The 50,699-nt window shown below is 74.0% G+C and carries 48 protein-coding genes, 1 tRNA gene and 1 riboswitch; of the genes, 38 read left to right on the top strand and 11 right to left on the bottom strand.

Features of this window, described 5'->3' with window-relative positions:
- Positions 1 to 703, top strand: a 703-nt coding sequence (locus tag ACFPZN_RS43345; protein WP_378288516.1) for a hypothetical protein, incomplete at its 5' end; no start/stop codon positions are given.
- A gap of 168 nt (positions 704 to 871) precedes the next feature.
- A complete protein-coding gene (locus ACFPZN_RS43340) occupies positions 872 to 1,876 on the top strand; it encodes an SMP-30/gluconolactonase/LRE family protein (protein WP_378288514.1) in 1,005 nt (334 codons plus the stop codon).
- Positions 1,877 to 1,977: 101 nt separating this feature from the next.
- On the opposite strand, the gene bldD is transcribed toward ACFPZN_RS43340, so the two are convergent.
- Positions 1,978 to 2,472 (bottom strand): transcriptional regulator BldD, encoded by a 495-nt coding sequence (gene bldD, locus ACFPZN_RS43335; RefSeq protein WP_160819162.1) that lies wholly within the window; start codon positions 2,470 to 2,472, stop codon positions 1,978 to 1,980.
- Positions 2,473 to 3,068: 596 nt separating this feature from the next.
- On the opposite strand from bldD, the gene pyrR reads away from it, so the two are divergent.
- The 13 genes from pyrR to metK all read left to right on the top strand — a co-directional run bounded on the left by pyrR (position 3,069) and on the right by metK (position 18,200).
- Positions 3,069 to 3,665: a bifunctional pyr operon transcriptional regulator/uracil phosphoribosyltransferase PyrR gene (gene pyrR, locus ACFPZN_RS43330; RefSeq protein ID WP_378288522.1), complete on the top strand. Its 597-nt coding sequence runs from the start codon at positions 3,069 to 3,071 to the stop codon at positions 3,663 to 3,665.
- Positions 3,662 to 4,609, top strand: coding sequence for an aspartate carbamoyltransferase catalytic subunit (locus ACFPZN_RS43325; protein WP_378288511.1), 948 nt, complete (start codon positions 3,662 to 3,664; stop codon positions 4,607 to 4,609). The genes pyrR and ACFPZN_RS43325 overlap by 4 nt, the downstream gene beginning before the upstream one ends.
- Positions 4,606 to 5,910: a dihydroorotase gene (locus tag ACFPZN_RS43320; protein ID WP_378288509.1), complete on the top strand. Its 1,305-nt coding sequence runs from the start codon at positions 4,606 to 4,608 to the stop codon at positions 5,908 to 5,910. The genes ACFPZN_RS43325 and ACFPZN_RS43320 overlap by 4 nt, the downstream gene beginning before the upstream one ends.
- Positions 5,907 to 7,049: a glutamine-hydrolyzing carbamoyl-phosphate synthase small subunit gene (carA, locus tag ACFPZN_RS43315; RefSeq protein ID WP_378288507.1), complete on the top strand. Its 1,143-nt coding sequence runs from the start codon at positions 5,907 to 5,909 to the stop codon at positions 7,047 to 7,049. Before ACFPZN_RS43320 ends, carA begins: the two co-directional genes overlap by 4 nt.
- On the top strand, positions 7,049 to 10,378 hold the full coding sequence (gene carB / locus ACFPZN_RS43310; protein ID WP_378288504.1) for a carbamoyl-phosphate synthase large subunit: 3,330 nt from the start codon (positions 7,049 to 7,051) through the stop codon (positions 10,376 to 10,378). Before carA ends, carB begins: the two co-directional genes overlap by 1 nt.
- A 38-nt stretch (positions 10,379 to 10,416) precedes the next feature.
- Positions 10,417 to 11,304, top strand: coding sequence for an iron-sulfur cluster-binding protein (locus ACFPZN_RS43305; RefSeq protein ID WP_378288502.1), 888 nt, complete (start codon positions 10,417 to 10,419; stop codon positions 11,302 to 11,304).
- Between the two features lie 22 nt (positions 11,305 to 11,326).
- Positions 11,327 to 12,397, top strand: coding sequence for a dihydroorotate dehydrogenase (locus tag ACFPZN_RS43300; RefSeq protein ID WP_378288500.1), 1,071 nt, complete (start codon positions 11,327 to 11,329; stop codon positions 12,395 to 12,397).
- The gene (gene pyrF, locus ACFPZN_RS43295) at positions 12,397 to 13,095 is read left to right on the top strand and encodes an orotidine-5'-phosphate decarboxylase (RefSeq protein WP_378288498.1); all 699 of its coding nucleotides are present in this window, start codon (positions 12,397 to 12,399) and stop codon (positions 13,093 to 13,095) included. Before ACFPZN_RS43300 ends, pyrF begins: the two co-directional genes overlap by 1 nt.
- A gap of 453 nt (positions 13,096 to 13,548) precedes the next feature.
- Entirely contained in the window at positions 13,549 to 13,872 is a 324-nt protein-coding gene (gene mihF / locus ACFPZN_RS43290) for an integration host factor, actinobacterial type (RefSeq protein ID WP_378288496.1), read from the top strand.
- A gap of 73 nt (positions 13,873 to 13,945) precedes the next feature.
- The gene (gmk, locus tag ACFPZN_RS43285; protein WP_378288520.1) at positions 13,946 to 14,557 is read left to right on the top strand and encodes a guanylate kinase; all 612 of its coding nucleotides are present in this window, start codon (positions 13,946 to 13,948) and stop codon (positions 14,555 to 14,557) included.
- A 31-nt stretch (positions 14,558 to 14,588) separates the two neighbouring features.
- Positions 14,589 to 14,843, top strand: coding sequence for a DNA-directed RNA polymerase subunit omega (gene rpoZ, locus ACFPZN_RS43280; protein ID WP_026405772.1), 255 nt, complete (start codon positions 14,589 to 14,591; stop codon positions 14,841 to 14,843).
- A 489-nt stretch (positions 14,844 to 15,332) separates the two neighbouring features.
- Positions 15,333 to 16,538: a bifunctional phosphopantothenoylcysteine decarboxylase/phosphopantothenate--cysteine ligase CoaBC gene (coaBC, locus tag ACFPZN_RS43275; RefSeq protein ID WP_378288493.1), complete on the top strand. Its 1,206-nt coding sequence runs from the start codon at positions 15,333 to 15,335 to the stop codon at positions 16,536 to 16,538.
- Positions 16,539 to 16,994: 456 nt separating this feature from the next.
- Positions 16,995 to 18,200, top strand: coding sequence for a methionine adenosyltransferase (gene metK, locus ACFPZN_RS43270; protein WP_378288491.1), 1,206 nt, complete (start codon positions 16,995 to 16,997; stop codon positions 18,198 to 18,200).
- A gap of 50 nt (positions 18,201 to 18,250) precedes the next feature.
- Here metK and ACFPZN_RS43265 read toward each other — a convergent pair.
- A tRNA-OTHER gene (locus ACFPZN_RS43265) sits at positions 18,251 to 18,327 on the bottom strand.
- A 78-nt stretch (positions 18,328 to 18,405) separates the two neighbouring features.
- On the opposite strand from ACFPZN_RS43265, the gene ACFPZN_RS43260 reads away from it, so the two are divergent.
- The 11 genes from ACFPZN_RS43260 to ACFPZN_RS43210 all read left to right on the top strand — a co-directional run bounded on the left by ACFPZN_RS43260 (position 18,406) and on the right by ACFPZN_RS43210 (position 30,536).
- Positions 18,406 to 20,430, top strand: coding sequence for a primosomal protein N' (locus ACFPZN_RS43260; protein ID WP_378288488.1), 2,025 nt, complete (start codon positions 18,406 to 18,408; stop codon positions 20,428 to 20,430).
- Positions 20,431 to 20,471: 41 nt separating this feature from the next.
- On the top strand, positions 20,472 to 22,322 hold the full coding sequence (locus tag ACFPZN_RS43255) for a hypothetical protein (RefSeq protein WP_378288486.1): 1,851 nt from the start codon (positions 20,472 to 20,474) through the stop codon (positions 22,320 to 22,322).
- Positions 22,323 to 22,379: 57 nt separating this feature from the next.
- Positions 22,380 to 22,925 (top strand): peptide deformylase, encoded by a 546-nt coding sequence (gene def / locus ACFPZN_RS43250; RefSeq protein WP_378288484.1) that lies wholly within the window; start codon positions 22,380 to 22,382, stop codon positions 22,923 to 22,925.
- Positions 22,926 to 23,855 (top strand): methionyl-tRNA formyltransferase, encoded by a 930-nt coding sequence (gene fmt / locus ACFPZN_RS43245; protein ID WP_378288482.1) that lies wholly within the window; start codon positions 22,926 to 22,928, stop codon positions 23,853 to 23,855.
- The gene (locus tag ACFPZN_RS43240) at positions 23,855 to 25,327 is read left to right on the top strand and encodes an RsmB/NOP family class I SAM-dependent RNA methyltransferase (protein WP_378288479.1); all 1,473 of its coding nucleotides are present in this window, start codon (positions 23,855 to 23,857) and stop codon (positions 25,325 to 25,327) included. Before fmt ends, ACFPZN_RS43240 begins: the two co-directional genes overlap by 1 nt.
- A 158-nt stretch (positions 25,328 to 25,485) precedes the next feature.
- Complete coding sequence (locus ACFPZN_RS43235; RefSeq protein ID WP_378288477.1) at positions 25,486 to 26,433, top strand: phosphatase PAP2 family protein; 948 nt, start codon at positions 25,486 to 25,488, stop codon at positions 26,431 to 26,433.
- 12 nt (positions 26,434 to 26,445) lie between these two features.
- The gene (rpe, locus tag ACFPZN_RS43230; protein WP_378288474.1) at positions 26,446 to 27,144 is read left to right on the top strand and encodes a ribulose-phosphate 3-epimerase; all 699 of its coding nucleotides are present in this window, start codon (positions 26,446 to 26,448) and stop codon (positions 27,142 to 27,144) included.
- Positions 27,141 to 27,803 carry an HAD-IA family hydrolase gene (locus tag ACFPZN_RS43225; RefSeq protein WP_378288472.1) on the top strand — a complete coding sequence of 221 codons (663 nt, stop codon included), beginning with the start codon at positions 27,141 to 27,143 and terminating at the stop codon, positions 27,801 to 27,803. The genes rpe and ACFPZN_RS43225 overlap by 4 nt, the downstream gene beginning before the upstream one ends.
- Before the next feature lie 143 nt (positions 27,804 to 27,946).
- Positions 27,947 to 28,906: an aliphatic sulfonate ABC transporter substrate-binding protein gene (locus ACFPZN_RS43220; RefSeq protein ID WP_378288470.1), complete on the top strand. Its 960-nt coding sequence runs from the start codon at positions 27,947 to 27,949 to the stop codon at positions 28,904 to 28,906.
- Positions 28,903 to 29,826, top strand: coding sequence for an ABC transporter permease (locus tag ACFPZN_RS43215; protein ID WP_378288468.1), 924 nt, complete (start codon positions 28,903 to 28,905; stop codon positions 29,824 to 29,826). The genes ACFPZN_RS43220 and ACFPZN_RS43215 overlap by 4 nt, the downstream gene beginning before the upstream one ends.
- Complete coding sequence (locus tag ACFPZN_RS43210; protein WP_378288466.1) at positions 29,799 to 30,536, top strand: ABC transporter ATP-binding protein; 738 nt, start codon at positions 29,799 to 29,801, stop codon at positions 30,534 to 30,536. The genes ACFPZN_RS43215 and ACFPZN_RS43210 overlap by 28 nt, the downstream gene beginning before the upstream one ends.
- 64 nt (positions 30,537 to 30,600) lie before the next feature.
- Here the strand turns inward: ACFPZN_RS43210 and ACFPZN_RS43205 are convergent, their stop codons facing one another.
- On the bottom strand, positions 30,601 to 31,038 hold the full coding sequence (locus tag ACFPZN_RS43205; protein WP_378288464.1) for a MarR family winged helix-turn-helix transcriptional regulator: 438 nt from the start codon (positions 31,036 to 31,038) through the stop codon (positions 30,601 to 30,603).
- A gap of 113 nt (positions 31,039 to 31,151) precedes the next feature.
- Here ACFPZN_RS43205 and ACFPZN_RS43200 point away from each other — a divergent pair, with 113 nt between their 5' ends.
- From ACFPZN_RS43200 to ACFPZN_RS43170, 7 genes are all read left to right on the top strand, one after another.
- A complete protein-coding gene (locus ACFPZN_RS43200; protein ID WP_378288462.1) occupies positions 31,152 to 31,595 on the top strand; it encodes a DUF6069 family protein in 444 nt (147 codons plus the stop codon).
- 158 nt (positions 31,596 to 31,753) lie between these two features.
- Positions 31,754 to 31,884: riboswitch (FMN riboswitch) on the top strand.
- Positions 31,885 to 31,957: 73 nt separating this feature from the next.
- Positions 31,958 to 32,551, top strand: coding sequence for a riboflavin synthase (locus ACFPZN_RS43195; RefSeq protein WP_378288518.1), 594 nt, complete (start codon positions 31,958 to 31,960; stop codon positions 32,549 to 32,551).
- Complete coding sequence (gene pnuC / locus ACFPZN_RS43190) at positions 32,548 to 33,198, top strand: nicotinamide riboside transporter PnuC (protein ID WP_378288460.1); 651 nt, start codon at positions 32,548 to 32,550, stop codon at positions 33,196 to 33,198. Before ACFPZN_RS43195 ends, pnuC begins: the two co-directional genes overlap by 4 nt.
- 17 nt (positions 33,199 to 33,215) lie before the next feature.
- Positions 33,216 to 34,448, top strand: coding sequence for a bifunctional 3,4-dihydroxy-2-butanone-4-phosphate synthase/GTP cyclohydrolase II (locus tag ACFPZN_RS43185; protein ID WP_378288458.1), 1,233 nt, complete (start codon positions 33,216 to 33,218; stop codon positions 34,446 to 34,448).
- Positions 34,449 to 34,497: 49 nt separating this feature from the next.
- Positions 34,498 to 34,983: a 6,7-dimethyl-8-ribityllumazine synthase gene (ribH, locus tag ACFPZN_RS43180; protein ID WP_378288456.1), complete on the top strand. Its 486-nt coding sequence runs from the start codon at positions 34,498 to 34,500 to the stop codon at positions 34,981 to 34,983.
- A gap of 289 nt (positions 34,984 to 35,272) precedes the next feature.
- Positions 35,273 to 36,148, top strand: a complete 876-nt coding sequence (hisG, locus tag ACFPZN_RS43175; RefSeq protein WP_378288454.1) for an ATP phosphoribosyltransferase — start codon at positions 35,273 to 35,275, stop codon at positions 36,146 to 36,148.
- Entirely contained in the window at positions 36,141 to 36,587 is a 447-nt protein-coding gene (locus tag ACFPZN_RS43170) for a PH domain-containing protein (RefSeq protein ID WP_378288452.1), read from the top strand. Before hisG ends, ACFPZN_RS43170 begins: the two co-directional genes overlap by 8 nt.
- A 37-nt stretch (positions 36,588 to 36,624) precedes the next feature.
- Here ACFPZN_RS43170 and ACFPZN_RS43165 read toward each other — a convergent pair whose 3' ends face one another.
- From ACFPZN_RS43165 to ACFPZN_RS43155, 3 genes are read right to left on the bottom strand one after another with little or no spacing between them, the layout of a single operon-like run.
- On the bottom strand, positions 36,625 to 37,248 hold the full coding sequence (locus ACFPZN_RS43165) for a hypothetical protein (RefSeq protein ID WP_378288450.1): 624 nt from the start codon (positions 37,246 to 37,248) through the stop codon (positions 36,625 to 36,627).
- The gene (locus tag ACFPZN_RS43160; protein WP_378288448.1) at positions 37,245 to 38,645 is read right to left on the bottom strand and encodes a selenium-binding protein SBP56-related protein; all 1,401 of its coding nucleotides are present in this window, start codon (positions 38,643 to 38,645) and stop codon (positions 37,245 to 37,247) included. Before ACFPZN_RS43160 ends, ACFPZN_RS43165 begins: the two co-directional genes overlap by 4 nt.
- A 41-nt stretch (positions 38,646 to 38,686) precedes the next feature.
- On the bottom strand, positions 38,687 to 39,991 hold the full coding sequence (locus ACFPZN_RS43155; RefSeq protein WP_378288445.1) for a sulfite oxidase: 1,305 nt from the start codon (positions 39,989 to 39,991) through the stop codon (positions 38,687 to 38,689).
- Positions 39,992 to 40,116: 125 nt separating this feature from the next.
- Between ACFPZN_RS43155 and ACFPZN_RS43150 the strand changes: the two genes are divergently transcribed.
- From ACFPZN_RS43150 to ACFPZN_RS43135, 4 genes are read left to right on the top strand one after another with little or no spacing between them, the layout of a single operon-like run.
- Complete coding sequence (locus tag ACFPZN_RS43150) at positions 40,117 to 41,019, top strand: AAA family ATPase (RefSeq protein ID WP_378288443.1); 903 nt, start codon at positions 40,117 to 40,119, stop codon at positions 41,017 to 41,019.
- A 2-nt stretch (positions 41,020 to 41,021) separates the two neighbouring features.
- Positions 41,022 to 42,176, top strand: coding sequence for a vWA domain-containing protein (locus tag ACFPZN_RS43145; RefSeq protein WP_378288441.1), 1,155 nt, complete (start codon positions 41,022 to 41,024; stop codon positions 42,174 to 42,176).
- On the top strand, positions 42,169 to 43,299 hold the full coding sequence (locus tag ACFPZN_RS43140) for an XdhC family protein (RefSeq protein ID WP_378288439.1): 1,131 nt from the start codon (positions 42,169 to 42,171) through the stop codon (positions 43,297 to 43,299). The genes ACFPZN_RS43145 and ACFPZN_RS43140 overlap by 8 nt, the downstream gene beginning before the upstream one ends.
- Positions 43,300 to 43,317: 18 nt before the next feature.
- Positions 43,318 to 43,911: a nucleotidyltransferase family protein gene (locus ACFPZN_RS43135; protein ID WP_378288437.1), complete on the top strand. Its 594-nt coding sequence runs from the start codon at positions 43,318 to 43,320 to the stop codon at positions 43,909 to 43,911.
- Between the two features lie 6 nt (positions 43,912 to 43,917).
- On the opposite strand, the gene ACFPZN_RS43130 is transcribed toward ACFPZN_RS43135, so the two are convergent.
- A complete protein-coding gene (locus ACFPZN_RS43130; RefSeq protein ID WP_378288435.1) occupies positions 43,918 to 44,394 on the bottom strand; it encodes a MarR family transcriptional regulator in 477 nt (158 codons plus the stop codon).
- A gap of 103 nt (positions 44,395 to 44,497) precedes the next feature.
- On the opposite strand from ACFPZN_RS43130, the gene ACFPZN_RS43125 reads away from it, so the two are divergent.
- Complete coding sequence (locus tag ACFPZN_RS43125) at positions 44,498 to 45,418, top strand: nitroreductase/quinone reductase family protein (RefSeq protein ID WP_378288433.1); 921 nt, start codon at positions 44,498 to 44,500, stop codon at positions 45,416 to 45,418.
- 4 nt (positions 45,419 to 45,422) lie between these two features.
- Here ACFPZN_RS43125 and ACFPZN_RS43120 read toward each other — a convergent pair whose 3' ends face one another.
- From ACFPZN_RS43120 to ACFPZN_RS43105, 4 genes are read right to left on the bottom strand one after another with little or no spacing between them, the layout of a single operon-like run.
- Positions 45,423 to 46,649: a DUF6986 family protein gene (locus tag ACFPZN_RS43120; protein WP_378288431.1), complete on the bottom strand. Its 1,227-nt coding sequence runs from the start codon at positions 46,647 to 46,649 to the stop codon at positions 45,423 to 45,425.
- Positions 46,646 to 47,587: an aldose 1-epimerase family protein gene (locus ACFPZN_RS43115; protein WP_378288429.1), complete on the bottom strand. Its 942-nt coding sequence runs from the start codon at positions 47,585 to 47,587 to the stop codon at positions 46,646 to 46,648. Before ACFPZN_RS43115 ends, ACFPZN_RS43120 begins: the two co-directional genes overlap by 4 nt.
- 30 nt (positions 47,588 to 47,617) lie before the next feature.
- Entirely contained in the window at positions 47,618 to 49,060 is a 1,443-nt protein-coding gene (locus ACFPZN_RS43110) for a YlbE family protein (RefSeq protein ID WP_378288427.1), read from the bottom strand.
- Positions 49,053 to 50,534: an FdrA family protein gene (locus ACFPZN_RS43105; RefSeq protein WP_378288425.1), complete on the bottom strand. Its 1,482-nt coding sequence runs from the start codon at positions 50,532 to 50,534 to the stop codon at positions 49,053 to 49,055. Before ACFPZN_RS43105 ends, ACFPZN_RS43110 begins: the two co-directional genes overlap by 8 nt.
- Between the last annotated feature and the right edge of the window lie 165 nt (positions 50,535 to 50,699).

Here is a 50,699-nt window from a genome sequence, read left to right as displayed (position 1 = left end):
GCCTGCGCCGGCGCCGGTCCCGCCCGTCCCGGCGCCCGGCGGCGTGGAGCGCCCGTACGAGCCGGACGTGCCCGGTCCGGAGAACCTGGACTCCCTCACCGTGACCGCCACCCGGGGCGAGGGGCGCGGCGTGACGGTCGCGTTCGACCGCCGCAGCCGTACCGCCGACGGCTCGGTCCCGGCGGCGCCGCGCCGCTTCGTGTTCCTGTTCGACCGCTCGATCGGGTTCAACCCGGAGGCGTTCCCCACCTGCTCGGCCGAGCTGATCGAGGAGAAGGGCGCGCAGGCGTGCCCGCCCGGCTCCCAGGTGGGCTCCGGCCGCTCCACCAGCGCCGACGGGACGCTGCGCGACGTCTTGGCCTTCAACGCGAAGGTCGGGGCCCTGCGCGGTGTCCTCGTCGTGATCCCCGACACCGGGGTGATCCTGGAGCAGACCTTCGAGCGGGCCGCGCCGCCCTACCGCGGCGCCGGCTACCGCTGGACGCTGGACGAGATCATCCCGCCCGACGGAAACCCGCCCGGACAGCGCCAGGGGACGGCGCGCTTCGAGCTCTCGTTCGGCGCGACCCGCACCGTGAACGGCCGCCCGGTCGGATTCGCCGAGACCTCGGCGCGCCCGGGAACGAACATGAGGTTCGGCCTCTGGAGCGAATTCGTCACCGGCCAGGTGGTGCTCCCGGAGGACACGGCCAAACTGCGTTAAAGAACGCCGGAAAGGGCGCTTCCCGAAGCAGCGGAAGCGCCCTCGTCGGCATGCCCGGAAAAGCACAAGGGTGGTTCCGGCAGACCCAGGATATGCAGGCCGATGGCATCCGGAAAAGGCACCGAGAATTCTGTGGACGACCCCATCAGAGCAAAGGAAGAAGGACGCATGAGAAAATTCACCTGGCCCGCGGCGGCCGTCGCGCTCCTGGCCCTGCTGCCCGCCCTCACCGGCCCCGCCGCGGCGGACGCCCCCTCAGCTCAGGCCGGGCCGCCGGACGCCTACATCGTCCCCGGCGACCGCGCGTTCCCGACCGGCATGGCCCTCGACCGGAACACCGGCCACTTCTACGTCGGCAGCGCAGAGGACGGCACCCTCTACCGAGGGCACGTGACGCAGCCCCAGGTGAAGGTCTGGTCGCCCAGTGGCCAGGACGGCCGCCGCCTCACCTCGGGCATGGCCGTCGACGCGGCAGGGCGCCTGTACGTGGGCGGGGCCGACACCGGCACCCTCCGCGTCTACGACACCCGCACGCAGCGTCTCCTGGCCACGCTGCGGGGCGTCCAGGGCGGGTTCGTCAACGAGATCACCGTCGCCGGCGACGGCACCGTGTACGCCACCGACTCGTTCGAGCCGGTCATCTACCGGATCACGCGGGACGGCGACCGCTGGGAGATCGAGAACTGGTTCGACGTGGCCGCGTCCCCGATCCGGTGGGTGGACGGCCGGCACAACCTCAACGGGATCCTGGCGGTCGGCGGCCACCTGCTGACGGTCAACAGCAACACCGGGGAGCTGTGGCGGATCGACCGGAGCAGCGGCGCGGCCGTCCAGGTCGACCTGGAGGGCCACTCGCTGCGCAACGGGGACGGGCTGGCCTGGCGCGACGGGCGGCTGCACGTCGTGCAGGGCAACCTCAACGACACGCCCGGCCTGGTGCCGCAGGTCGCGGTGGTCGCCCTGGCGCCGGACCTGGCGCGCGGCCGGTACGCGGCCCGGTACGTGCCGCCCGGCGGCTTCCGCCACCCGAGCGCGATCGCGCTCACCGGGACGCGCGTGATGGTGGTCAACAGCCAGTACAACCGCTGGGTCGCGGGGCTTCCGCCGGAGACCCTGCCGTTCACCGTCTCCAGCCTTCCCCTGGACGGCGCAGAGCCCGTCCCGGCCGGGTAGCGCGCGTTTCCACGGCCGCCCGCACGGATGTGTCCGCCCCCCGGGCCGCCTGTGCGGGCCCGGCGGGCGGTCGCCGGGCCCGGACAGGCCCGGCGACCGGCTCAGAAGGCCTCGACGGCGCGGCGCGCCTCGGGGTCGAGCACGCCCCAGGTGATGAGCTCCTCGGTCAGCTCGGTCGGGGACTTGTCATAGATGACCGCCAGCGAGCGCAGGTCCTCCTGGCGGATGGACAGAACCTTTCCGTTGTAGTCGCCCCGCTGGCTCTGGATCGTCGCGGCGTAACGGGCGAGGGGACCGGCCTTGTCCTTCGGAAGCTGCTGCAGCCGCTCGAGGTCGATCACGAGCTTCGGCGTTGGCCCGAGCGGGCTCGGCGCGGCTCCGCCGGGCAGCAACTCGGAAACCGGCACGCCGTAGAAATCGGCGAGCTCGGCCAGCTTCTGAACGGTGACGGCGCGGTCGCCCCGCTCGTACGAACCCACGACGACGGCCTTCCAGCGGCCTCGGGACTTCTCTTCCACACCGTGCAGGGACAGGCCCTGCTGGGTGCGGATGGCGCGCAGGCGCGCGCCGAGAGCCTTGGCGTATTCAGACGGCATTTGGGCCCCCAGGCTCACTATCGTCGTTGTGGTCGGCCCCGGGAGGGTTTCCCGGGGGGAGTCAGGTCCTTCAGGCTGTGACGCCGTAAAGCTCTGTCTCCAGGGATGGTTACGGACAGTGACGGTAAAACGGGGACGGCCTCAGGTCAAGCTGATTGGAAAAAAGCGGTCGAATCCGCAGGTCTCGATCCGGGCCGTCCGGATCGTCCGAAGGGTCCAAGATGCCCCGGTCACATGCGTCCCGCCCGTTCCGGACGGGAGGCCGGCGACCTCCCCGCCCGGCTGCGCACCGCCCGTGACGCGCCCGATGTGATGCCTCTCACCTGCTAAGACGCCCTCCGGCCCGAGGACGGGGCAACGATCCGGTCCTGCTACGGTGAGACGGACAAGACGTCCTTTAAGACCCGTCCCGTGAGGCGGGAAAGGAGGTTCCGGCGGTGAATGCTGCCTCGAAACCGGGCGGACCGGCCGGGGCGCGCGTGGCGGACGGTGAACCCCGCCGCGGCGACCCCCCGAAGTCGCCCGCACACGACCCCGCGACCGGACCGGCGACCGGACCCGCGACGGCACCCGGTGCCGGAGCCGGGCGCCACGCCGTGGACGGGGCCGCGCACAAGGCCGTCCTGGAGGCCCCCGACATCCGTCGCGCGCTCACCCGGATCGCGCACGAGATCCTCGAGCGCACCAAGGGCGGCGAGGGCGTCGTCCTGCTCGGCATCCAGACCCGCGGCGTGACGCTGGCCCGCCGCCTGGCCGCCCAGCTGGAGGAGGTCGAGGGCCGCCGCGTCCCCTGGGGGTCGCTCGACGTGACGATGTACCGCGACGACCTGCGGATGAAGCCGGCCCGCGCGCTGGGCCGCACCGAGCTGCCGCCCGAGGGCGTGGACGACCGGATCGTGGTGCTGGTCGACGACGTGCTGTTCTCCGGCCGCACCGTCCGCGCCGCCCTGGACGCGCTCAACGACCTGGGCCGCCCCCGCGCCGTGCAGCTGGCCGTGCTGGTCGACCGGGGCCACCGCGAGGTGCCCATCCGCGCCGACTACGTGGGCAAGAACCTGCCCACCTCGATGCGCGAGAACGTGAAGGTGCTGCTGGCCGAGAACGACGGGCGCGACGCCGTCCTGCTCGGCCCGGCCGCCCGCAAGGACGCGGAAGGCCCGGCCGGCCCGGCCGGGCGGGGGGAGCGCGCGTGAACCGCCACCTGATCTCGGCGGCCGACCTGACCCGGGACGACGCCCTGCTCATCCTGGACACCGCCGAGGAGCTGGCCCAGGTGTCGGGCCGCTCCACCATCAAGAAGCTGCCGACGCTGCGGGGCCGCACCGTGGTGAACCTCTTCTTCGAGGACTCCACCCGCACCCGGATCTCGTTCGAGGCGGCCGCCAAGCGGCTGTCCGCCGATGTGATCAACTTCTCCGCCAAGGGGTCCAGCGTGTCCAAGGGCGAGAGCCTGAAGGACACCGCGCTCACCCTGGAGGCGATGGGCGCCGACGGCGTGGTGATCCGGCACGGCGCGTCCGGCGCGCCGCACCGGCTGGCCGGCTGGGTGCGCGGCAGCGTGGTCAACGCCGGCGACGGCACCCACGAGCACCCCACCCAGGCGCTGCTGGACGCGTTCACCATGCGCCGCCGCCTCGGCGCCCTGGACGGCCGCAGGATCACCATCGTGGGCGACGTCCTGCACAGCCGGGTGGCACGATCCAACGTCCTGCTGCTGCACACCCTCGGCGCCGAGGTCACCCTGGTGGCCCCGCCGACGCTGCTGCCGGTGGCGATCGACACCTGGCCCTGCGCGGTCTCCTACGACCTGGACGCCGTCCTGCCCAAGAGCGACGTGGTCATGATGCTGCGGGTGCAGGCCGAGCGGATGAACGCCGCCTACTTCCCGACCGTCCGCGAGTACAGCCGCCGGTACGGCCTGGACGGCGAGCGGATGGCGCGGATGGCCGACGACGCCATCGTCATGCACCCCGGCCCGATGAACCGCGGCGTCGAGATCGCCGCCGAGGTCGCAGACTCGGTCCGCTCCACCATCGTCGAGCAGGTCGCCAACGGCGTCAGCGCCCGCATGGCCGTGCTCTACCTGCTGCTCGGGGGTTCCGAGCCCGCCATCGGCAAGGAGATCTCCGAAGCATGAGCGAGGACATGACCAAGCCCGTGTACCTGATCAAGGGCGCGCGCATCCTGGGCGGGGAGCCCGCCGACATCCTGATCCGGGACGGCGAGATCGCCGGGATCGGCGCCGGGCTGGACGCCGCCGGCGCGGAGATCGTCCAGGCCGACGGCCTCGTCGCGCTGCCCGGCCTGGTCGACCTGCACACCCACCTGCGCGAGCCGGGCCGCGAGGACGCCGAGACCGTCGAGTCCGGCACCCGGGCCGCGGCGATGGGCGGGTTCACCGCCGTGCACGCGATGGCCAACACCGACCCGGTCGCCGACACCGCCGGAGTGGTCGAGCAGGTGTGGCGGCTGGGCCGCGAGGCCGGGTACTGCGACGTGCAGCCGGTCGGCGCGGTCACCCGCGGCATCCGCGGCGAGCAGCTGGCCGAGCTGGGCGCGATGGCCGACTCGGCCGCCGGCGTCCGGGTGTTCTCCGACGACGGCCACTGCGTCTCCGACGCGGTGATCATGCGGCGGGCGCTGGAGTACGTGAAGGCGTTCGACGGCGTGGTCGCCCAGCACGCGCAGGAGCCGCGGCTGACCGAGGGCGCGCAGATGAACGAGGGCGAGATCTCCGCCCGGCTCGGCCTGGGCGGCTGGCCCGCGGTGGCCGAGGAGGCGATCATCGCCCGGGACGTGCTGCTGGCCCAGCACGTCGGCTCCCGGCTGCACGTGTGCCACGTGTCCACCGCCGGCTCGGTCGAGATCATCCGCTGGGCCAAGGGCAAGGGCTGCCGGGTCACCGCGGAGGTGACCCCGCACCACCTGCTGCTCACCGACGTCCGCGCCGAGACCTACGACCCGATCTACAAGGTCAACCCGCCGCTGCGCACCGCCGAGGACGTGACCGCGCTGCGGGACGCGCTGGCCGACGGCACGATCGACTGCGTGGCCACCGACCACGCCCCGCACCCGGTCGAGGCCAAGGAGACCGAGTGGGCCGTGGCCGCGATGGGCATGATCGGCCTGGAGACGGCGCTGCCGGTGGTGCAGGAGGCGATGGTCGACACCGGCCTGCTCGACTGGGCCGCGGTCGCCGACCGGATGTCGTACCGCCCGGCCCGCATCGGCCGGCTGTCCGGCCAGGGCGCCCCGCTGGAGGCCGGCGCCCCCGCCAACATCACCCTGTACGACCCGTCGCCGCGCCGGCCCGTGGACCCCTCGGCCATGACCTCCAAGAGCCGCAACACGCCGTACACGGGCCTGGAGCTGCCGGGCCGCGTGGTGGCGACGTTCCTGCGCGGCACGCCCACCGTCCTGGAAGGAAAGCTTCAGTGACCCAGACGTCAGCCCTGCTGGTCCTCGAAGACGGGCGGGTGTTCCGCGGCGCCGGGTACGGGGCCGAGGGCGAGACCTTCGGGGAGATGGTCTTCAACACCGGCATGACCGGCTACCAGGAGACCCTGACCGACCCTTCGTACGCCCGCCAGATCGTGGCGATGACCGCCCCGCACATCGGCAACACCGGCGTGAACGAGGAGGACCCCGAGTCCCGCCGCATCCAGGTCGCCGGGTACGTGGTCCGCGAGCCCGCCCGGGTGGTGTCCAACTGGCGGGCCACCGGCTCGCTGGGGTCGGCGCTGCGCGAGCAGGGGATCGTGGGCATCGCCATTCCCGGGACCCGGGCGCTCACCCGCCACCTGCGCGACCGCGGCGCGATGCGCGCCGGGATCTTCTCCGGCGCCGCCTCCGGGGCCCCGGAGGCCGAGCTGCTGGAGAAGGTGCTGGCCAGCCCGTCGATGGAGGGCGCCGACCTGGCCCGGGACGTGTCCACGCCCGACCCGTACGTCATCGCGGCGCACGGGGAGAAGCGGTTCACCGTCGCGGCCGTCGACCTCGGCATCAAGTCGATGACGCCGTACCGGATGGCCGAGCGCGGCTGCGAGGTGCACGTGCTCCCCGCCACCAGCACCGCCGCCGACATCCTCGCCCTCGACCCCGACGGGGTCTTCTTCTCCAACGGGCCCGGCGACCCGGCGGCCGCCGGCTACGCCGTCGAGGCGCTGCGCGGCGTCCTGGACGCCGGGAAGCCGTTCTTCGGGATCTGCTTCGGCAACCAGATCTTCGGGCGGGCGCTCGGCCTGGGCACCTACAAGCTGAGGTTCGGGCACCGCGGCATCAACCAGCCCGTCCAGGACCGCGGCACCGGCAAGGTGGACGTCTCCGCGCACAACCACGGGTTCGCCGTGGACGCCCCCGTGGACGGGCCGTTCGACACCCCCTACGGGCGCGCCGAGGTCAGCCACGTCAACCTGAACGACGGCTGCGTCGAGGGGCTGCGGCTGCTCGACCGCCCGGCGTTCAGCGTCCAGTACCACCCCGAGGCCGCGGCCGGTCCGCACGACGCCTCGGGCCTGTTCGACCGCTTCTGCGAGCTGATGCAGGGGTCGACTCTCACTGTGGAAGGGGCGGAGTAATGCCGCGCCGCGAGGATCTGGGTTCCGTCCTGGTGATCGGCTCCGGGCCGATCGTGATCGGCCAGGCGTGCGAGTTCGACTACTCCGGCACCCAGGCGTGCCGGGTGCTCCGGGCCGAGGGCCTGCGGGTGGTGCTGGTCAACAGCAACCCGGCGACGATCATGACCGACCCGGAGTTCGCCGACGCCACCTACGTCGAGCCGATCACCCCCGAGGTGGTCGAGAAGATCATCGCCAAGGAGCGCCCGGACGCGCTGCTGCCCACCCTGGGCGGCCAGACCGCGCTCAACACCGCGATCGCGCTCTACGAGAGCGGCGTCCTGGAGCGGTACGGCGTCGAGCTGATCGGCGCCGACGTCGAGGCGATCCAGGCCGGGGAGAACCGCGAGCGGTTCAAGGAGGTCGTCGCCAAGGTCGCCGCCGAGCAGGGCCTGAACGCCGAGTCCGCGCGCTCGCTCATCTGCCACACCATGGACGAGGTCCTGGCCGCGGCGGGCGAGCTGGGCTACCCCGTGGTGGTGCGGCCCTCGTTCACCATGGGCGGCGCCGGGTCCGGGTTCGCCCACGACGAGGACGACCTGCGCCGCATCGCCGGCGCCGGGCTGGACGCGTCCCCGACCAGCGAGGTGCTCCTGGAGGAGTCCATCCTCGGCTGGAAGGAGTACGAGCTTGAGGTCATGCGGGACCGCGCCGACAACGTGGTCATCGTGTGCTCCATCGAGAACCTCGACCCGATGGGCGTGCACACCGGCGACTCGATCACCGTCGCGCCCGCGATGACGCTGACCGACCGCGAGTACCAGAACATGCGGGACGTGGCGATCGCGGTGATCCGCGAGGTCGGCGTCGACACCGGCGGCTGCAACATCCAGTTCGCGGTCCAGCCGGGCACCGGCCGCATGATCGTGATCGAGATGAACCCGCGGGTGTCGCGGTCGTCGGCGCTGGCGTCCAAGGCCACCGGCTTCCCGATCGCCAAGATCGCGGCGCGGCTGGCGGTCGGCTACACCCTGGACGAGATCCCCAACGACATCACCGCCGAGACCCCGGCCTCCTTCGAGCCGACCCTCGACTACGTGGTGGTCAAGGTGCCGCGGTTCGCGTTCGAGAAGTTCCCCGGCGCCGACGGCACCCTCACCACCCACATGAAGTCGGTGGGCGAGGCCATGGCGATCGGCCGCAACTTCACCGAGGCGCTGCAGAAGGCGCTGCGGTCCCTGGAGCAGAAGGGCTCGTCCTTCTCCTGGGACGGCGAGCCCGGCGACGCCGCCGCCTGGACCGGGAAGGCCGCCCGGCCGCACGACGGGCGGATCCGGGCCGTCCAGCGGGCCCTGTGGGCCGGGGCGAGCGTCCAGGAGCTGTACGAGGCGACCGGCATCGACCCCTGGTTCCTCGACCAGATCGCCGCGATCAACGAGATCGCCGACGAGATCCGCACCGCCGAGGACGCCCTCACCCGCGACAAGCTGCTGCGGGCCAAGCGGCACGGCTTCTCCGACGCCCAGATCGGCGGGCTGCGCCGGCTGTCGGAGGAGGTCGTCCGGGAGCTGCGGCACGCGCTGGGCGTCCGGCCGGTCTACCTGACCGTCGACACCTGCGCCGCCGAGTTCGCCGCCCGCACGCCCTACCTCTACTCCGCCTACGACGAGGAGACCGAGGTCCCGCCCGGCGACAGGCCCAAGGTCATCATCCTGGGGTCCGGGCCGAACCGGATCGGGCAGGGCGTGGAGTTCGACTACTCCTGCGTGCACGCCTCGTTCACGCTGACCGACGCCGGCTACGAGACCGTCATGGTCAACTGCAACCCCGAGACCGTCTCCACCGACTACGACACCTCCGGGCGGCTGTACTTCGAGCCGCTCACCCTGGAGGACGTCCTGGAGGTGGTGCACGCCGAGCAGCGGACCGGCACCGTCGTCGGGGTGATCGTCCAGCTGGGCGGGCAGACCCCGCTGGGCCTGGCGCAGAAGCTCAAGGACGCCGGGGTGCCGATCGTCGGCACCTCCCCGGAGAGCATCCACCTGGCCGAGGAGCGCGGCGCGTTCGGCCGCGTCCTGCACCGCGCCGGGCTGCTCGCGCCCAAGCACGGCACCGCCTCGTCCTACGAGGAGGCCCGCGAGATCGCCGCCGAGATCGGCTACCCGGTGCTGGTGCGGCCCTCCTACGTGCTGGGCGGGCGCGGCATGGAGATCGTCTACGACGACTCCACGCTGGAGTCGTACATGGCCAAGGCGACCGAGGCGTCCCCCGAGCACCCGGTGCTGGTCGACCGGTTCCTCGACGAGGCCATCGAGATCGACGTGGACGCCCTCTTCGACGGCGAGGAGCTCTACCTCGGCGGCGTCATGGAGCACATCGAGGAGGCCGGGATCCACTCCGGCGACTCGGCGTGCGCGCTGCCGCCGATCACCCTCGGCCACGACGACCTGCGGCGCATCCGCGAGGCCACCGAGGCGCTCGCCCGCGGCGTCGGCGTGCGGGGGCTGATGAACGTCCAGTACGCGCTGTCGGCGGGCGTCCTGTACGTCCTGGAGGCCAACCCGCGCGCCTCCCGCACCGTCCCGTTCGTGTCCAAGGCCACCGCCGTGCCGGTGGCCAAGGCCGCGGCGCGGGTCATGCTCGGCGCCACCGTCGCCGAGCTGCGCGCCGAGGGGCTGCTGCCGGAGAGCGGCGACGGCGGCTCGCTGCCGCTGGACGCGCCGATCGCGGTCAAGGAGGCGGTGCTGCCCTTCGACCGGTTCCGCAACGCGCAGGGGCAGGGCGTCGACACCGTCCTCGGCCCGGAGATGCGCTCGACCGGCGAGGTCATGGGCATCGACGAGGTGTTCGGCACCGCCTACGCCAAGTCTCAGCAGGCCGCCTACGGCTCGCTGCCGACCAAGGGCCGGGCGTTCGTGTCGGTGGCGAACCGGGACAAACGGCACATGATCTTCCCTGTCAAGCGGCTGGCAGACCTGGGCTTTGAGATTCTTGCCACGGAGGGGACCGCCGAGGTCCTGCGCCGCAACGGCGTGCGTGCCAAGATCGTGCGCAAGCACAGCGAGGGTCCCGGCCCCGGCGGCGAACCCACCATCGTGCGGCGCGTCCTCGACGGAGAGGTGGATCTCATCGTCAATACTCCGTTCGGCGGCCCCGGCCAGTCCGGGCCGCGGCTGGACGGCTACGAGATCCGCACGGCGGCCGTGCTGCGCGGCGTGCCGTGCGTGACCACCGTCCAGGGGCTCGCCGCCGCCGTGCAGGGCGTCGAGGCCATCGCGGGCGGCCAGGTCGGGGTCCGGTCGCTGCAGGAGCACGCCGAGCGGATGCGCGGCGCGCACGGCCGGGGGTAGCACCGGGACAGCACTGCACGACGACGAGAGGGAGACGGGTGTCCGACACGCCGGTGCAGACGTCGGCGACGGTACTGACCGTCCGCCAGGTGCAGGACTACCAGGCGCTGACGCTGGTGGCGCCGGCGATCGCCGAGCGGTTCCGGCCCGGGCAGTTCGTGGCGGTGGCCGTCGGCGGCGAGCACACCGGCCGCCTGGTCCGGCGCTGCTTCGGCGTGTACGAGGTCAAGTCGGACTACGGCGGGACGGTCGAGCTGGTCTTCGCCGACCGGGAGCCCGGCACCGCCTGGCTGGCGGGCCGCCGCTCCCGCGACCAGCTCGACCTCGTCGGCCCGCTCGGACGCCCGTTCCGGCTCCCCAGGGACCCCGTCAGCTGCCTGCTGGCCGGCGGCGGCCCCGGGGGCGCCGCCCTGTTCGCGCTGGCCGACACGCTGCGGCGGCGCGGCTGCCAGGTGCACTTCGTGCTCGGCGGCCCGTCCGCCCGCCAGGTCTTCGGCTCCCGCATGGCCCGGCGCATCGGCGACTCGGCGACCGTCACCACCGAGGACGGCTCGCTGGGGGAGCAGGGCGCGATCCGCGACGTGCTGCCCCGCGTCATCCAGGAGACCGGCGCCGACGTGGTCTACGGCTGCGGCCCGACCCCGCTGCTGCGCTCGGTGACCCAGGTGGCGGGGGAGTACGGCCTGCCGTCCCAGGTGTCGGTGGAGTCCTTCCTCCAGGAGACCGGGGCGTGCGGCATCGGCGTCTGCATGACGTGCATGCTCCCCATGCACGGCGACGACGGCGTGACCCGCATGGTGCGGGCCTGCGCCGACGGGCCGGTGCTGCGCGGCGACCGCGTCCGCTGGGGGGACCTCGGCACGATCCCGTTCGACGCCCTGGGCGCCCCCCGCGCCCTCAGCCGTACCGAAGGCACCGACCGATGAAGAACGCGAGCGGAGTGGTCCTGTGAACGCGGCCCGCCTGGAGACCCGACTGGGCCCCCTGGAGCTGCCCAACCCCGTGCTGACGGCGGCGGGCTGCGGCGGGACGGGCCGCGAACTGGCCCAGTTCTTCGACCTCGACCGGCTCGGCGCGTTCGTCACCACCTCGGTGATGACGCGGCCGCGCGCGGGCCGTCCGACGCCGCGGATGGCCGAGACGCCCAGCGGCCTGCTCACCGCCATGGGCCTGCCCGGGCCGGGCGTGGAGGGCTTCCTGGAGCGCGACCTGCCCTGGCTGGCCGAGCAGGGCGTGCGCACGATCGTGTCGGTCGCGGGCAACAGCGTGGAGGAGTTCGGGGAACTGGCCCGGCGGCTGCGCGGCGTCCCGGGGATCGCCGCGATCGAGGTCAACGTGGCCTGCCCCAACGTCGAGGACCGCGGCCGGATGTTCGCCTGGCACCCGGGCGCCGCCGCCTCGGTCGTCCGGGCGGTCAGGGCGCACGCCCGTCCCGGGGTGCCGATGCTGGCCAAGCTCGCGCCCGACGTCACCGACATCGTCACCATCGCCCTGGCGTGCGTGGACGCCGGCGCCGAGGGCCTCACCCTGATCAACACCCTGGAGGGCATGGCGATCGACACCGGGACGCTGCGGCCCGCGCTCACCGGCGTGTCGGGCGGCCTGTCCGGGCCCGCGATCCGCCCGCTGGCGGTGCGCTGCGTCTACCAGGTGCACGCGGCCCTGCCCGGCATCCCGATCGTCGGGGTGGGCGGGGTGGCCTCCGGCCTGGACGCGCTGGAGTTCCTCCTGGCGGGCGCCTCCGCGGTGGCCGTGGGCACCACCCTGTTCCACGACCCGATGGCCGTGCCGCGGATCGTCCGGGAACTGGACGAGGCTCTCGCGGCCCGCCGGATCGGCCGGATCGCCGACGTCGTGGGGCTGGCCCACAAGCCCGCCGGGTACGTACCGCCCCAGGTGCGCCCCGAGCCGCCCGCCGAGCCGGGCGCCGACCCCGTGTCCGGGAGCGGCGCCGAGCACGCCTCTGAGCCCTTCTCCGGGCCGGCCGCCGAGCCCGGGGAACTGAAGGAGAAGCTTTAGTGTCCGCACCCGCCCCCATCGCCGTCGCCCTGGACGCCCCCGACCTGGAGACGGCCGCGCGCTGGGCCACCCTGGTCACCCCGCACGTCAGCACCGTCAAGGTCGGCCTGGAGCTGTACCTGCGCTACGGCCCCGACGTGGTCGCCAGCGTCCGGGGCGCCAGCCGGGTCCAGGTGTTCCTGGACCTCAAGCTGCACGACATCCCCGCCACCGTGGCCGGCGCGGCCCGTGCCGTCGCGCGGCTGCGGCCGGCGTACCTGACCGTGCACGCGGCGGGCGGCCCGGCCATGATCCGCGCCGCGGTGGAGGCCGCCCCGGCCGCCCGCGTGGCGGCCGTGACGGTGCTCACCTCGCTCGGCGACGCCGACCTGGCCGCGCTCGGAGTGGCGGGGCCCGCCTCGGACGCGGTGCGCCGCCTGGCGGCGCTCTCGGTGGAGGCCGGGGCGCAGGCGCTGGTGTGCTCGCCGCAGGAGGCCGCCGCGGTGCGGGCCGAGGTCGGCCCGGACATCACGCTCATCACGCCGGGGGTGCGCCCCGCGGGGGCGGAGACGCAGGACCAGGCGCGGGTGGCCACGCCCGAGGCGGCGCTGGCCGCGGGCGCCGATCTGCTGGTGATCGGGCGTCCCATCACCGGCGCCGCCGACCCGGGCGCGGCGGCGGCGGGGATCGCGGCGGCGCTGCGGCGCACCGCGCCGTGATCCCCGGTTCGGCGGACCGTAAAGGGTAAATACGGACCGGGCGTGATAAGCGTCACGTTCGGCACGTTCCAACGGCCCTCGCTGATCGCCAGTCGACATTTCTGATGTGTCGGGAATCTCCCGTGCACACTCCGCCGCGAACGCGCAGCGTGATCATCCGATGGCGCTCCGCTGATCGACTAGGCCCCTCGGGTGGTGTTCGCGGGTGGCCGATGACGCAAACGGGCGTCCCGGGGGCGATTTTTCACGATCAAGCAATAGTCCCTGCAAGGCGGGGGGGTGACCCTCGCACCCCGCCCAGTTGGGTACACTGGGTATTCAGGACACTTCAAGGAGTGATATTCGTGATTTTGTGGCGGGCTAAACGGCACTTCACGTTGCCTTATGGGCAGTGAACTCGCTAGTTTCCACACCCGTCCGACTCCGTCGAGTGGAAACCTGAGGTGACCCGGCGTGGCTCTTCCGCCCCTAACCCCCGAACAGCGCGCCGCAGCCCTGGAAAAGGCTGCCAAGGCTCGCAAGGAGCGGGCCGAGGTTAAGAACAAGCTCAAGCACGGGGGGCTCTCGCTTGCCGAGGTCCTCAAGAATGGGCAGACCGACGACGTCATCGGCAAGATGAAGGTGTCGGCCCTCCTCGAGTCCCTGCCCAGCGTGGGGAAGGTCCGTGCCAAGCAGATCATGGAGCGCCTGGGCATCGCCGAGTCCCGCCGCGTGCGGGGCCTCGGCGCCAACCAGCGCGCCTCCCTGGAGCGTGAGTTCGGCGGTGGAACCCGCTGATCCGCGACTCATGGGCGGGCGCGGCGGCGAATCCGCCGCGGCCGGTCCGGCGCGTTCCCGGCCGCCCGGCTCCATCCCGTCCGAATCCGGCGCACCCATTCCTGCGCCGGAAAGCTCCCTCCCACGGGGCGTGCCCGTGCGACGGCTGACGGTCCTCTCCGGGCCGTCGGGCGTCGGCAAGAGCACGGTCGTCGCCGAGATCCGGCGGGCCCACCCAGAGGTGTGGCTGTCGGTCTCGGTGACCACCCGGCCCCCCCGGCCGGGCGAGACCCACGGGGTGCAGTACTTCTTCGTCGACGACGCCGGTTTCGACCGGCTCGTCGCCGAAGGGGAGCTCCTGGAGTGGGCGGAGTTCGCGGGGAACCGCTACGGCACCCCGCGCCGCCCGGTCGAGGACCGGCTCGCCCGCGGCGAGCCGGTGCTCCTGGAGATCGACCTCCAGGGCGCCCGCCAGGTCCGGCGCTCCAAGCCGGACTCCCTCCACGTCTTCCTGGCCCCGCCCTCCTGGGAAGAGCTCGTCCGCCGCCTCGTCGGCCGCGGCACCGAGCCCCCCGAGGTCGTCGAACGCCGCCTCGACGCGGCCCGCGTGGAACTCGCCGCCGAGAAGGAGTTCGACGTCACCCTCGTCAACACGTCCGTCCAGGACGTGTGCGATGACCTGCTAACCTTGATGGCTGTTCGTTAATCAGCTCAGACATCTAGCGGAAGGCCACGGAGTGGCAGCCAGCAGCGAAGGCATCACCAACCCGTCGATCGACGAGCTCCTCGAGGTCGTCGACACCAAGTACGGCCTCGTGAGCATCGCGGCCAAGCGCGCCCGGCAGATCAACGCCTACTACGCCCAGCTCGGCGAGGGCCTGCTGGAGTACGTCGGCCCGCTCGTCGAGACCCAGGTCCAGGAGAAGCCGCTCTCGATCGCCCTGCGCGAGACCCGGGAAGGCCTCCTCAACGCCGAGCCCATCGAAGGCTGAGGTCGGCCCGGCCCGGGGGGCGACCCCTGCTCGATGGCCTGGCGGCCATCTTCGCCGGGCCCCGTTCCTCAGTGTTGACCCAGGGGGCGACCCCCTGGAACCCCCGACTGGGCTCCGCCCCGGCTCGACGGCCTGGCGGCCGTCCTCGCCGGGCTCTGCCCGGCCCGCGGGCCGGCCCTACTCGATGGCCCTGGGGCCATCTTCGCCGGACCCCGGACCTCAGTGTTGACCCAGGGGGACGACCTCCTGGAACCCCGGCTGGGCCTCGCCCCGGCTCGACGGCCTGACGGCCATCTTCGCCTGGGCTTGCATGTTGGGCCCGGCCGAGCATCTCGAATCCTGGACTGGGCCTCGCCTTCTACGGCCCAGCGTTCGCCCGGAGCCCGTGGTGTGAATCACGGCTGGCCTCGGTGGGTTGGGGGGCGCTGTGTGGGGGCGGTTGGGGCTTTGAGATCCTTTGGGGCAATGGAGACTCCGGAAGGCGATCGTATGGACTCCTCCCGGCCGCGTGTCGTCCTGGGCGTCGGCGCGGGTATTGCCGCGTACAAGGTGTGCGAGCTGCTGCGGCGGCTCACCGAGTCCGGGCACGACGTGCGCGTGGTGCCCACGGCCGACGCCCTGCGGTTCGTCGGCGAGCCCACCTGGGCCGCGCTGTCGGGCCACCCGGTGTCGCCCGAGGTGTGGACCGGGGTCTCCGAGGTGCCGCACGTGCGTCTGGGGCAGGGCGCGGACCTGGTGTTCGTGGCGCCCGCCACCGCCGACCTGCTGGCCCGGGCCGCGCACGGGCTGGCCGACGACCTGCTCACCAACACGCTGCTGACCGCGCGCTGCCCGGTCGTGTTCGCCCCCGCGATGCACACCGAGATGTGGGAGCACCCGGCCACCCAGGCCAACGTGGCGACGCTGCGGTCCCGCGGCGCCATCGTCGTCGACCCGGCCTCGGGGCGCCTCACCGGCAAGGACACCGGGCGCGGACGGCTGCCCGAGCCCGCCGAGCTGTTCGAGGTCGCCCGGCACGTCCTGGCCCGTCAGGGGGTGCGGGACCTGGCGGGACGGCACGTGGTCGTGTCCGCCGGCGGCACCCGCGAGGCCATCGACCCGGTGCGCTTCATCGGGAACCGGTCCTCCGGGATGCAGGGGTACGCGCTGGCCCGGACGGCGGTCGCCCGCGGCGCCCGCGTCACGCTGGTGTCCGCCAACGTCGCGCTGCCCGACCCGGCCGGAGCCCAGGTGGTACCGGTCGGATCGGCCGAGGAGATGCGCAAGGCCGTGCTCGAGGCCGTCCAGGACGCCGACGCGGTGGTGATGGCCGCCGCGGTCGCCGACTTCCGGCCCGCCGGCTACCAGGGCTCGAAGATCAAGAAGACGCCGGGCGCCGAGCCCGAGCCGATCGCGCTGGCCAAGAACCCCGACATCCTTGCGGAGCTGGCGGCCGACCGCCCGCCCGGACAGGTCGTGGTCGGGTTCGCCGCCGAGACCGACGACGTGCTGGCCAACGGCCGCGAGAAGCTCGCCCGCAAGGGCTGCGACCTGCTCGTCGTCAACCAGGTCGGGGAGGACCTGACGTTCGGCAGGCCCGACAACGCCGCCGTCGTGCTGGGTGCGGACGGCACCTCCACGGAGGTGCCGCGGGGCGCCAAGGAGGCGCTGGCCGAGGTGGTCTGGGATCTGATCGCCGCCCGTCTGCCGGACTGACCCGCCCGCCAGGGTTCTGGACCCTAGGGTCGGCCCTCAGATACCGTGCGAGCGCGTTACCTGGACGGTGAGGCGACGCCGGAGGCGAGCCTCATCGGCCAGATCGCGAAGCGATGCCGCGCTCGCCAAGTTCCGGTTAGGTGCGAGCCGCCAGGCGAGCGCCGTAGGCCGGGACTTTGAAACACAGCCGCCAGGCGAGCGCCGTAGGCCGGGACTTAGAGAACACAGCCACGGTGCGTCCCGGGGGTGCAGGGGGGGCGGCGTTCGGTATACCTTGCGTCAGGGCCGATCCCGATAGACTTCGGCGGAATACGCCAACCGGCCGCGCCCGGCCGGTCGTGCCACAGGCCGGAAGACGGTCCAGCCCCCGCGGGGCGGCGTTCCCCGCCGGAGGTCACATCCACAAGTCCGATTTCTGCGACGTCAGTCAGCAGCCGCTGCAAGGAGTTCACGTACGTGTCTCGCCGCCTGTTCACCTCCGAGTCCGTCACCGAAGGACATCCGGACAAGATTGCGGACCAGATCAGCGACGCGATCCTCGATGCGATGCTCAAGGACGACCTGAAGAGCCGGGTCGCCGTCGAGACCATGATCACCACCGGCCAGGTGCACGTGGCCGGTGAGGTGACCACCGAGACTTACGTGGACATCCCCGGGGTGATCCGCGAGAAGATCCTGGAGATCGGCTACGACTCGTCCAAGAAGGGCTTCGACGGGCACTCCTGCGGCGTGTCGGTGTCGATCGGGGCCCAGTCGCCCGACATCGCGCAGGGCGTCGACGACGCCTACGAGACCCGCGACGGCGAGGACCGCGACAAGCAGGGCGACGACCTGGACCGCCAGGGCGCGGGCGACCAGGGCCTGATGTTCGGGTACGCCACCCGGGAGACGCCCGAGCTGATGCCGCTGCCGATCACCCTGGCGCACCGGCTGGCGCAGCGGCTGTCGAAGGTCCGCAAGGAGGGCGTGGTGCCCTACCTGCGCCCCGACGGCAAGACCCAGGTCACCATCGAGTACGACGGCGACCGCGGGGTGCGGCTCGACACCGTGGTGGTGTCCTCCCAGCACGCCCCCGACATCGACCTCAAGGAGCTGCTGACGCCCGACGTCAAGGAGCACGTGGTCGACCCGGTGCTGGCCGACTTCGACCTGGACACGGGCGGGTACCGGCTGCTGGTCAACCCCACCGGCCGCTTCGAGATCGGCGGGCCGATGGGCGACGCCGGCCTCACCGGCCGCAAGATCATCGTGGACACCTACGGCGGCATGGCCCGGCACGGCGGCGGCGCGTTCTCCGGCAAGGACCCGTCCAAGGTCGACCGGTCCGCCGCGTACGCGATGCGCTGGGTGGCCAAGAACATCGTGGCGGCCGAGCTGGCCGACCGCGCCGAGGTGCAGGTGGCCTACGCCATCGGCAAGGCGCACCCGGTGGGCGTGTTCGTGGAGACCTTCGGCACCGAGAAGGTGCCCACCGACAAGATCCAGGAGGCGGTGCTGGAGGTCTTCGACCTGCGTCCCGCCGCGATCGTCCGCGACCTCGACCTGCTGCGCCCGATCTACTCCAAGACGGCCGCCTACGGCCACTTCGGCCGGCAGGAGCCGGACTTCTCCTGGGAGTCCACCGACCGCGCCGCCGACCTGGCCAAGGCCGCCGGCCTCTGACCTGCCGCGTCGCGAGGGTCCCGGGCGCGAGCCCGGGGCCCTTTTCGGCATGGACGGGCCGGCCGGAATCGAACCGGCGTCCTCCCGGAGGAGATTCCGGGCGCGACGACCTCTGCGCTACGGCCCATCGCCCGGCACTCTAGCGGCGGCCGCCGCCGCGGCGCGCGATGATTTCGGTGTCCCCCTCATCTGGTAGGACGGGGGCGTGACCAACGACGGGCTCATTCCGGGGCTGGAGGCCGCCGCCAAGCCCTCCAAGGGGAAGAAGGGGGCGCGGCGGCCCGCCGCGGAGCTGCCGGTCGCGCGCGTCGCCGTCGACATGTCGCTGCCGCACCTCGACCGGCCCTTCGACTACCAGGTGCCCGCCGATCTGGACGAGAAGACCGTGCCCGGCTGCCGGGTGCGGGTCCGCTTCGCCGGCCAGCTCGTCGACGGCCTGGTCCTGGAACGGGTGGCCGAGAGCGACCACGAGGGCCGCCTGTCGTACCTGGAGCGCGTCACCTCGCCCGAGCCCGTCCTGTCCCCGGAGATCGCCGCGCTGGCCCGGGAGGTGGCCGACCGCTACGCGGGCACCTTCGCCGACGTGCTGCGGCTGGCGATCCCGCCCCGGCACGCGCGGGTCGAGGCCGAGGCCCCGCCCGACGAGGCGCCCGTGGGCGTCCGGGCGGAAGGGCCGGGCCCTTGGGAGGAGTACCCTGCCGGGCCGTCCTTCCTGAAGGCCCTCGAAGCCGGGCGTGCGCCGCGCGCGGTCTGGACGGCCCTGCCCGGCCCCGCCTGGACGAGGGCGATCGCGCGGGCGGTCGCGGTCGTGCTCGGGAGCGGTCGCGGCGCGCTGGTGGTCATGGCCGACGGCCGCGAGGTCGCCCGCGTCGACGAGGCGCTGACCGAGGAGCTGGGGGAGGGCAGGCATGTCGCGCTGACCGCGGAGCTGGGCCCGGCCGAGCGCTACCGGCGCTGGCTCGCGGTGCGCCGGGGCACGGCGCGGGCGGTCGTCGGCACGCGGGCGGCGATGTTCGCGCCGGTCGCCGATCTCGGCCTGGTGGTGCTGTGGGACGACGGCGACGACGTGCACGCCGAGCCGCACGCCCCGTACCCGCATCCCCGCGAGGTGCTGGCGCTGCGCGCGCACCGGGCGGGCGCGGGCGCGCTGATCGGCGGGTTCACCCGCACGACGGACGCGACGGTGCTGGTGGAGACCGGATGGGCGCACGCGCTGGCGGCCGACCGGTCCCGCATCCGCGCGACGATGCCGCGCGTGCGGCCGGTCGGCGACGATGGCGAGCTGGCCCGCGACGGCGCCGCGCGCACGGCCCGGCTGACGCACATGGCCTTCCAGACGGCCCGGCGCGCGCTCGAGGACGGTCCGGTGCTGGTGCAGGTCCCGCGGCGCGGCTACCTGCCGGGGCTGGCGTGCGGCCGGTGCCGTACGCCCGCGCGCTGCGGGGCCTGTCAGGGGCCGCTGTCGATGACCTCCGCCCATGCCGCCCCCTACTGCCGGTGGTGCGGCCGGATCGCCGGTGACTGGGCGTGCCCCGAGTGCGGGCACCGCCAGGTCCGGGCCGTGGTGGTGGGGGCGCGCCGTACGGCCGAGGAGCTGGGGAGGGCTTTTCCGGGCGTGCCGGTATGGACGTCGGGCCGCGACGCCGTCCTCGACCGGGTGGGCGAGGAGCGGGCGCTGGTGGTGTCCACGCCGGGCGCGGAGCCGGTCGCCGAGGGCGGGTACGCGGGGGCGCTGCTGTTGGACGGGTGGGTGCTGCTCGGCCGCGCCGACCTGCGGGCGGGGGAGGAGACGCTGCGCCGCTGGATGAACGCCGCCGCGCTGGTGCGCCCGTCGGCGTCCGTGGTCGTCTCGGCGGACGGCGGGCTGGCCCCGGCGCAGGCCCTGGTCCGCTGGGATCCGGTCACCTTCGCCGAGCGGGAACTGGCCGAGCGGCGGGAGGTCGGCTTCCCGCCGGCCGCGCGCATGGCGTCGCTGACGGGGACTCCGGCGGCCATCCGGGACCTGCTCTCCCACGCGAGGCTGCCGGACGGGGCGGAGGTCCTCGGGCCCGTTCCCGTTCCCATGGCCGCGGGCTCCAAGGGGCCGGAGAAGGAGCGGGCGCTGGTGCGCGTGGCGCGTCCCGCCGGGGTGGCCCTGGCGAAGGCCCTTCAGGAGGCGCAGGGCGTGCGCAGCGCGCGCAAGGCGCCGGAGACGGTGCGCGTGCAGATCGACCCCCTTGAGCTCATCTGAGCGGCTCACGCCGGGACGGTCCGCGCACTAGGGTTCTCCGGGTGGCCGACAACTGGGTGGACACGGTGGCCGGGGAGTTCCGGCACTGGGCTGACCGCCGCGCGACCGATGACGAGGCGCGCGCGCCGGTGGACGCGGAGGGCGTGCGGCTGCTGCTCGACCTCGCCCGCGAGGAGCTGGACCTCTCCGGGCCCGGGGCGCTGACCCCGCCCCTGCTGCGCGAGCTGCTGCTGGAGGTCTTCCCCGAGTCGGTGGTCGTCGCGGCCGACGAGGCGCCCGCCGTCGTGGACGCGGTCCGCCTGCTGCTGGCGTTCCTGCGCGACACCGGGGCCGCCGACGCCGCGTCCGCCGCCGCGCTGGAGGCGGAGCTGGACCGGCTCGTCCCCGAGTTCACCGAGGTCGTCGCCGCCGCGGACACCTCCGAGCGGCAGGCCGCCGCCGAGCTCGTCACCGGGATGATGCTCGCCGAGGGCGTGCCGGTCGACGACCGGGAGGCGGTCGACCGGTGGGTGCGGGACTTCGAGGCCCTCCCCGAGGAGGAGCGCTACGCCCGCACCGAGCGGTACCTGCGCGATATCGAGGAACGCGTCGTGCCGCCCGTGCGGCTGGCCCCCGGGCCCGAACTGGCCGCCGCGGCCCAGGCCGGCGGCCTGGCCGCGGAGGTCCGCGCGCTGGCCGGCTGGACCGGTGACGGCCGCGCGGTGGACGAGCACGGCGAGCTGCCGGCCGCGGACGCGCTCGCCGCCGTCGAGGCCCTGGCGCTGCCCGTGCCGCGCCGTTCCGAATCCGTCCGCGTCCAGGCCGACCTGCCCGAGCTGGACCGGCTCTGGTGGGCGGCGGTGGACGCCGAGGTGATCGTGGTCGAGGACGCCGGGGCCGGCCCCGGCCCGGCGCTGCCGCTGCTGGAGGGCGAGGGGGACGCGGAGGCCGTCCTGGACGCGTGGCTGCGCGTGTTCGACGGCGTGGCGGTGCCCGAGCACGACCCCGAGGGCGGCCTGGACGCCGTCAGGCTCGTGCAGAACGAGCTGACCGGCGTGCTGATCCACCTGTACGAGCAGGAGGAGCCCTCGGCCGCCGACGAGCTGGCCGCCGTGCTGATCGAGCACGTCACCGAGGCGTACGAGTCCGCCGACGCCCGCGAGCTGGCCGCCGCCGTGCGGGAGGCGCTGGCCCTGGAACTGGACGACCTCGTCCGCTGGGGCGTCGCGCGTTCCGCCGGGGAGGCGGGGGCCGGGTACGCGCTGACGCCGCTGGGCGTGTGGGGCGTGCGGGAGCTGCTGCTGGCCGACGGTTTCGCCGCGCCCGTCGTGGGCGATCTCGCCGCCGCGCCCGCCGCCGAGCTGGTCGCCGGGCTGACCTGGCACCGCCAGGACACCGCCGACGAGGAGATCGACGGCTGGCTGGCGGGGCGCGACGCCAAGGCCGCCGCGGGAGATCTGCTGGAGGTCATGGGCACCGGCGGTCCCGGTGCCCGCAACCTCGCCGCCGCCGTCCTGCAGCGGGTCGGCCCGGAGGCCGCGGACGTCGTGCGGGAGGCGGCCGAAAGGCGGCCGGTGCGGCCCTACGCCCTGCTCTGGCTCGACCGCCTCGCCGAGCCTCAGGACGGCGGGGAGCGTGGCGCGCTGGACCGCGACGACTACCTGTGGCTGTTCGTCGACACCGTCGCCGGGATGCTGGAGACCGCCGACCCGGGCGAGGCGGTGGCCGCGGCCCTCGCGGACGCGCCCGCCGGGGCCGACCTGTCCGGGATGGTCCAGGAGATGTGGCGGTCCGACCACCCCGACGCGGCCGAGGTCCTGAGGGCGCTGGGCGACCACCACCCGGACCGGTTGATCGCCAAGGCGGCGCGGACGGCCGCGTACAAGGCGCGGTCGGTGCGCGCCCCTTCGTAGACTGGACACCCGATTCGCAGGGACCAGTGAGTTACAGGACAGGAAACGGAGTCCTCGTTGGCCGTCAAGCCCATTCGCCTCTTCGGCGACCCAGTGCTGCGCACCCCGGCCGAGCCCGTCAAGGACTTCGACAAGGAACTGCGGCAGCTCGTCAAGGACCTCACCGACACGATGATCGACGCGCCGGGGGCGGGCCTTGCGGCTCCGCAGCTCGGCGTGGGCCTGCGCGTGTTCACCTACTACGTCGACGACCGGCTGGGCCACGTGGTCAACCCGACCCTGGACCTGTCCGACGAGCAGGAGACCGACGACGAGGGCTGCCTGTCCCTGCCGGGCCTGGCGTTCCCGACGCCCCGCTCGGTCCAGGTCGTGGCCAAGGGCTTCAACATGCACGGTGAGCCGATCACGCTGGAGGGCAGCCATCTGCTGGCCCGCTGCGTCCAGCACGAGACCGACCACCTCGACGGGATCATCTTCATCGACCGGATGGACGCCGAGCAGCGCAAGGCGGCCATGAAGGCGATCCGCCAGGCCGAGTGGTTCGGGGAGCCGGCGCCCGTGGTCAAGGACTCCCCGCACCGCACGTTCGGAAAGGCCCTGTAGGTGAAGCTCGTTTTCGCCGGCACCCCCGAGACGGCGCTGCCCGCCCTGGAGGCGCTGCTGGAGTCGCCCCGGCACGAGGTGGCCGCCGTGGTGACCCGTCCCGACGCGCGGTCCGGGCGGGGCCGGAAGGTGGAGGCCAGCCCGGTCGCGCGGCGCGCCGAGGAGGCGGGCGTGGAGGTCCTCAGGCCCGCCAAGGCCCGCGACCCGGAGTTCCTCGACCGGCTGCGCGAGATCGCCCCCGACTGCTGCCCGGTGGTGGCCTACGGGGCGCTGCTGCCCAAGCCCGCGCTGGACATCCCCCGGCACGGCTGGGTCAACCTGCACTTCTCGCTGCTGCCCGCCTGGCGCGGCGCGGCGCCCGTCCAGCACGCGATCCTGCACGGCGACGAGGTGACCGGCGCGGCCACCTTCCAGATCGAGGAGGGCCTGGACACCGGGCCGGTGTTCGGGGTGCTGACCGAGCCGATCCGGCCCGACGACACCTCGGGCACGCTGCTGGAGCGGCTGGCGGTCGCCGGCGCCCGGCTGCTGGCCGACACCATGGACGGCATCGAGGCCGGGGCGCTGGACCCCCGCCCGCAGCCCGCGGACGGCGTCTCGCACGCCTCCAAGATCACTCCGGAGGTCGCCCGGGTCGACTGGGCGGCGCCCGCCCTGCGCGTCGACCGGCTGATCCGCGCCTGCACGCCCGCCCCCGGCGCCTGGACGACCTTCCGCGACGAGCGGCTCAAGCTCGGCCCGGTCCGCCCGGCCGCCGGCGCCGGGCCGCTGGGCCCCGGCCAGATCCGGACATCCAAGAAGGAGGTCCTGGTCGGCACGGCCACCCACCCCGTCGCGCTCGGCGAGGTGCAGCCCCAGGGGAAGCGGCGGATGTCCGCGCTCGACTGGACGCGCGGCGCCTCCCTCACCGGTAAGGACACCCTGGTCTGATGCCTCCCGCCCGCAAGCGCCCCAGCGGACACGGCAGCGGCGACGGCGGCGGCCGCGGGAAGGGCCGCGGCGGCCACGGCCACCCGTCCCGCAACCGCAGGCCCGGCGGCCCGCGCCGCACCGGAGGTCCCGAGGACCTCGTCCGCCGGACCGCCTTCGACGTGATCCGCGCGGTGGAGACCCGCGACGCCTACGCCAACCTGCTGCTGCCCGCCCGGCTCCGCGACCGCGAGCTGACCGGCCGGGACGCGGCGCTGGCGACCGAGCTGACCTACGGCACGCTGCGCGGCCGCGGCACCTACGACGCGGTCCTGGCGATGTGCAGCGACCGGCAGTTGCGCCGCATCGACCCGCCGCTGCTGGACGTGCTGCGCCTGGGCGCGCACCAGATCCTGGCCACCCGGATCCCGCCGCACGCCGCCGTCGGCACGGCCGTCGACCTGGCCCGCTCGGTGGCCGGGCCGGGGCAGGCCAAGTTCGCCAACGCGGTGCTGCGCAAGGTCGCCACCCGCGACCTGGCGGGCTGGCTGGCGATCGTGGTCCCCGAGGGCGGCGGTGAGGCGGCCAGGTTCTCGGTCGCCTACAGCCACCCGAAGTGGATCGTCAGCGCGCTGCGCGACGCGCTCGGGCCCGACCGGGGCGAGATCGAGGCGCTGCTGGAGGCCGACAACCAGCGCCCCCGCGTGACGCTGGTGGCCCGGCCCGGCCGCGCGACCGTCGAGGAGCTGCGGGAGGCGGGGGCCGAGGCGGCGCCGTACTCGCCGTACGCCGCGGTGCTGCCGGAGGGCGACCCGGCCGCGATCGCCGCCGTCCGCGAGGGGCGGGCGGCCGTGCAGGACGAGGCCAGCCAGCTGGTCGCCCTCGCCATGGCCGCCGCCCCGGTGGAGGGCCGCGACGCGCTGTGGGCCGACCTGTGCGCGGGGCCGGGCGGCAAGGCGGGGCTGCTGTCGGCGCTGGCCGGCGAGCGCGATGCCCGGCTGCTGGCCGCCGACCTCCAGCCGCACCGCGCCGCCCTGGTCGCCCGCGCCGTCGACGGCCGGGCGGGCGTGGTCGTTGCCGACGGCACCGCGCCGGCCTGGCGCCCCGGGGCGTTCGACCGGGTCCTGCTGGACGTGCCGTGCACCGGGCTGGGCGCGCTGCGGCGCCGTCCCGAGGCCCGCTGGCGGCGGGGCCCGGAGGCGGTGGCCGAGCTCGGCCCGATCCAGCGTGACCTGCTGCGCCGCGCGCTCGACTCCGTGCGGTCCGGGGGAGTGGTGGCCTACGTCACCTGCTCCCCGCACCTGGCCGAGACGCGGGTGGTGGTCGACGACGTGCTGCGGGGCCGCGACGACGTGGAGCGGTTGGACTCCCCGGCCGTCCTGGCGTCCGTCGTGCCCGGCCTCACCGGTTTGGGGGACGGGCCGTACGCCCAGTTCTGGCCGCACCGGCACGGCACGGACGCGATGTTCCTGGCGCTGCTGCGGCGCGGCTGACGGTCGTCCGGAGGGCGGCCCGGAAAGGGGGCCGGGCCGTTTGCCGGTGGACGGCGGGGAACCTTTACGTGTTGGAGGGACGTCCTCCCGAGAGCGCTCAGTAACCTCGATGACTTCCACCGACCCTGCCAGACCCTTCGACTCGCTCAGGGGGATCCGTGCTCACCGGCGCCATGCACGTCCTGTCGTTCATCGGCAGCGCGGCCTTCTACCTGCCGCTGCTGGTGATCGTCTACTGGTGCGTGGATCCCCGGCTGGGGGCGCGCGCGGCCGTGGTGCTGTCGTTCGGCTCGGTGGTCAACACCTGGCTGAAGCTGGTCTTCCACGCCCCCCGGCCGTTCTGGACCGACACGTCCGTCACCGGGCACGAGCCCCGCGAGTCGTTCGGCATGCCGTCCGGGCACGCCCAGAACGCCGTCGCGCTCTGGGGCTACCTCGCCGCGCAGACCCGCCGCCGGGTGCTGTGGGCGGCGGCGCTGGCCCTGATCGCCGGGATCGGGGTCTCCCGGGTGGTGCTGGGCGTGCACTCGGTCGGCCAGGTCCTGGCCGGCTGGGCGGTCGGCGCCGCCGTGCTGGCCGCCGCGCTGTGGCTGGAGCCCCGGGTGGTGCCGTGGTGGACGGCCCGTTCCCTGCCCGAGCAGTTCGGGTTCAGCCTCGCCGTCGCGCTGGCGGCGCTGGGCGGCATGTGGGCCGCGGTCGAGGCGCTGGAGGGCTGGCGCTGGCCCACCGCCTGGGCGCGCGCGATCGCCCAGGCGGGCGGGAGCGTGGAGCCGATCACGCTGAGCGAGGGCGCCGCGGCCGCGGGCGGGCTGTTCGGCCTGCTGGCCGGGCTGTCGTACGCGGCGTCCCGGATCGGGTACGACGCGGGCGGCGAGCCCTGGCGGCGGCTGGCCCGGATCCCGGTCGGCGCCGCGGGCGCGATGGCGATCTACACGCTGGGGCTGTTCCTGGGCACCCAGCCCTTCCAGGCGTTCGTGGTGCAGGCGCTGCTGGCGCTGTGGGCCACCGCCGGCGCGCCGGAGGTGTTCGTCCGGCTGCGGCTGGCGCGCGGAACCCCCCGCGCCCTCACCCGGGCGGGTGAGGAGCGGGCGAGGATACGGCAATAGACTCGGGGCATCATGGCTCCGCAGATCTCTCCCAGCATCCTGTCCGCCGACTTCTCCCGGCTCGCCGACGACGTCGCGATCATCGCCGACGCCGCCGACTGGGTCCACGTCGATGTGATGGACAACCACTTCGTGCCCAACCTCACGCTCGGGCTGCCGGTCGTGGAGGCGCTCCTCAGGACCAGCGCGCTCCCGCTCGACTGCCATCTGATGATCGAGGACCCCGACCGGTGGGCGCCGCAGTACGCCGAGGCGGGCGCGGGCAGCGTCACCATCCACGCCGAGGCCGCCAAGGCCCCGGTCCGGACGCTGCGGGCCATCCGCTCGGCGGGGGCCCGCGCCGGGCTGGGCATCAACCCGGCCACGCCGGTGGAGCCCTACGAGGACATCCTCGGTGAGATCGACATGCTCCTGCTGATGACCGTGGAGCCCGGGTTCGGCGGCCAGAAGTTCCTCGATGTCGTGCTGCCCAAGGTCCGCCGCGCCCGCGCCCTCATCGGCGACCGGCCGGTGTGGCTGCAGGTGGACGGCGGCGTCAGCGCCGAGACCATCGAGCGGTGCGCCGAGGCGGGCGCCGACGTGTTCGTGGCGGGCAGCGCCGTGTACGGCGCCGAGGATCCGGCCGAGGCCGTGCGCAAGCTGCGCGGCCAGGCCGAGAAGGCCGCCCAGGGGGCGGGGCAGGGGGCCGCGGAGGGGGCCGCCGCCCGGTGAGCGCGCTGACCCTGCCGTGCCCGGCGGTGCTGTTCGACGTGGACGGCACCCTGGTCGACTCGACGCCCCTGGTGGAACGGGCGGCACGGCTGTGGGCGCCCCGGTACGGCATCGACGCCGAGGAGTTCCTCGTGGGCGCGCACGGCCGCCGCACCTCCGACCGCGTCGCCGACTTCCTGCCGCCCGAGCGGGTGCGGGCCGCCACCGAGCACCTGGACGCCCTGGAGGCCGAAGAGGTGGAGGGGGTCACGGCCATCGCGGGCGCCCTCGAGCTGCTCGCCGGGATGGACGGGCTGCCGTGGGCGGTGGTGACGTCCATGGACCCGGTCCAGCTCGCGGCGCGTACCGGGGCGGCCGGGATCCCGCTGCCGGAGGTGGTGGTCACCGCCTCCGACGTGAACGTCGGCAAGCCCGATCCGTCCGGCTACCTGCTGGCGGCGCGCCGTCTGGGGGTCGACCCCCGCGACTGCGTCGTGGTCGAGGACGCGCCCGCGGGGGTGCGGGCGGGCCGTTCGGCGGGGGCGACCGTCCTGGCCGTCACCACCAGCCACGACGCGTCCGAGCTGACCGAGGCCGATCTGCTGGTGCCCGATCTCACGCCGATCGCCGCGGTGCCCGGGGGCCTGCGCCTGTCCGTCCACCCTTCCCGCCGGGGCTGATCCGGCCTGTGAGAGCGGTCCGGTGAGGTGCGGCGCGCACGATAGTATAGTGAATTGGTAGGATTAGTCCTATATGCTCGTCGGCACCATGCCCGCCCCGCCACGGGGGTCCCGGGCCGAGGTGTCACAGGGAGCTTGGACAGATGCAGTTTGCACGGAGACGCCGGATCACGGCCCTGCTCGCCGGCCTGCTGGTGTTGCTCGGATCCGGGGCGCTCGCCGCCTGCGGCGGAGAGGACGAGTCGGGCTCCGGCGGCGCGCTGCGCGTGGGCTACCAGCGCTTCGGCGGGCTCAGCCTGGTCAAGGCGCGCGACGCCGCGTCCGGGGCGAAGTGGTCGCTGTTCGAGAGCGGCCCGGCGCTGACCGAGGCGCTCAAGGCCGGCTCGATCGACATCGGCCAGACCGGGGAGGCGCCGCCGATCTTCGCGGCGGCCGGCCGGATCGACTTCAAGATCATCGCCACCTCGGCGCCGGTGCCCAAGGGCGAGGCGGTGCTGGTGAAGGAGGCCAAGGGGTTCCGCTCGTTCAAGGACCTGCGCGGGCGGACCATCGGGCTCAACAAGGGCTCCAACGTGCACTGGCTGCTGGTACGGCTGCTGGAGGCCAACGGCATGACGATCGACGACGTCAAGGTCCGCTACCTCAAGCCCGCCGAGGGGCGCCCCGCCTTCGACAACGACCAGATCGACGCCTGGGTCATCTGGGACCCCTACTTCGCGCTGGCCGAGCGGCCCGGCGTGAAGATCCTCGCGGACGCGAGCGGCCTGGCCAACAACCGGGAGTACGTGCTGGTCTCGCCCGAGGCGCTGGAGAAGCGGCCCGACCAGATCAAGAAGTTCCTGCAGTCCTACCGGCAGGTCACCGACTGGGGGATCGCCAACCCGGCCGAGCGTGCCAAGATCCTCGCGCCCGAGCTGAAGATGGAGCCCTCCCCCACCGAGCGCGCGCTGGCCCGCAGCGCCCAGCCGCTCGCGCCCGTGGACGGCGCCATCGGCGCCGAACTGCAGAAGATCGCCGACGGGTTCACCGCGCTGGAGCTGATCCCCGGCAAGGTCGACATCGCGGGACGCGTCGACGGCCGGTACGCGGACATCCTCAAATGAGCGTCCGCGCGCAGAACCTCCGCAAGCCGGCCGGCGGCGACCCGGACGGGGACGCGCCGGACGGCGGCGAACCGGCCGGCCGCGAACCGGAGGCCGGCACGTCCAACGCCCGCGCATCCAAGGCCGGCACGTCCAAGGCCCGCAAGCCGAAGGCGCGCGCGGCGAACTTCCGCAAGCGCCGCCTGACCACCCCGGTCGTGCTGCTGGTCCTGTGGGAGGGCGCGGGCCGCGCGGGCGTGCTGTCGCACGAGAAGCTGCCCCCGCCCAGCCAGGTGCTCGAGGCGGGCTGGCGGCTGTCCAGCGACGGCACGCTCGCCGGCTACCTCGCCGACTCGCTCCAGCGCGCGGTGCTCGGGCTGCTCATCGGCGGGACGCTGGCACTGGTCCTGGGCTCGATCGCGGGGCTGGTGCGGCTGGGCGACGACCTGGTCGACCCGACCGTCCAGATGGCCCGGATGCTGCCGCACCTCGGCCTGGTCCCGCTGCTGATCATCTGGCTGGGCATCGGGGAGTCGCTGAAGGTCACGCTGGTCGCGCTGGGCGCGTTCTTCCCGATCTACCTCAACACCTACGCCGGGATCCGCGACATCGACGAGCGGCTGGTGGAGGCGGCCCGGACCTGCGGGCTGACCTGGCTGGAACGGCTCCGGCACGTGGTGCTGCCCGGCGCCACGCCCTCGCTGTTCCTGGGGCTGCGGCTGGCGTTCGCGGCCGGCTGGCTGAGCCTGGTCGTCGGCGAGCAGGTCAACGGCGACAGCGGGCTCGGCTTCATGATGATGGAGGCCCGCGAGTTCAGCCAGACCGAGGTCGTGGTGCTGGGCCTGCTGGTGTACGCGGGCCTCGGCCTGCTGTCGGACCTGGCGCTGCGGGCGGGGGAGAGGAGGGTCCTGGCGTGGCGACGCGGACTTCGAGCCTCGTAGTGGAGGCCGCCGGCGTGCGGCGCTCGTTCGGGGACACGGTCGTGCTGGACGGCGTCGACGTCTCCATCGACCGCGGCGAGGTGGTCGCGCTGCTGGGCGCCAGCGGCTCGGGCAAGAGCACCCTGCTGCGCATCCTGGCGGGCCTGGACGAGGAGGCCGGCGGCTCGGTGTCGGTGCCCGCCTCGCGGGCGGTGGTGTTCCAGGAGCACCGGCTGCTGCCGTGGAAGCGGGTGGCCGACAACGTGGCCCTGGGCGTGCGGACCGGGGACGCCGCCCAGCGCACCGCCGACGCGCTGGCCGAGGTCGGGCTGGCCGACCGCGGCGGCGCCTGGCCCGCCGAGCTGTCGGGCGGTCAGTCGCAGCGCGTCGCCATCGCCCGCGCCCTCATCCGGCGCCCGGACCTGCTCCTGCTGGACGAGCCGTTCGGCGCGCTGGACGCCCTGAACCGGCTGAAGATGCAGGCCCTCTTCGGGCGGCTGCGGGCGGCGCACGGTTTCGCGGCGCTGCTGGTCACCCATGACGTGGACGAGGCGATCCTGCTGGCGGACCGGCTGCTGGTCCTGGACGGCGGCCGCATCGCCGAGACGATCGAGGTGGACCTCGACCATCCGCGCGCCGTCGACGCCCCCGGCTTCGGGGCCCTGAGGCGGCGCCTGCTGACGCTGCTGCGCGTCCCGGCGAGCCCGGACGAGGAGCAGAACGAGGAGTAGAACACCGCCCGGCCCCGCCCCCTCGCCCGTGCCATAGCGCACCGGGCCAGGGGGCGGGGCATCGCTATGCGTCCGGTTCCTCCACCAGGCGGCTGAGGAGGTCGCGCAGCGCCTCCTGATCGCGCTCGGGCAGGTCGAAGACCTCGCCGGCGGTCTTGGCGATGTGCGCGTCGAGGGCCGCGCGCCTGCGCTCGCCCTCCTCCGTGAGCACCAGCTGCTTCACCCTGCGGTCCCTGGGGTCGGGTCGCCGCTCTACCAGGCCGCGCCGTTCCAGGCCGTCGACGATGCCGGTGACGTTGGAGGCGTCGCAGGCCAGCATGGTCGCCAGCTCCCGCATGGGCACGGGGGCGCGCAGGCTGGCCAGGGCCTGCGCCTGGGCGGGCGGCAGGCCGAGGTCGGTGTGCGCCGCGTCCAGCCCGCCGCGCAGCCGGGCGGTGAGTCGGAAGGTCAGTTCCAGCAGTTCCTGGCTGATCGGTCGGTCCGGTGCCGGCGGCGTGCTCATGTCCCGATCATAGGCAGCCGTTGGCGATACCGAATGTTGAGGTTCTCAAGCATTACCCTTAGGGTGGTCAATAGTTGAGATCCTCAATAATCGATGACTTCAAGGAGGGTGCCATGGTGGCGGAACGCAGCCGGACCGCCGGAACGGGCGCGCGGCGGCGCGGCCGGGTGATCGCCGTGGCCGCGACGGTGCTCGCGGCGGTGCTGGTGTGGCTGGTCGCGGTCGCGGCCGGCCAGGACCTGGTGGTCGCGCAGCCGGGACGGGAGGCGCAGGAGGTCGACGTGGTGCCCGTCCTGCTCTTCTCGCTCGTCCCGTCGCTGCTGGGCTGGGCGCTGCTGGCGGCGCTCGAGCGGTTCGCCGCCGCCCGCGCCCTGGTCGTCTGGACGGCCGCCGCCCTCGTGGTGCTGCTGGTCTCCTTCGTCCCGCTGCTCCAGGTGGAGGCCGCCGGGTCCACCAAGGCGACGCTGGCGCTGCTGCACGTGGTGGTGGCCGCGGTCCTCGTCCCGGGCTTCTGGCGCACGGCCGGGCGCCGGGAGCCCGCGGCGGCCGGGGGTTAGCGGCCGCGCCCGCCGGCCGGGCGCGGGGGCGTCCGGCCGGTGGGGCGCCGGGCCGGTGTGCTAACCTAGCAAGCGCTTGGTAAGTAGGGTTGCCCGCCGTGGCCTTACTCACATGGGGTGGGGAATGCCCGGCATGGCACACTGGTTGGCAGCAGTGAACGCGTGCTCCGGGGTCGGTGAAATTCCGAACCGGCGGTGACAGTCCGCGACCCGGCCGAAGCCATCGGCCGGTTGACCCGGTGGAACTCCGGGACCGACGGTGAAAGTCCGGATGGGAGGCAGCGCGCCGTACGCCCCTGTTCGGGGCGTTGCTCGACGTCACGACCCCCCGGAGCCTTCGCACGATGAAGGAGGCCCGGGAGATGTTCACCGGTATCGTCGAGGAGCTCGGCGAGATCGTGGCGATCGAGCCCGCGGGCGACTCGGCCGCGATCACCATCCACGGCCCGCTGGTCACCGAGGACGCCGTGCACGGCGCCTCGATCGCCGTCAACGGCGTCTGTCTCACCGTGGTCGAGGTCAAGGACGGCGCCTTCACCGCGGACGCCATCAAGGAGACCCTCGACAAGTCGAGCCTGGCGGCGCTGCGCCCCGGCTCCAAGGTCAACCTCGAACGCCCCGTGCGCCTCCATGACCGCCTCGGCGGCCACCTGGTCCAGGGCCACGTCGACGGCGTCGGCGAGATCCTCTCCCGCGAGCCCGGCGAGCGCTGGGAGGTCGTCACGATCTCCCTCCCCGGGGACCTGAGCCGCTACCTGGTCGACAAGGGCTCCATCACCGTCGACGGCATCAGCCTCACCGTGGTCGAGGCCGGCGCCGACCGCTTCAGCGTCGCGCTCATCCCCACCACGCTCGCCCTCACCACCCTGGGCCACAAGAAGCCCGGCGACCCGGTCAACCTCGAGGTCGACGTCGTCGCCAAGTACGTCGAACGCATGCTGGGCGACCGGACATGAACGTCCTGAACGCGGGCTTCGAGGTCTTCGGCGAGCACATCCTCTGGACCGACCTCGTCGGCAACGTGCTCTCCCTCGCCGTGGTCTGGCTGGCCATGCGCAAGACCCTCTGGACCTGGCCGGTGCAGCTGACCGGCGCCGCCCTGCTGCTGGCCGCCTCGCTGCACGCCCACGTCCCCGGCAACGCGCTCAAGCAGGTGCTGTTCATCGGCCTGGCCGTCTTCGGCTGGTGGAGCTGGACGCGCGGGCGCCGCGACGGCCAGGGGCTGCTGGCCATCCGCCCCGCCACCGCCCGCGAGCGGATCGTCCTGCTGACCGCCCTGGTCGTCGGCACCGCGGTGGTGGCGCAGCTGTTCACCCACATGGACTGGCTGAAGATCGCCTGGTCGCCGTGGGCGAACGCCTACATCTTCGTCGGCAGCGCGGTGGCGACCTTCGCCCAGAGCCGCGCGCTGGTCGACTTCTGGATCGTCTGGGTGCTGGTCGACCTGGTCGGTGTCCCGCTGGCGCTGAAGTCGGGACTGTACGTCTCGGCCGCGGTGTACGGCGTCTTCTTCGTCATGGTGATGATCGGGTTCCGCGACTGGCACCGGGAGGCCCGGGCACAGAACGCGCAGAACCCCCGACACGAGGCGGTGGCCGCGTGAGCACGAACGGTGTGGGCATGGGAACAGGCAACGGCAGCGGCGGGATCTTCGACCCGATCGAGGAGGCGGTCGCCGACATCGCGGCGGGCCGCGCGGTCGTGGTGGTCGACGACGAGGACCGGGAGAACGAGGGCGACATCATCTTCGCCGCGGCGAAGGCGACGCCCGAGCTGCTCACGTTCACGATCCGCTACACCAGCGGCGTGATCTGCGTGCCGATGGAGGGCGGTGACCTGGACCGGCTCCAGATCCCCCTGATGACGGCGCAGAACACCGAGCGGATGCGCACCGCGTACACCGTCAGCGTGGACGCCCGCGACGGCGTCAGCACCGGCATCTCCGCCGCCGACCGGGCGAAGACGATCAGGACGCTGTGCGACTCGGCGACCGAGCCGTACGAGCTGGTCCGCCCCGGCCACATCTTCCCGCTGCGCTACCACGAGGGCGGGGTGCTGCGGCGGCGCGGGCACACCGAGGCCGCCGTCGACCTGGCCCGGCTGGCCGGGCTGGCGCCCGCCGGGGTGCTGGCCGAGGTGGTGAACGAGGACGGCACCATGTCCCGGCTGCCGGAGCTGCAGATCTTCGCCAAGGAGCACGGCCTCAAGCTGATCTCGATCGAGCAGCTGGTCGAGTACCGCAAGCGCACCGAGTCGCTGGTGGAGCGGGTCGTGGAGACCCGCGTGCCGAACCGGTACGGGACCTGGCGCGCGGTCGGGTTCGCCAGCGCCATCGACGGCGGCGAGCACGTCGCGCTGGTCCACGGCGACCTCGGCGACGGCACCGACGTGCTCGTCCGGGCGCACTCGGAGTGCCTCACCGGCGACGTGCTGCACTCCGACCGCTGCGACTGCGGCACCCAGCTGGACGCCGCCATGGAGCGCATCGCCGAAGAGGGCCGCGGCGTCGTCCTGTACCTGCGCGGGCACGAGGGCCGCGGCATCGGCCTGCTGGCCAAGCTGCGGGCCTACGCGCTGCAGGACAACGGCTCCGACACCGTCGACGCCAACCTGGAGCTGGGCCTGCCCGCCGACGCCCGCGAGTACTCCAACGCCGCGCACATGCTGCGGGACCTGGGCGTGCGCTCGATCCGCGTGCTGACCAACAACCCCGCCAAGCTCAAGGGCCTGGAAGGCTTCGGCCTCGAGGTGCTGGGCCGCGAGGGCATGCCGGTCGTCGTCACCGAGCACAACCGCCGCTACCTGACGGTCAAGCGCGACCGTCTCGGACACCAGATCGAGGGGCTCTCATGAGCGGCGGAGCCGTTCGGGGGGTCCGGGGGACCGCCCCCAGGGAGGAAACATGAGTGGAGCGGGGCGTCCCGAGGACACCACCGTCGACGCCGGGGGCCTCACCCTCGGCATCGTCTGCACGCGCTGGCACGGGCACATCACCGACCGGCTCCTGGAACGCGCCCTGGACGCGGCCCGCGCCTGCGGGATCCGCGAGCCGGTCGTGGCGCGGGTCGCGGGCGCGCTGGAGCTGCCCGTGGTGGCCCAGCAGCTGGCCCGCGACCTGGACGCCGTGGTCTGCCTGGGCGCCGTGATCCGCGGGGAGACGGCGCACTTCGACTACGTCTGCGACTCGGTCACCTCCGGCGTGACCAGGGTCGCCCTGGACGAGGCCACCCCGGTCGGCAACGGCGTCCTGACCTGCGACGACCTGGACCAGGCGATCGCCCGGTCGGGCTTCCCCGACAGCAAGGAGGACAAGGGGTGGGAGTCGGTGGTGGCCGCCCTGGACACCGCCCTCACGCTGCGCCGGCTGCGTTCGGCGGCGGCCGTGTGAGGCGGTGCGGCACGCCGGTGGACGGGCCGGTCGGCGGAACCCCCGCCGTGACCGCGTAAGATCTGGGATGGACGGCGCGCCGGTGGACCGGCGCGGTAGGAACCGCCCGCCGGCTCGACCGGCGGGGGCGCACCACGGGATGGGAGGCGACGGTGGCCGCACCCGACATGGCACTGACCCTGCGAGGCGAGCGGCATCACGGTCACGCCGGGCATCGCGCGGAGCATCTGGGCTCCTGACGCAGTCCCCGGTTTCCCGAACGCAACATCCCGTCACGAAAGGTTTCCCCGTGCTGTCTCTCGTCCTGCCCAAGGGCTCCCTGGAGAAGGCGACCACCGCGCTGTTCGACGCCGCCGACCTGACCGTCCGGCGCGCCTCCGATCGCGACTACCGCGCGCAGATCGACGATCCGCGGATCGACCGGGTGCGGGTGCTGCGCCCGCAGGAGATCCCGACCTACCTCGAACAGGGCCTGTTCGACCTGGGCATCACCGGCCGCGACTGGATCACCGAGACCGACTCCGACGTGGTCAGCCTCGGCGAGCTGAAGTACTCCAAGGCCACCAGCAACCCGGTCCGGGTGATCATCGCGGTGCCGGAGGACGCGCCCTGGCAGCAGGTGTCCGACCTGCCGGAGGGCGTGCGGATCTCCACCGAGTTCCCGGCGATGACCCGCCGCTTCCTCGACAAGCACGGGGTGAAGGCCAAGGTCGTCCCGTCCTACGGCGCCACCGAGGCCAAGGTCCCCGACATCGTGGACGCGATCGTCGACCTCACCGAGACCGGCTCGTCGCTGCGCAAGAACGGTCTGCGCATCCTCGACACGCTGCTGACCAGCTACACCGAGCTGGTCGCCAACCGCGAGTCCTACGAGAACCCCGAGAAGCGGGCCGCGATGGAGGACATCGCCCTCCTGCTCCAGGGCGCCATCCGCGCCCGCGGCAACGTCCTGCTCAAGCTGAACATCGCCGACTCCGACCTGCGGGCGGTGCTGGACATCATGCCGTCGATGTCCTCGCCCACCGTCACCCCGCTGGCGGGCGGCGAGAAGCACGCGGTGGAGAGCGTGGTCGCCAAGCGCGGGGTCAACACGCTGATCCCGGCGCTGAAGGCGGTCGGCGCGCACGACATCCTCGAGATCCCCATCTCCAAGATCGTTGACTGACATTCCCGGGCTGCCGGTGGTGTGGCGCCCCCGCACCACCCGCGTGGTCGCCTACGCGACGGCGGGCGTGATCGTGCTGGGCATGGTCCTGCTCGCCGTCGTGGTGGCGCCCCAGTTCAAGGTGTTCGACCGGATCCTCATGGTCGGCTTCGGCCTGTTCCTCGGCTGGGTCCTGCACATGTTCGCGCGCTGCCGCGTGGTGGCCGACCGCACCGGCGTCACGATCGTCAACGCCTTCCGCACCCGCCGCCTGGAGTGGGCCGAGGTCGTGGACGTGTCCATGTCCAGGGGCGAGCCGTGGCCCACCGTCGACCTGGCCGACGGCACGTCCATCGGCGCCATGGGCATCAACGGCACCGAACGCGTCCTGGCCGCCCGCCAACTCGACGAACTCCAGGCGCTGGTCCACCGCCACGGCGAAGCCCCCGACCCCATCTAGGCCCCGGCCCTCGCGCTCCTGACGGCGGCGTTAGGGGTCAGGTGGCGGTGAGGAGGGTCACGGTGCCTGCGGTGATGAGGGCGGCGGCCCATAGGCGGTCCAGGTTGAACCAGGCCCTTCTCAGGATGGTCAGGCCGACGATCTCGTAGACGAGGACGGCGATCAGGCCCGCGGTGGCGAACATGGCCAGGGTGTGGACGCCGGTGATGAAGACGGCCGCCGACAGGTCGCTCGTGGCGGCGCCGTGGTGGTGATGGGGCGCCGGGGCGGTGGTCAGGACGGGCAGGATCATCAGGCCCGCGCCGTGGACGGACGACATCAGGAACGACCACCCGGCCAGCTGCCACAGGGAGAGGCGCATGCCGACCCAGCGGAAGTGGCGCCGCGACAGCAGCCGGTAGAGGCCGAAGCCGACCAGGACGACGCCGCCGACGATCGCGATGATCTGGGTGGTGGCGATGGAACGGGTCAGGGAGACCAGCACCGCCACCAGGCCCACCGAGGCGGCGTGGCCGGCGGCGATGGCCGGCAGGGACTGCAGGACGCGTGCGCGGCTGCGTTCCTGCAGTCCCCGGGCGACCGCGAAGAGCCACCCCATGGCGGGGTTGAGGCCGTGGAAGGCCCCCAGGGCCACCAGTGCGGCCAGCGAGCCGTTGGTCACGGGTAGCAGTAGGAGTCGGACGAGGCGTCCCCGCCCTGGAGCCGGACCTGGTGCGGGCGGAGGCCGCGGAAATCATCCCCGTGGGGGAAGAAGCGCTCGTCGAAGGTGAACCCCTCGGGTGTGGAGTCGAGCTTGGCCATCCAGGCGCCGACGCCGTCGGGGTAGAACTGGTCGTCCCACGCGCCGTACAGGGAGTTGGTGACGTGGACGCGGCGGCCGTCGCGGCTGACCTCGACCATCTGCGGGCCGCCCGCGAGGGGCAGGCCGGGCGCCGCCGGGTGCGGCGTGCGGTCGACGATGCCGCCGATGCGGACCGACCCGGCCTCGACCGGGGCGAACGGATCGGTCACGTCGTAGCGCTTGAGCTCCCCGGTGCCCCAGCACGACACGTACAGCCACCTGTCGTCGACCGAGAGGTCGATGTCGGTGATCAGCGGCGGCACGGCCCCGAAGGGCTGGATCACCGGTGGGAGCCGCGAGGGGTCGGCGGGTTCGGCGGGGACGGTGATGACCTTCTCGGCGGCCCAGGCGTCGCCGTCGCGGTGCCAGGCCCAGACCGAGGCGGACAGGTCCTCGACGCTGACGACGACGCTCGCGAAGCCGTACTGCTGGGTGGGGTCGTGGGCGGGCCGCACCTCCAGGACCATCTGTTGATCGTCGCCGAGGTCGACCGTCTGGACGTGGCGGCGCTTGCGCAGGTCCCAGAAGTGCAGGGCGTGGCCGTACTCGCGGCCGAGGAGCTGCTCCGCGACGACGCCGTCCTCGAGCATGGACGGGGTGCCCCACTCGGAGCTGACGAGCACGTCGTAGGCGATGTGCCACCAGGCGTCGTAGGCGAAGTACTGCGGGCCTCTGTCGACCTCCCAGCGGCCCAGGACCTCGAACGAGTTGTGGTCGAGGAGGGCGATGCCGCCGGGGCCGTCCTGGCCGTCGGCGCCGCCCAGCGCGGTGAGGTAGAGGCCCTCGGGGCCGCAGTGGACGGTGTGGGGCCGCGAGTAGCCGGCGTGCTCGGCCAGCTCGTCGGCCTCCAGGACCTTGACGACCTGGGGCGAGGCGGGCTGCTCCTTGGTGTCGATGATGTAGACCCTGGAGGAGCGAATGCCGGGGACGATCAGGTAGCGGCGCTCGACGTGCGGGTGCGGCGCGTACGGGCACAGGGCGCTGCTGCAGGCGTTCCAGCCGAAGTGGTGGAGTTCGTCCCCGGTGTAGGGGAGGTCCGTCCAGCCGACGACGTCCCCGTAGGTGGGGGAGGCGTCGTCCACGTCGAGGACGGCGACGGCGTCGGGTTTCGCGGCGGCGCGGTCGAAGGCCACCACGTAGGCCAGCTTCTCGGGGGGCGCGCCCGCCGCGTCGCGGGGTGAGGCGTAGAAGGTGGGGTCGGGCGTCCAGAGTGCCATGAGAGCTCCTCCCACTGCGCCGTGGGAGTCTCACCGGCGGGTCAGACGAGCGTCACAGGATGGCGGACCACGGCGCCGAACAGATAGCCGAACGTGTTGTACGGGGCGGTGTCCGGTTGCGTCGCGCCGGTCTCGTCGGTGGCGCGCGCCAGTAGTTCGTAGCGTCCGGTGGTGCCGGGACATCGCCACGGATATTCCCACCGTACCCAGCCGCCGGGTGCGTCAGCCCCGTGGATCCTGGCCCGGTGCCAGGTGGCGCCGCCGTCGGTGCTGATCGAGACGTGGCGGACGCGGCCGTTGCCCGACCAGGAGCGGCCGTGCAGCACGTGCGTGCGGCCCCGGGTCAGCGTGGCGTCCCAGGGGAGTTCGAAGGCGCTCTTGACGTTCATGCGGGTGAGCGGGGCGCTGCCCTCGGGCGGGTGGCCGGGGCCGAAGAGGCGGTAGAAACGGGTGTTCCAGGGGGAGTAGAGGGGCTGGTCGGAGACCTGGATGTCGCCCAGCCACTTGATCGACGCGATCCCCACCCAGGAGGGCACGACCAGCCGGACGGGGTAGCCGTGGTCGGGCGGCAGGGGAGCCCCGTTCATCTCGTAGGCGAGCAGGACGTCCTTGAGCGCCTTGGCGACGGGTAGGGGGCGGCGGACGCGGCCCAGGTTCTCGCCCCTGTCGATGTACTCGTCGTCGAGGCCGCGGGGGAGGAGGTCGACGGCCTCGCGGGTGAGCCCGGCGCGTTCCAGGACGGAGGCCAGCCGTACGCCGCGCCAGTGCGCCACGCCCACGGCGCCGAGCCGCCACGGGGTGCCGGAGACCTTCTGGCCCTGCTGGCTCGTGTAGAAGCCGCGGCCGTTGCCGGTGCACTCGATGAACGCGGTGATCGTTTCGGCGCGCATGCCGAGCAGGTCCTCGTAGGAGAACTCGACCGGGCGGGCCTCGGGCGGGGCGCCGTGCAGGCCGGTGCCCCACAGCCGCAGTCTCCAGGTGCGCGCGTCGATCAGCGGCGTGGAGACGTGGTTGCGGACGAAGAAGCGGTCGGCTCGCGTGAGGTACCCCTGGCCGCGCATCGCCTCCCAGCGGGTCTCGGCGTTGGTGCCGTGCTGGACGAAGAGTTCGGGCGGCAGCGGCTTGACGATCCCCGCGGCCGTGGCGGCGGGGCCGGTGGACGCGGCGGCGCGCGGGGCGGCCGCGGTGCCGGCGAGGGCGGCGCCGAGGCCCGCCCCGGCGGACAGGCGGAGGAGGCCGCGCCGGGAGGGCCGGCGCAGGCCCTGGAGCGGGTCGCGCGCGTTCGCGCGGCCCAGCTCGCGGGCCGTTTCGTAGGCGGTCTCGCCGGTGAGATCGTCCGGGTTCATGGACCGATGGTCGTCAGCGCCGCACCGGAAGTCAACTTTCCCTACTCAATTAAATGGCTTTATCTCCGGACTTTTCGGGGCATCCGTCAGTGAGAGTCCGTCCGCGAGGTGAGTAGCCTGTGATCGTGGGTGACAGGACGGCCGCGGCCGCGTTCGACATCGCAACCCCGGCGGAGCTGGCGGGCCTGCTCGACCGGCACGCCTACCTCTGCGACGACGGCCTGGCCACGGCCGGCTTCCTCGCGCTGCGCATGGGGCGGCCCCTGTTCCTGGAGGGCGAGGCCGGGGTCGGCAAGACCGAGCTGGCCAAGACCCTCGCCGCGGTGCTCGGCGCCCCCCTCATCCGGCTCCAGTGCTACGAGGGCCTCGACGCCTCCCAGGCCCTGTACGACTGGGACTTCCCCCGCCAGCTCCTCCACCTGCGCGCCGCCGAGGCCGCCGGGGTCACCGACGTCGCCCGTCTCGAGGGCGAGCTGTACGACCGCCGGTTCCTGATGGCGCGGCCCCTGCTCCAGGCCCTGGAGACCGCCCCCAGCGTCCTGCTGGTGGACGAGATCGACCGGGCCGACGACGAGTTCGAGGCGTTCCTGCTGGAGGTGCTGAGCGACTTCACGATCTCCGTGCCGGAGCTGGGCACCATCCGCGCCGAGCGGCCCCCGGTGGTCGTGGTCACCTCCAACCGCACCCGCGAGGTGCACGACGCGCTCAAGCGCCGCTGCCTCTACCACTGGCTGGAGCACCCCTCGTTCGACCGCGAGGTGGCGATCATCCGGCGCCGGCTGCCGGACGCGGCCGGGCGGCTGGCCGGGCAGGTGGCCCACGCCGCGCAGCGGCTGCGCGCCGCCGACCTGCTCAAGCCGCCCGGTGTCGCGGAGAGCCTGGACTGGACGGAGGCGCTGGTGGCGCTGGGCGTCCGCGAGCTCGACCCGGAGATCGCGGCGGTGACGCTCGGGACCGTCCTGAAGTACCGCGAGGACCAGGAGCGGGTGGTCGCCCAAGGTCTCGACGCCCTGCTCAACGGGGGGTGAGGATGCCCGGAGCGGCGCTCCCCGGCGGCGGCCCCGCCGTCCAGGGCAGGGACGTCACCGAGACGATGGTGGGTTTCGCGCGGACGCTGCGCGCCGCCGGAGGCGCCGCCGACCCCGAGCGCGTCCAGGCCATGCTCCGCGCCCTCGACCACCTCGACGTCCTGGACCGCGCGGACGTGTACTGGGCGGGACGGCTCACGCTGTGCGCCGACCCCGACGACCTGCCGCGCTACGACCGGTGCTTCGCGGCGTACTTCTCGGGCCTGACGGCGCGTCCGGGCCGCCGCACGCCGCCGCCGGTGGTCGTGCGGCACGTGCCCGTGGTGGCGCCGGGCCCGCCGGGCGAGGGCGAGGACGATCCGGGCGAGGTCCGGGTCGCCACCGCCAGCGGCGTCGAGGTGCTGCGCGAACGCGATGTCGCCAGGCTGGGACCGGAGGAGCGCGCCCAGGTCAACCGCTTGATCGCGGTGCTGGACGCGGCGACCGAGCGGCGCCGCTCGCGCCGGTTCGCGCCCGCCCCGCGGGGCCGTCTCGACCCGGGCCGCACCGTCCGGGAGACGCTGCGGCGCGGCGGCGAGATCTCGCTGCTGCGGCACCGCGCCCACCGCACCCGGCCGCGCCGCGTCGTGCTGCTGGTGGACGTCAGCGGCTCCATGAGCCCGTACGCCGACGCGCTGCTGCGGTTCGCGCACGCCGCCGCCCGCTCGGGCGGGGGAGGCCGCCCGGTCGAGGTGTTCAGCGTCGGCACGCGCCTGACCCGGCTCACCCGCGAGCTGCGGCACCGCGACCCGGACTCGGCGATGGCCGCCGCGTCCGCCGCGATCCCCGACTGGAGCGGCGGGACCCGGCTGGGCGAGGAGCTGAAGGAGTTCCTCGACCGCTTCGGCCAGCGCGGCATGGCCCGCGGCGCCATCGTGGTGATCGCCTCGGACGGCTGGGAGCGCGGCGACGCCGGGCTGCTCGGCGAGCAGATGGCCCGGCTGCACCGGCTCGCCCGCCGGGTCGTGTGGGCCAACCCCCACAAGGCGCGTCCCGGCTACGAGCCGCTGACCGCCGGGATGGCCGCCGCCCTCCCGCACATCGACGACTTCACCTCCGGGCACAGCCTGGCCGCTCTGGAGGACCTGGCCCGCCTGATCGGAGATCCGCATGCGTGACGTGCTCGACGACATCGCCGCCTGGTTCGCCGCGGGGGAGACCTTCGGCCTGGCCACGGTGGTCAACACCTTCCGCAGCGCGCCCCGTCCGGCGGGCGCGTCCATGGCCGTGTCGCCGTCGGGGGAGGTGACCGGGAGCGTGTCCGGCGGCTGCGTCGAGGGCGCGGTGTACGACCTGGCGCAGGAGGTGATGGAGTCGGGGCGGCCCGTCGTGCAGCGCTACGGCGTCAGCGACGACGACGCGTTCGCGGTCGGCCTGACCTGCGGCGGCATCCTGGACGTGCTGGTCGAGCCGGTGGGGCCCGCCACCTTCCCCGAGTTCGCGGACGTGGCCGCCGCGATCGCCGCGCGGGAGCCGGTCGCGGTCGCCACCGTCGTGGCGGGGCCGGGCGACGTCGGCGCCCGCCGCGTCATCTGGGCCGACCGGGCGAGCGGGTCGCTGGCGCCGGGCGCCGCGTACGCCGGCCGGCTCGACGCCGCGGTCGACGACGACGCGCGCGGCATGCTCGCCCAGGGGCTGACCGGCCAGCGCCACTACGGCCGGGAGGGGGAGCGGCGGCTGGACGAGCTGGCGGTGTTCGTGCACTCGTTCGCGCCGCCGCCGCGCCTGCTGGTCTTCGGCGCGATCGACTTCGCCGCCGCGGTGGCCCGGGTCGGCAAGTTCCTCGGCTACCACGTGACGGTGTGCGACGCCCGCCCGGTGTTCGCCACGCCCAAGCGGTTCCCGGACGCCGACGAGGTCGTGGTGAAGTGGCCGCACAAGTACCTGGACGGGACCGCGGTGGACGAGCGGACCGCGATCTGCGTGCTCACCCACGACCCGAAGTTCGACGTCCCGCTGCTGGAGGTCGCGCTGCGCACCAACGCCGGGTACGTCGGGGCCATGGGGTCGCGCCGCACCCACGACGACCGGATGAAGCGGCTGCGCGAGGCGGGGCTGACCGAGGGCGAGCTGTCCCGGCTGCGCTCGCCGATCGGGCTGGACCTGGGCGCCCGCACGCCCGAGGAGACCGCCGTGTCCATCGCCGCCGAGCTGATCCAGCTGCGCTGGGGCGGGTCGGGCCGTCCGCTGACCGACACCGAGGGCAGGATCCACGGCGACGTCCACGACCCGGAGGGGTGAGCGGGCTACCCTCGCCTGATGACGGTGCTGCGCGGAGCGGAGAACCCGGCCGGCGTGCTGCTGGCGGCCGGTGAGGGCAGCCGGCTCGGCCGGCCCAAGGCGCTGGTGGAGCTGGACGGCGAGCGCCTCGTCGACCGCGGCGTGCGGACGCTGCGCGAGGGCGGCTGCTCGCCGGTGCTGGTGGTCGCGGGCGCCGCGCAGGTCGAGGTGATCGGGGCGGTCGTGGTGCCCAACCCCGGCTGGCGCACCGGCATGGGCTCCTCGCTGCGCGCGGGGCTGGCGGCGCTGCCGCCGGGCTGCCCGGCCGTGGTCGTGGCGCTGGTCGACCAGCCGCGGGTCACGCCCGAGGCCGTGCGGCGGCTGATCGAGGCGTACCACCTGGGGGCCCGCGTCGCCGTCGCGTCCTACCACGGGCGGCCGCGCAACCCGGTGCTGATCGCCCGCGAGCATTTCGCGGCGGCGGCCGAGGCGGCCGAGGGCGACGCCGGGGCGCGGTCCTTCCTGCGCGCCCATCCGGAGCTGGTGACGCCGGTGCCGTGCGCGGACGTGGCCGCGCCCGACGACATCGACACCCCGGCCGACCTGGAGGCGTTCACCCGCTCCGAGGGCTGACGCGCGTCAGCCGAGCCCCTCGGTGACGGCGCGCTCGTAGGCCAGCAGCGTGTCGACGAACATGCGTCGCTGCTCGGGCGTGAGCGGTTCCAGCGCGGTGCGCCACGCGCCGGCGCCCTGCGCCAGCCAACCCTTGATCGACTCCAGGTGGGCGTCGGCGATGCTGACGATGGTGCGGCGCCGGTCGTCGGGGTCCTCGCGGCGCTCCAGGATGCCCTGGCGGCTCAGGTCGCCGACCATCAGGCTGGCGGTGGCCGGGGCGATCTCCAGCCGGGCGGCCAGCTCGTTCACGCTCATCGGCCCGTCGAACAGCAGGTAGGACAGCAGCGACAGGTGGCGCGGGGCCAGGTCGAACGAGCGCAGCTCGGCGGGGACCTTGATCCGCTTCACCCGGCCGACCATCCGCGGCATGAGCAGCAGCATGGTGCGGATGCCGTCCTCCACCCCGAGCCCCGCGGGCAGGGGGCGTTCGTCCGTTGACATACCTGGGCAACCCCAATAGCTTTGTTTCTAAAGTAGCTTTGTCTCTCAAGCAAAACCACTGTCCCGTACAAGGCTTCAGGAATTCAGGATAAGGGGGCGCCCCATGGCCGAAGAGTTCTCGCCGGCGGAGTTCAACCGGGCGATCATCGAGGAGTTCCGCGCGAACGGCGGCCGCGTCGGCGGCATGTTCGAGGGCGCCACGCTGGTGCTGCTGACCACCACCGGATCCGGCACCGGGAGGCGCCGCACCAGCCCGCTCACGTACATGCCCGACGGCGACCGGATCCTGGTCTTCGCCTCCAACGCCGGCGGACCCGGCGACCCCGCCTGGTACGGCAACCTGCTCGCCGACTCCCGCGTCACCGTCGAGATCGGCACCGACGACGGCACGGGCGTCGAGACCTACGCCGCCACCGCGCTACCGCTGCACGGCGAGGAGCGCGACCGGCTCTACACCCTGCAGGGGGAACTCGTCCCCGCCTACGCCGAGTACCAGCGGATGACCGAGCGGGTCATCCCGGTCGTGGCCCTGTACCGCGCGGACTCCGCACGGTCGCTGGCCCTCGGCGACGTGATCGTCCAGGCGCACGCCACCCTGCGCGCCGACCTGGCCTCGCTGCGCGAGGAGGTCGAGGCGTACCTCACCGGCGCCGAACGCGGCGAGCGCCCCGAACCCGACGCGGCCGCCCGGCTGCGCACCCACTGCGTGGCCTTCTGCTCCGCCCTCGGCGAGCACCACGACGGCGAGGAGAACCGCGGCTTCCCGCCGCTGCGCCGCCTCCACCCCGAGCTCGGCCCCGTCCTGGACCGCCTGCGCCGCGAGCACGCCCAGGTGGCACGCCTGCGCGCCGAACTCCAGGAGACCCTCGACGGCATGGCCTCCGCCGACCCGGCCACCGTCCGCGCCCAGTTCGACCGCGTCACCGCCGACCTGGAGGCCCACTACGCCTACGAGGAGAGCGAACTGTTCACCACCCTCAACACCCTCACCCCCGCCGACTGGGCAGGGCCGACCACCGGCTGACCCGTCAGCGTTCGACGGACGCGGGCAGTACCGTCTCGTCCAGGGCGCCGCAGTCGACGGCCCGCTGGAGACGGGCGGTCAGGGCCTTGATGGTGGCGGGCTCGTCCAGGACGCCGCTGTCCTTGGCGGCGGCCTGCTCGTGCCAGGCCCGGACGCGGCCGATCACCTCGTCGACGCCGGTCAGGTGGTAGGCGTACACGGCGGCGTAGCGGCTGGGCAGGTGCGCCGGGTGCAGGTCCCAGCCCTGGTAGAAGCCGTGCCGCAGGGAGTGGCGGACGTGCGCGGCGTGCACCGCCCAGGTCTCGTTGACCTCGTCCGGCCCGTCGTTGCGGGGGATCACGTTGGTGGAGCCGTCCGACAGCCGGACGCCGGTGCCCGCGAACGCGACCTGCATGGCGTGCCGGGCGAAGTCGCACGCCGGGTGGTCGAGCCGCTGCTGCTCGGGCGGCAGGCCCAGCGCGGCGGTGTAGTCGAACACCCCGAAGTGGGCCGCGGTGAGCCGTTCGCCCGCCGCGCGGGCGATGGCGCGCAGCCCGATCCGGCCGTCCGCGTCGATGATCGCCTCGGTGGTCTCCACCTGGATCTCGAACCGCAGGATCCCGGAGGGCAGTCCCAGCGCGTTCTCCAGGCGGTCGAGGTAGTCGACGAAGAGCGTCACATGCTCGGCCGTGAGCACCTTGGGGAAGGTGATGGTGAACCCGCCGGGCAGCCGCCCGAGCCGGTCCCGCAGGGAGGTCAGGAAGCCGTCCAGGGTCCGCATCGCCCGGTCGTGGCCGCCGTCGGCGAACGACTTGATCCGCAGCCCCCAGTAGTGCGGCAGCCCCTTGACCTGGTACGCGGCGGCGACGGCCTCCACCACCTGGGTGATGTGGGCGTCCTCCTCGTCGTCGGAGCGGACGCCGTAGCCGTCCTCGAAGTCGATCCGCACGTCCTCCACCGGCTCGCCCGCCAGCTTGGCCGCCACCCGCTCGCGCACCGGCCCGGCGATCTCCGGATCGAGGCCGAACGCGGTGCCGAACGAGCCCGCGCCGGGCGTGTGGGTGTTGAGCAGCCGCAGCGCCTCGGCGCCGAAGTCGGCGGGCGTGGAGCGGGAGAACCGGTCGGCCGGGACGTACACCGTGTGCACCGGCTGCCGCCCCGTGGCCGGTCCCGGGAACTGCTCGCTGTGATCGTCGCGGACCGCGGTGATCCGGGCGGAAAGGTCATCGAACGAGGGGACGCTGAGGTTCACTCCGACATGATCCCCCAAGATCCGCCCGCGTGGGCACCCGGTTCGAGGTCGATCACGTCGATTCCGGTGGCGAACGCGTTCGGCGGGCAGGTCATCGGCTCGGCGCCCAGCCCGCGCCGCCGCCGGTCGCCCGGCGCCTGGTCGGCCGTGTAGACCTCCAGCCACGGATGCGCCGCGTCCACCCACAGGGCGGTGGTGCGCCCGCCGCCGGTCAGCCGGATCCAGGCCCGGCCGTCGGCGTCGCGGCGCAGCCCGGTGAAGGCGTTGTCGATGCTCTGGCCGCCGAGCTTGCGCCCGTCCCGCAGGTCGTAGGGGGTGCCGGCGACGTCCTCGGGCGGCCCGGACGGGATCATCCGGTCGTCGACCGGCAGCCACCGGTCCGCGGTCACCGTCACCGTGCAGTCGTCGATCGGCTCGTCCACGGTGAGGTACGGGTGGGCGCCGTGCCCGTACGGGGCGGTGCGGGTGCCGGTGTTGCGCGCGGAGACCGTGACGGTCAGGCCCCGCTCGGCGTCCAGCGCGTAGGCGACCTCCAGGTCGAGCCGGTACGGGTAGCCCGCGTGCCCCATCAGCCGGTGCCGCATCCGGACCCGGTCGCGTTCGCGGTCCGCCTCCGTCCAGGTGGCGTGCCGCACCAGCCCGTGGATCGCGCAGTCGTTCTTCGGCTCGGACAGGTCGAGCTGGTGGATGCGGCCGCCGTAGGCGTACCGGCCGCGGTCGATCCGGTTGGGCCACGGCACCAGCACCTGGCCGAGCGCCACCGGCACGGGCTCGTCGGCGCCGTGCGACAGCACCAGCGGGCGGCCCTCGCAGGTCAGCTCGCGCAGCCCCGCGCCCGCCTCGGTGACGACCGCGCGGTACGGTCCGGCGGCGATCTCGTACTGGGCGCCGGTGATCGGCCCGCCCGCGTCCGGCACCCCGTTGATCGACTCGGTCATGCGCCGAAACTACCCGGCCGCGACCTCGTCTCACGCGCCTTTCGGGGCAGCGGGCGCCGGGTCCCCGCCGTCCTCGGCGAGGGCGTGCAGGGCGTCCCGGAACACGTTCGCCGGCGGCGACACCAGCCCCGCCCCCACCTGGCCCGTGCCGGCCTCGCGCCCGGCGATGCCGGTGTCGATCACCGGGAGGATCCCGGTGCGCACCACCCGGGCGACGTCGACGCCCGCCGGGGTGCCGCGGAACGAGAGCAGCGGGATCTGCAGCGCCGGATGCTCGGCCAGCGTGATCTCGTACATCCGCTGGGTGGCGGCCAGCGCGTCGGGCACCTCGCCGCCCACGAACCGCACGATCGCCGGCGCGGCGGCCAGCGCGAACCCGCCCACCCCGGCGGTCTCGGTGATCGCCGAGTCGCCGATGTCGGGATTGGCGTCCGCCGGGCCGTAGTCGCCGAGGTAGAGGCCGTCGGGCACGCCGGCGGGCCCGGTGAACCAGCGGTCGCCGGTGCCCGACACCTGGATGCCGAAGTCGGTGCCGTTGCGGGCCATCGCCACGACCATGCTGGAGCCGGGCACCCCGCGGGCGGCGTCGGCGGCGGCCTTGGCGGCGGCCATCGCTGGGTTGAGGAAGAAGTGGTCGTTGCCGGCGGCGAAGCGCAGCGCCTCGGCGACCCGGTCGCGCGGCGCGTCCGCCTCGGCCAGGTCGGCGGCCAGCTCGCGCAGCAGCAGCGAGCTCGCCGCCCGGTTGCGGTTGTGCAGCTCGTCGCCCATCTGCAGCGCCTGCGCCATGATCGCCAGGAGGTCGAGCGGGCCGTGGCGGCGGACGGCCGAGCGCAGCACGGGCCCCAGCACCGCGCCCATCCAGCGCAGCCGCTCGATCACCTCGGGGCCGTACGCCCCGTACCGCAGGACCTTGCCCAGGCCCTCGTTCAGGGAGCAGCAGGCGGTGCCGCCGTGCTCGGCGTCCTCGACCACCAGCATCCACATGGACGGGCTCACCACGCCCGCCATGGGGCCGACGGCGCCGTGGTGGTGGCACGGTTCCAGCGTCGCCGCGCCCCGTTCCAGCGCGCGCTCGGCCTCCTCCGGGGAACCGGCGAGGCCCTCCAGGAGCATCGCGCCGACGAGCGCGCCGCGCATCGGCCCGGACGCCCGCTCCCACTCCAGGGGCGGGCCGGCGTGCAGGAACGCGCCGGGCTCCAGGCCCAGCACCTCCGCGGCGGGACGGACGTCGACCAGGTGGGGGCGGGCGCTGAGCATCCGCCCGACCGCCAGCTCGTTGGCCTCGGCGTGCCCCGGACGGCCCAGCACGGCGGCCAGCGCGCCCTCGGAGCCCTCGGGCGGCGGCCGCCAGTCGACCGCCTCCACCGGGACCGCCTGGCGCTCCAGGGACTCGGCCAGCACGCCGATCCCGGCCGCCACGACGCTCGGCTCTCGGGTGAGCAGGCCGCCGAGCCGCGGCCGGGATTCAGTCATCGGCGCCCTCCGTGCCCTCGCCCGTTCCTGGCGTGCCCTCGCACCACCGGATCGCGTGCCGTGCCGCCTCCGCGTTGGAGGCGAACACCGACGCGCCCGCCCCGCTCAGCGCCGCGGCCTGCGCGTCCCGTCCCTGCGGGTCGGCGGGCGTGCCGCACAGCGACACCGTGACGGCCAGGTCGTCCCGCCGCTCCAGCGCGGCGGCGATCGCGGGGGCCAGCGCGGCGGCCGGGTCGGGGTCGGCCCCGTACCCCAGGACGACGTCCAGCAGCAGCATCCCGCACCCGGGGTCGGCGGCGTGCCGGGCGACCGCCTCCAGCCGCAGCGCCGGGTCGATCATCGGGTGGGCGCGGCCCCGGGTGTAGGCGTCGTCGCCGAAGTCGACCAGCAGGTGCCCGCGCGCGGCCGGGTCGCCGCCGGTGGCCGCGGTGATGATCGCGGCGGCCTCGTCCCGCAGCGTCCCGCCCGAGAACAGGCCCCGCAGCCCGCCTGCGCCCCGCCGCGGCGCGAGCCGGGACGCCGGCCAGCGGGGCCAGGGCGGCACGGACCGGCCGAGCCTCTTCAGCGCCCGCTCCACGGCCCGGGTCAGATCGTCGTCGGGGCCGGGGAAGGCGAAGACCACCGGGGTGACGAGCCGCCGCGCGGCCTCCCGGACCAGATCGGCGACCTGCGGCGCGGGCGGCTTGGACACCAGCACGATCAGCTCGGTGCCCGGGTCGGCGTCCAGCGCCGCCAGGGCCGCCAGCGCCGACCGCCCGCTGACCTCCACCGACAGGTCGCGGCCGCCGACGCCCAGCGCGTGGCCGACCCCGACGTCGGCCGCGTCCAGCAGGCACATCACCTGCTGGGCGCCGGTGCCCGAGGCCGCGACCAGGCCCACCGGGCCCGGCCGGACGGCGTTGGCGAAGCCCAGCCCGGCGCCGCCGACCAGCGCCGTGCCGCAGTCGGGGCCCATCACGATCAGGCCGCGCCGGGCGGCGGCGTCCTTGAGCGCGATCTCCTGCTCCAGCGGCACGTTGTCGCTGAAGATCATGACGTTGAGCCCGGCCGCCAGCGCGTCCATGGCCTCGGGGACGACATGGGGGCCGGGCACCGACACCAGCGCGATCCCGGCCTCGGGGCGCCGCCGGGCGGCCGCCCCGGTCGTCCGCGCGGGCGGCGCCGCGCCCGGGACGCCCTCGGCGGCCGTCCCGCCCCGCCGCTCGCGGGACGAGCGCAGCAGCTCCTCCAGCGTGCCGCGGGCGGCGTCCAGCGCGGGATCGTCGTCGGCGCGGATCGCCACCACCAGGTCGGCGGGCCCCGCGCCGGCGGGCACCTCGAAGCCCATCCGGCCGAGCAGTTCCAGGTTCAGCTCCGTCGCCATGGCGGCCATCGCCCCGGACACGCCGGCGGCGTCCCCGACCTCCCGGCTGACCCGCATCAGGGTCACCGAGTCGTGGTACGCCCCCCGCCGCACCTCGACCCACCGCCTCACGGCGCCTCCTCGCCGGGGGACCCGCCCGCCGACTCGTCGTTCACGCCGACACCTTCTGCGCGCCCCGGCGGCCCGCCCCGCTCCGGGCGGCCTCGCCGCGGACGGCCCCGCCCCGGGCGCCGGCGATGCCCAGCCGGAAGGCGGGCAGCGCCAGCGCGGCGCCGC

The sequence above is a fragment of the Actinomadura rugatobispora genome (assembly GCF_042656285.1).
Lineage (GTDB): Bacteria > Actinomycetota > Actinomycetes > Streptosporangiales > Streptosporangiaceae > Spirillospora > Spirillospora rugatobispora.
Note: the sequence above shows the minus strand (reverse complement) of the source record. Positions and strands in the feature narration are given on the sequence as shown.

Excerpts from the sequence above, each read along its gene's own strand:
- ACFPZN_RS43340 (WP_378288514.1), top strand. The coding sequence starts at position 872 with ATGAGAAAATTCACCTGGCCCGCGGCGGCCGTCGCGCTCCTGGCCCTG.
- bldD (WP_160819162.1), bottom strand. The coding sequence starts at position 2,472 with ATGCCGTCTGAATACGCCAAGGCTCTCGGCGCGCGCCTGCGCGCCATC.
- ACFPZN_RS43320 (WP_378288509.1), top strand. The coding sequence starts at position 4,606 with ATGAGCGAGGACATGACCAAGCCCGTGTACCTGATCAAGGGCGCGCGC.
- carB (WP_378288504.1), top strand. The coding sequence starts at position 7,049 with ATGCCGCGCCGCGAGGATCTGGGTTCCGTCCTGGTGATCGGCTCCGGG.
- coaBC (WP_378288493.1), top strand. The coding sequence starts at position 15,333 with ATGGACTCCTCCCGGCCGCGTGTCGTCCTGGGCGTCGGCGCGGGTATT.
- ACFPZN_RS43240 (WP_378288479.1), top strand. The coding sequence starts at position 23,855 with ATGCCTCCCGCCCGCAAGCGCCCCAGCGGACACGGCAGCGGCGACGGC.
- rpe (WP_378288474.1), top strand. The coding sequence starts at position 26,446 with ATGGCTCCGCAGATCTCTCCCAGCATCCTGTCCGCCGACTTCTCCCGG.
- ACFPZN_RS43220 (WP_378288470.1), top strand. The coding sequence starts at position 27,947 with ATGCAGTTTGCACGGAGACGCCGGATCACGGCCCTGCTCGCCGGCCTG.
- ACFPZN_RS43215 (WP_378288468.1), top strand. The coding sequence starts at position 28,903 with ATGAGCGTCCGCGCGCAGAACCTCCGCAAGCCGGCCGGCGGCGACCCG.
- ACFPZN_RS43205 (WP_378288464.1), bottom strand. The coding sequence starts at position 31,038 with ATGAGCACGCCGCCGGCACCGGACCGACCGATCAGCCAGGAACTGCTG.
- ACFPZN_RS43200 (WP_378288462.1), top strand. The coding sequence starts at position 31,152 with ATGGTGGCGGAACGCAGCCGGACCGCCGGAACGGGCGCGCGGCGGCGC.
- ACFPZN_RS43195 (WP_378288518.1), top strand. The coding sequence starts at position 31,958 with ATGTTCACCGGTATCGTCGAGGAGCTCGGCGAGATCGTGGCGATCGAG.
- pnuC (WP_378288460.1), top strand. The coding sequence starts at position 32,548 with ATGAACGTCCTGAACGCGGGCTTCGAGGTCTTCGGCGAGCACATCCTC.
- ACFPZN_RS43185 (WP_378288458.1), top strand. The coding sequence starts at position 33,216 with ATGGGAACAGGCAACGGCAGCGGCGGGATCTTCGACCCGATCGAGGAG.
- ribH (WP_378288456.1), top strand. The coding sequence starts at position 34,498 with ATGAGTGGAGCGGGGCGTCCCGAGGACACCACCGTCGACGCCGGGGGC.
- ACFPZN_RS43160 (WP_378288448.1), bottom strand. The coding sequence starts at position 38,645 with ATGGCACTCTGGACGCCCGACCCCACCTTCTACGCCTCACCCCGCGAC.
- ACFPZN_RS43155 (WP_378288445.1), bottom strand. The coding sequence starts at position 39,991 with ATGAACCCGGACGATCTCACCGGCGAGACCGCCTACGAAACGGCCCGC.
- ACFPZN_RS43145 (WP_378288441.1), top strand. The coding sequence starts at position 41,022 with ATGCCCGGAGCGGCGCTCCCCGGCGGCGGCCCCGCCGTCCAGGGCAGG.
- ACFPZN_RS43140 (WP_378288439.1), top strand. The coding sequence starts at position 42,169 with ATGCGTGACGTGCTCGACGACATCGCCGCCTGGTTCGCCGCGGGGGAG.
- ACFPZN_RS43135 (WP_378288437.1), top strand. The coding sequence starts at position 43,318 with ATGACGGTGCTGCGCGGAGCGGAGAACCCGGCCGGCGTGCTGCTGGCG.
- ACFPZN_RS43130 (WP_378288435.1), bottom strand. The coding sequence starts at position 44,394 with ATGTCAACGGACGAACGCCCCCTGCCCGCGGGGCTCGGGGTGGAGGAC.
- ACFPZN_RS43125 (WP_378288433.1), top strand. The coding sequence starts at position 44,498 with ATGGCCGAAGAGTTCTCGCCGGCGGAGTTCAACCGGGCGATCATCGAG.
- ACFPZN_RS43115 (WP_378288429.1), bottom strand. The coding sequence starts at position 47,587 with ATGACCGAGTCGATCAACGGGGTGCCGGACGCGGGCGGGCCGATCACC.
- ACFPZN_RS43110 (WP_378288427.1), bottom strand. The coding sequence starts at position 49,060 with ATGACTGAATCCCGGCCGCGGCTCGGCGGCCTGCTCACCCGAGAGCCG.